Source organism: Pseudomonadota bacterium (assembly GCA_023229365.1).
Classification (GTDB): Bacteria; Myxococcota_A; Polyangia; order JAAYKL01; family JAAYKL01; genus JALNZK01.
This window is the reverse complement of sequence record JALNZK010000044.1, coordinates 1-41,037: the sequence shown is the minus strand read 5'-3', so window position 1 is coordinate 41,037 and position 41,037 is coordinate 1. Positions and strand designations below refer to the sequence as shown.

Genomic DNA, 41,037 nt, shown 5'->3' with positions numbered 1-41,037 from the left:
CCCCCGCGCCGCGCCTCTACGCGGCTTCGCACCGATCCGCTTTTCCATGAAAACGATCGCGCTGGCCGCGATCGAAACGCCGCGCTTTTCGAAGATCGTCTACATAGATGCATGCGACTATCCTTCTGGTGGCTACGTCGAAGGTGAGTTCCAAATGAGTACTTCTTCTGAAGTTTTCGACTTCCTCGGAGCTATCAACCCTGACTACTATGGATATTGCCAAGTTAATAACCTGGAAGAAAGATTCGAGTTTGAGATCGGCGACGCAGCGAGGGTCGATGTCGACAGCGCGACAGAGATATACATCAAGTTCACCGACATTGTGGGTCCGCCGACGGAGGGCGTCTACTCAGATGCCGCCGCCAAGATCCCGAAGGACGACGAGTCGCTGCAGACATTCTTCGGGCACGCGATCATCAAGAACGGCGGCAACCAGTTCTCGTTCAATCAGCCGGACCCGGCCGACAACGCGAACTGCTACGTCGAGCTTTTCGGCCACGCGGCCTCCGGAGAAGAGACGCCCACTGAAGAACTGCCATTCGAATATTACGTCTCTCTCCACTGCACTAGTCTCGACGGTGTCGAGGACTCCGGCGGGCAGCCGCTCACGGCGTTCAACGGCTACTTCTTCTTTGCGGGATGTGGGATTGTCGACTAGGACAGCTTCGGGAGAGAACAAAGGCAACGCCTGTACTCTAGAGATCAGTGGGGAGGTAAGCATGCGCGGTTCGCTTGGATTCGTATCGAACACGGTTGTCGTGGTTCTTGCCACTTTCATGTTGGCCTCGTGCGGAAGCGGAGGGGGCAGCTCTGACCCGACGTGCGACCCTGGCGCCGTGCAAACTTGTCCGTGCAGTGGTGGAGAACCCGACGGCACCCAAGTGTGCAATGAAGACGGAAGCTCTTGGGGTGAATGCGACTGCGGTGGAGACACCGACACGGATACCGATACCGATACCGATACCGACATGGATACCGACACCGACACCGACATCAACACGGATACCGATACCGATACCGACACCGATACGGATACGGACACGGATACTGACACCGACACGGACACGGACACGGATACCGACACAGGTGAATGCATCCCTTCTTGTGTGGACAAGGAATGTGGCGACGACGGTTGCGAAGGTTCTTGCGGCCCGTGCGATACCTACGAGGAGTGTATCGACTTTCTCTGTGTTCAGACGGTTTGGGTGTATGAAGGCGAGTCCGATTTCTCACATGACTGTGGAACGGCAACCACGGACTCTTGGCTAACCTGCGATTCAATGTGCGCCGATTCGGAAGACAACATCCTTTTCGGCCCGTACACTTCTGACATTCCGGCAGGCACTTTCAAGATCACTTGGCGCATCAAGACCGATGACGGCGACACGAGCAGCCTCAACGTGCTCTGGCTGGGAGTCACAAAAAATTTCGGTGGCACAATACTTGGCGAGCGGTTCGTCAATAGGTCGTCGTTCTCTTCCACGGGCACCTACTACGATTTCGACCTGGATTTCACGAATCTGTCAGTGGGAGCCATGGAATTCCCAGTAAAATACAACGACTCCCACCGTGCATGCTTCTGGGTCGACAAAGTGACAGTGGAAATGCTCTAAAAACATTCATGGACCGCCATCCTCCGACGTTAATGGCCAGAACCGTGACATTTCCCGCCACATCTCTTCAAAGGCGCCCAGGAGGTCACCGATTCGTCTTTCGCCCGGCCGCGACAAAGACCCAAATCATGCTTCCAATGCCAACAGAGAGCCACCTGGAGCCATTGGAGAACTATTGCATTCAGAGTACGGAAATCAGCTTCTCGGAAGAGCAACCTATTGTTGAAATACATGTCGGAGAGCTGCCCTTGGAGTAGTAGTTGGTATCAGTCGTAGACAGCTGGCACATTGAAGAGACATTAAAAACACATGAGCAATAGAAGACACTCACAACACCCCCGAAGAACAGATCAATAACCCCATGGATAAGATAGAACAATAATATTAAGGCATTGAGCCTTCAGTGTCGACTGATCCCATTTCTTGCTACCGGAGCCTTGCCCCCTGAAGCGGTGTAACGGTGCTTCTTCTATATAATACAGATTATTGGATGCGATTGCAATGTGCTACGAGAGTTCCAATGCTCCGGTATCTGGCCAGGGACCGATATCATGGATACAACCTTCGCTCCTCCTGCAACGTCTCGACCGGTTGCACGCGGTGTTGATGTTCCAATGATGGCCTTTCTTGGCGAGGTAGTAGGCGGCGCCGTTCCCGTTGCACGGTTCGATCTCCGTGAGCCCCCAACCCGATGCGTCTTGGAGTTCTTCCGGCTGAACGGCTTTGTCATCCTCGAGAGCGCGGAAAAGCGCGTGGAAGTGTGGGCGGCCAGAGTGCTGATACCCCCAGCACCAGGCTACCAAGACGTGCCCGCTCCTGTTGCGGGCCAGCTCCTTGCAGGTGCGGGAGAATCGAGCGTAGGCCTCCTGGTCGCCAACAGACTCCTCACCTATGGTGAAGGTTGCGAAGACATCGTAGGGACCCTTGCTGACGATGAACTCGCCAGTGGCGTCTCGTAATTCTCGATTCGTGCTCATTACCGCGACCTCCGTAAAAATAGATCAATAAGCGTCTCTCTATGCGGGTGAACGTGCATGCAACCGTTGTGCCCAATGGAAAGGCGTCTTTGGTTGTCAATTGCGTGCAATGGAGACAAGGAGTAGGCGTGACGATGGATGAGACCGAGTTAGATGACCGGATGCCTTGGGAGCAACGTACAGTTCTGTTATCAATGGAACAGGCTGCCGCGGTTTGGTCTCGTCGGCGATTTGCTACGCATTTTCTGCGTCACCCCGCAGCCGTTGTCGGTGCGGTTGCTTTCGGATGGGATGGTCGGATTCGGTTCTTTGGAACGACCGCGTATGGCCGAAAACCGAACCCAAATAGGCCATCTGCCACCCGCACAGTACCAATAAGTCCTTTCATAGCGGATAGTTAGGATGATGCTTGCGTCCAATATATCCGGATGGGTTCGCAAGTGGGTGAAAATGACTCAATTATTTTTTGGAGTACATATTCGTATTGGTACGTGGGCACGGGGTGCGCCCTGTCGCAGGGAAAATGGCATGAATAGTGCTTAGGGTGAGTGCAGCCTGCGAGGCAGCGCGCTTTTTGTTTCATGCCGTAATAACGGCCCGTCAGATTTTTCGAGAAGCCATCGCACACAACAACGTCGTCGAGTCGCGCCGATGCGCGGCAAGGAGCTGTGCGATGGACGAGCAGGATCCGTATTCGAAAAGTGTCGGTTTGGACGCGGTGCCTACCCAGCTACTGCTGGTCGCGGACCCCGAATGCACGTCGGCCGCACCTGTTGAGGTCGGAGACGCGCATGGAGGTCGCCTCAAGGAACCCGACCGGGAGCAGAACGGCGATGAGGCGACGAAAGGATGCCCGGAGCGTCCCACTCGGGACGATGCAGACAACCTCGATGCCGGCAGCGATATTTTCGCGCCGCTTTCGGCGATCACGACGTACTCTCCGACCGACGCCGTCCAGGCTGCGCTCGATCGGTTCGCCTCGGAACTGCTGAAGACGCACGGGGTGACACGAACGATCGCGAGAGATCGGGCGGTACACGTCCTTCGGCGCCAGGGTTTCGGCACGCCCGCCCAAATCCTAGACAACGCTGTTTTCGATTACGCCTCGACGGCGTTCACAGAACGATTCCGCGCCTCAACCGATCCGAATGACGACGAAGTGCCCAGGGAACCCGTCGACGGGGCTCAGCTCCTCGACGACATCGCCACCGCCATCAGGAGCTACGTCGTCATCTCCGACGAAGGGGCGGACGCCGCGGCGCTCTGGGTGCTGCACGCGCACACGTTGAACGCCTTCAGCATCTCCCCGATCCTCGTGATCCGATCGGCGGCCAAGCGCTGCGGAAAGACGACGGCGTTGTCCGTCCTGGGCGAGCTCGTCCCCCATCCACTGACGACGTCGAACATCACCGCCGCTGCGCTCTTCCGGATCGTCGATGCCGAGCAGCCAACGCTTCTCATCGACGAGGCGGACACGTTCCTCAGCGGAGAGGACATGCGCGGGATCCTGAATTCGGGGCACAATCGCAAGGGCGCGGTGATCGTTCGCTGCAGCGGCAAGGCGAACGAGCCGACGAAGTACTCGACCTGGGCGGCGAAGGCGATCGCACTGATCGGCGACCTCCGTTACGACACCCTGCGGGATCGGTCGATCACCATCGAGTTACGCCGGAAGCTCGCCAACGAGAGCGTCACTCGATTCCGTGCCGACCATGTCGCCCACCTTGAGGAGATCAGCTGCAAGGCCGTCGACTGGTCCGACCAGAATCGAGCGCCATTACGCGATGCCGAGCCTGTAGTCCCAGCGGTGCTCAACCCCCGCGCCGCAGACAACTGGAGCCCGCTCCTGGCGATCGCCGACTGCGTGGGCGGGGCCTGGCCGCTGAAGGCCCGGCTCGCGGCCATCCGGCTCATCGATCCCGAGGAGGATGACGGCTCGCTGAACGACCTTCTCCTGGCCGACATCTGCGAAATCCTGCGCGGTTACGACGAGGACCGGATCAGGTCGGCGGAGCTTGTTGGGAGGCTCGTGGCGCTCGAGGGCCAACCGTGGAGCGAGATCCAACACGGACGTTCGCTATCGACCTACGGTCTCGCCTCACGGCTAAAGACCTACCGCATCCGGCCCAAGTCGATCCGATTCGGGGACTGGACGGCGAAGGGGTACGAGCTGTCGCAGTTCGAGGACGCGTTCAAGCGCTACGTCGGCAGGTCGGGCGCAACAGTCGACGGAACCGTAACAGCGGCACAACCCTTGAACGAAGCGGCTCCCAGCGTCTTCGACGTCGGGACAGGCGCTCCCCATGTTCCGGATGATGATGACGCGGCGCCTTTGCAGGAAGCGGCTTGTGCCGGTGTGCCGACTGCCGTCGACAAGGAGGACGGCGACGATGATCTGCAACTTATCCCAAACCAAACGGCGCGGGATTAACCAGAGGTAGTGAAAGATGAGCACAAAAATTTCTTGGTCGAGGGAGACGTGGAATCCCGTGACGGGGTGCCGCAAGTACAGCGCCGGCTGTCGACGCTGCTACGCAGAGATGATGACCCGGCGGCTGAAGGGCATGGGGCAGCAGAAGTACGCGGCGGGGTTCGACCGCGTCGTGTGCCACGAGGGTTGCCTGGGGCGACCGTACGAGCTGAAGAAGCCGACGATGGTGTTCGTGAACTCCATGTCGGACACCTTCAACGAGGAGGTCCCGCTGGAGTTCATCCAGAGGATCTTCGGGGTGGCGGTCGACTGCCCCCAACATCAGTTCCAGCTGCTGACCAAGCGCAGCGAGCGACTCGTCGAGCTGGCTCCGCAGCTGCCCTGGCCCTCCAACGTCTGGATGGGGGTCACCGTCGAGCACGAGGACTACGCCTACCGCATCGATCACCTCCGGTCAGTGCCTGCAGCGGTTCGGTTCCTGTCGATCGAGCCCCTCCTGAGTCCGCTCCCCAACCTCGACCTCGACCAGATCGACTGGGCGATCGTCGGGGGCGAGTCCGGCGCAGGTTCCGAACCCGTGCCCGAAGCGTGGGCCGTCGATATCCTCGAACAGTGCCAGACGGCGGGCACCAGGTTCTTCTTCAAGCAGTGGGGAGGTCGGCACAATAAACGGGCCGGACACCTCCTCCTCGGGCAGACGTGGAACGAGATGCCGGAAGCGGCGAACACGGTTTCGAGAGCGGTGAAGAAGTCCGCTGCGTAGGCGGTGTGGAGAGAACGAGAAGCAACGTTATCCCGCACCAAACGGTACGGGATTTTTCAAGGAAACGAAAAATGATGGAAGAAAAAAATTCGAAACGTGAGACGGAGAAAACGAACAACGAAATGTTGCCGAAGAGGATTCAGGCCCCGTGTGTCCAGCTCAGTAGGCGGGTCCACATCGCAAGGGAGTATCCCGGCGGGGAGGCGGTCCTCACGGAGTCCTCCGCCTACGATGACTTCGCGACCTTCGTGGCAGACAACTGCGATCGCATTTCGGACACAAGGGGCGACGTGGACGACGATACCTGCATCGATCTTTTCACTATTCTCCAAGAGGCGGACTGGAACTCCATGAAGTACATCTGCGACGAAATCCTCTGGCACGCCCGTGAAGCGTATGCGGCTCATTCCTTGCCCGAGCCTGAGGAAAACGTTCCCCGAGCTCAGGCCAAGAAGGGACGGAGCAAGAACTAAAAAGCGTAACATGGAGAGCCGGTGGGATGGTTCATCCTTCCGGCTTCTCCAGAACTTCGGTGTCGTTGACGCAGACCTAACATGCCGTGACAACGGCTGACGCAGACTGACAGGCGAGCGATCGCACCCACAGCGACATCTTTTCGCCGCGCCGGGATCCGGTGGCGGCATGGAGATGTTGTCATGAGTGACCGCGAAGAGACCACCAACGCGAAAAGTACCTCGACGGCGGACGTACCGCTTTGGGAGCACGACGCCGATACTTTAAAACCGATCGAGGAGAACGATGGCCCCTGTGAGCCGCCGCCCATCGCCACGGTCGCCGAGATCGCACGATACCTCCGTGTGCACTCGAACCACGTTTACTCGATGTTCGCCCAAGGCAAGATCCCTGGCGGCAAGCGGATCGGGAAGAGCATTCGCTTCAGGACGAAAACCGTCGTCGAGTGGCTCGAGTCGGATCAGGCGGAATCGAGTGGTCGTAGCCGAAAGCGGGGTGCTGCATGAGCGCGCCCTACCCTGCTGTGATATCTTCTGTGTGGGGCGAGCCCTCGTCTCACGCGCCGTGGAGGTCGCCATGGCTGTGAGAAGGGTGAAGCGCCGGTACCCGGGAGTAGACGAGGTGTACGAGTACTTGATGATCGACGTCACGTACAAACCCGCCGACGGGATGCCGGTGCGAGTTCGCGAGAGGAGTCCGATCCAAACCAAGGCGGGGGCGCTGCAGTACGAGAGAGACGTGCTCGCCGCGCTCGCCGCCGGGACCTACCGAAAGGAGGAGAAGAGAGAGATACCGACACTCATGGAGTTCAGCACCGAGTTCATCGACAACTACGCAGAGGTCTACAACCGCCCAGCCGAGGTGAAGTCGAAGGAGGGCATCTTCCGACGCTACCTGCTGCCCGAGCTGGGACATCTCCGCCTCGACGAGATCCGCGTCCGACAGGTGGAGGCGCTCAAGGCCAAGATGCTCGGCGAGAAGAAGAGCCCGAAGACGATCAACAACGCCTGTGCGGGAGTTCTCGGGAAGTGCCTGCGGTGGGCGCACGAGCTGGAGTTGATCACCACCGTCCCCAAGATCCGCAAGCTCAAGGTCGAGCCGTCGAAGTGGGACTTCCTCAATTTCGATGAGGCGCCCAGACTGCTCGAAGCGGCGAAGAAGACGCCCGAGTGGCACGACATGATCTTCTTCGCGCTGCGCACGGGGCTCCGCTTCGGTGAGCTGAGCGAGCTGCGCTGGGACGACGTGGACCTGGTCGCGGGGAAGATTCTGGTGCGCCGCAACTACCACGACGGTCACGTCGGGCCGCCGAAGAATGGCAAAGAGCGCGAGATCCCCTTGAGCGACGAAACGATGTCGTTCCTGAAGGAGCACCGGAAGCGGCAGAACAAGAACCGCGTCGTCGTGAACTTGGCAGAGGCCAAGACCGAGGACGACGGCCGCGACTCGCAGGAGACCGGGCGAGCCCCCAAGAGCAAGCTGGTGTTCAGCCAGCCGAACGGCAAGAGGCACATCCACAGGCGAGCCGACGTGGGTCTCAAGCGGTGCTGCAAGAGGGCGAAGCTGCGGATGATCGGGTGGCACTGCCTGCGCCACACGTTCGCCTCGCACCTCGTGATGCAGGGAGCCTCGCTAAAGGCCGTCCAGGAGCTTCTGGGGCACGCGACGATGGAGATGACGCTCAGGTACTCGCACCTGTCTCCAGAGGTCAGGAAGGACGCTGTGGAGCTTCTCGACGAGGGTCGGCGACGTGTCCGTCAAGGCAGCATCAAGGCAGGAGAAGAAAAAACAGAGGAAGCTGAGAACCAGGAAACCCCCAAATACTCGAAAGCCCCGGGATTTCTCCCAGGGCTTTCTTGCGGGGTGGACGGGACTTGAAACCGAAATGGCCCCGCATCGTAACTCATCGTCATTACTCAGTTTTTATCGGTAGGGTTTGGAACACAGCGGGTTTCTCCGGTCTGTCTTGTCCTTGGAATTCCTCTCGCTTCCCCGACCTTGCCGCCGGGTTTGGGCACCAGGTGGGCACCGCCTTCGAGCACCGAAGTGCGCATTCATCGCGGCAACCCACGCCTAGTTCTGGAAAGCACGGAAGTGTAGCTGTGCGCCATGTCGGGCAGGTCCGTGCTGCGAACACGCACACGCGAATTCAAGACTTCATCCCCACGGCGAGGGGATGCGCGAGCTCGCGTCAAGCGAACACGCACTCGCTAATTCAAGGGTTCGTCGCCTGCTGGCAGAGAACGTGCTGTGGTGTGGGAGAGCGAACACGCAATCGTGAATTCAAGGTCGCTTCGCATCCAGGCGGCAACGCGTCCCGCGTGAGAGGGAGGGCATGACGATGGCGGCCGATCATACGATCAGTCAGGCGGTGACCAAGATGAGAGGCACGGTTTGGGCGATCGTCGACCCGGGCCTTTCGAAGCCCGACATCAACGCGCTGTACGTGTACTTCGAACACCACTGCGCATTCTGCGACGCGCCACTGAACCGGCAGAAGCACGAGGGCCGCCTCGACAGGATCGATCGGGGGGTCGCGCACGCGTCGGGGAACACGTTCGTGGTGTGCAGCACGTGTCGCAAGACGCGCCAGGTGCGTGAGAAATGGGAGGCGTTCCTTCGGCGTCGTTGCCCCGACCCCGCGCTGTGCGCCGTCCGGGCGGATCGCATCCGGGCGTGGATCGCGCAGCAGCCGCCACCGCCCGCGTTAGTGTCCCCGACCATCGAGGAGATCACGGAGCGGCTATTCCAGCTCCAGGACGCCTGGGTGCGGGCGTGCGGGGAGTTGCGGCTGGAGGCCCGCCGCCTGCGGCAGCAGATCACCGTCGACGAAGCGACGGCCGAGGGCACGGATATACCCGTCTCCACTGCCATCGTGGACGAGCAGCACGACCTGCCGGGTCCCGGGCCGAGCACGTCGCAGTCGTCCGATGCGGCAATCCCACTGCCCGCCAACACCGACGCGATGCGCCTGGGTCTGAAGGCTCTCGCGAGGCGGCCGCGCCGTCGCACGGCCGAGGACGGCGCGGTGGAGCAGTTGCACCGGGCGGAGCGTCCATGAACCCCACCCAGAAGTTGAAGCCCAACGCGATTGCCCGGCACAGGCGATACGAGCGGGCCATCGACGAGGCCTCCAAGGTGATCGCGCACAGCCGTGATCCCCGCTGGCCCACGCCAGACGACTACAACGTCGAGCACCTCGGCTTGCCCACCGTCGACGTCCCCGTGTTGCGGCGCCTGGCCGATGGCCGCGAGATCCACCTGCGCGAGTGGCGTGTCGTTATCTCGCCGTACCTGGCGCGGACGGGCAGCTTCCTCTATAGGCACGCGCGCGAGCGGGCCCTGCGCGGCGACCCGGATGCGGTGATCCTGACGCACCTGCGCGAGAAGGACAACTGGGTCTACGTGAGCGCCCACCTGGACCGCGTCATCCAGCGCCAGATGCATGCGACGCTCACGCCCCCGATCGAGCGGGTCCTGTCCCCGCACGCCCACGCGTACCGCCTCGGCCGGAGCCCGACGACCGCGCTGCGGGACGTGCGGGACCACGTGCGTCGCGGCTTCCGTTACCTGCTCTGCACCGACGTCCATGACTACTTCTCCTCGATCAGCCTCAACCTGGTCGACGAGGCACTGGTCGCGCTGTGCCCCGAGGTCGGCCCCGCGTTCCGATCCATGCTCCAGCGCCACCTGCGGCCGCCTGTGCTCGTGCGGCCCGAGCACGCCCGCCAGCTGGGTTGTCTCCAGTGGCAACCGATCGCGTCCCCCGGCCACCTGCTACGAGGATCGGTGCTCGCGCCGTTGCTGGCCAACTTGGCCGGGCAGCACGTTCTGGACGGCCCGTTTGTGGCGGCGATGGGCGACGACGCGTTCCTTTTTAGGTACTCGGACGACATCATGATCTTGGCGCGGACCGAGGCAGCGTGCGAGCACGCCTTCGACGTGCTGATGACCCTGGTCGACAAACAGGGCTGGGCACTAAATCCGCGCAAGACCGTCGGGCCGATCGACACGCTGCGCGGCTCCATGCCGTGGCTCGGCAAAGAGATCATCGGGCACCAGGTGCGGACGCCCGATGCGCGGCTGCGGACCTTCGTCGATCGCCTGGCTGCTACCGATCCGACGACGGCGAAGTTCCGCAACACGGCCTACTGGGTGCTCGACGAGCTGTGGTGCGATCCTGCGCGCAGGCCCGACGATCTCCGGCGCCGTCTTCGGCCGCAGTCCGCCGCGCACGCCGCTGCCTTCTCCCGCATCCTGACGGCCTGGCGAGCCCGACGCGGCAAGGCCCCCGCGCGCCCCTGGTCACTGGAAGAGGATCACGATCTGGCGGCCGCGATCCGGGTGCATCCCGACGGGCAAGTCCCCGCGCACGACAGCACGGCTCCCACGACGCCACAGCACATCACCGCGCCCTGCCCCCAAGCAGGTGTCGCATGATCACGATCTATCGAGAGGGTCGGCCCAGCCGGAAGGAACGCGGCGGGACCCGACGGGGACAGTTCCATCTCCCACGGCACTACACGAAAGGAGAATCAGCTAGGGTGCAGCACCCATATAGCGGCGTGGGACAGGTTGGCTTTTTATTGACCCGGGTAGTGGTTCCGCTTCCGCCCTCTGAGGCGGCACGGAAGGCGGAGCTGGAGCACCTGGTGCGCCCAATGATGGGCGCGCCCCGACACCAAGGGCTCCTTGCTGATCGGTGTAGCGGTCGTGGGCACAGTCGGATTGGCCGTCCCCTCGCGGACGATCCTGCGACACCCCACGCCCCAGTGCGGAAACGCGCGACCCGATCGGCCCCCGGGAAGCCAAGTGGTAAGGAGCGGCGGCTCGGGCCCGTTGGCTTCGGCCAGATCGGGTTGACGAACGCGGTGACCACGCGGCGGAGAAGAGAACGATGAGTAGTTCGAACGTGGTGAGGATGCCCGGGCGTAAAGCCGAATCGGAGTTTCCGGAGGTCACGTGCGAGAAGTACGTCCGTGGCTATGACGGCCGCGTCTGCCGCCACTATCTCCGGAGCGGCGCCTGCGCTCGGCCCGACATGTTCATGTGCTCGCAGTGGCTGAAAGTCTACGACCCGCCACCGCTCCGAGATCTGCTCGGGTACCCCATCGTCGAGCCGCCAAAGCGGTTGGCGAAGGTGACGACGAAAGCGAAGAAGAAGGCGCCGGGGCTGCGGGGGGGGCTCCGGCCCGGTTCGGGGCACCCGAAGCTCGGGACCGCGAATCGGCCCTGAGCCGGGCGCGCGGCGGGCGGGCGAACGAGGAGACGGTGAGTAACGAGGAACAAGCCCGCTCGGGCATGGCAGCATCGAGGACGGCTCCGATTCGGCACCACGCACTTGTCCGCCGGAAGGCTGGGCCTCATCGATGAAAAACGCCGCTAATTTGGTGTTGGCAAACGCGGTCTGCGCGCCACCGCAACTGAAGCAAAAATCCGGATCACGCAGAGGGCGCCCGGTCCGTGCCGCGCGATCCACCCGATCGCGCTGTTCCCGCGCCGTTCCTACTGATCAGGGTGGCGTGCACCTGTCCCTGCCCGAGGTCGACAAGCGGGCGGCACGGGGTGAAAAGGCGGTGCTACGTGGGGCGTTGCAGTCGCGCCCACGACCGATTTCCAGGATTCCGCCCGGCCCCTGGATCGAGGCGCGCGGATGTCCCCTGGAGCGCTTTGTCAACTCGGTGACGGCGCGATCACCTGGAGCTGCGCTTCCGGGGATCAGGCTTCGAGCGGGCACACGGCGGCCGGGTGGTCGCCGAAGGGTCGCGACGGGAACACGTCGACGTGGTGGATCGGGATCTTGATCTCACGGCTCCAGCCGGGTGCTCATCCCGCATCGGCGACGCGGTACGAGGTCGTGATCGGTGTGGCGCCCTACACCATGGCCCAGAACCTTCCCCGCAGGCTTCTTGCTCAGCACCGCTGCGAGCGTCACGCCGGACTCCGTGAGCAACACCAGGGAGGGCGCGTGACTCGACGAGGAATCCTCGTCTGGTTCGATCAACCCTTTGAACTCCTTGAGCTTCGCGCCGCGCAGCACGCGACGGTCCTTGTCGGTGAACTCGTCCGCCCAGTCCTTGGAGATCATCCGCGCCAGCTCGCCGCCATCGTCGGAGTACCCGAGCGCCGCCCCCACCTGCTTGGCGATCCAGTGTGGCCGCCCGTCCCTCGCGATCTGGGGCAGCACCTCGGCGGCCAGCCAGTCCCGCATCCGATCCCCGGCGGGCTGCCGCGTCAGCATCAAGACCTTGTAGAGCCCCTTCCCGGACAGCAGCGTCAAACGGACCGTTTTTGATAACGACGAACTGTCGTCATCATCAACCGACCGCCTAGCCTGCGCGGACGCGGAGCGTGTGTGGTCGGCGCCCTGCTTCTTCATCCGGCGGGGCTGGCGCGCGCCATGCGTGTCGGCGTGCGTGTTACCATCGCAAGCAACCCGGTGAAGAAGTAGGATCGGATCGGTCCGGCAGGGTCGACCGAGCAGTCGGACGGGAAACGGAGATCGGATGGACTACGGCAAGCTCGCGTTGGGCACGGCGCAGAACGTCATCGTCTGCGTGGTGCTCGGCCTCGTGGTCTTCTTCCTGACCTGGGTGCTCCGTTTCGACCGCAGCCGACCGGAGATCGCGGACCCACAACGGTCCGTGCTCCGCGCGCTGGTCGCGGTTGCCATCATGATGGTCTCCGTCACGGCGTACATGGCAATCCGGGATCTGGACGGATCGCATGGGCGGCCGCCGATGTCGGTCGTCGACAGGTTCACCGCGCTGCGGGCGCTCCGACAGCTACTCCTGACCGTGCTCACCGCCGGGGTCCCGATCGCGGTGGCGATGCGCCTCGGCCGCGAGTCGCTCGCCTCGATCGGCATCACGAGACAGAACGTGTTCAAGTCGCTGGCGATCATCGCCGTGATCGGCGTCGTGGTGCTCTTGGGTTCGGGCCGGGGCAACGTCGTCGACAAGATGCACCGGCTCGGGTCCATGTCGCTGGGCCACCTGTGGGCCGGGGTGGTCTGTCTCTGCGTAGGGGTCGCCGAGGAGGTATCGTTCCGCGGCCTCTTGCAGACGCGGATGATCGCATGGCTCGGAACGTGGCGGGGCTTCCTGCTGACGTCGCTCCTCATGGCGCTCGCGCACTTCGGCGCGCGGATGATCGAGCAGACGATCGGCCCGTTCGATGCGCTCCTCAGCTCCCTGAGCGTCTTGCCGCCGAGCCTCTTCTTCGGCTTCGTGATGATCCGCACGCGGAACGTCCTCGCGCCGGTCCTGCTCCACGCGTTCATGGACTGGCAGGTCACGTTGAGTGGTTAGGCTGCAATCGGAGCTGGTGATGGGCACAAATCGGGTTCAGCGGTGGCTGGTACTGGGGGCCACGGGCCTCGTGCTGGCGGGCTGCGGCTCCGTTGGGTCGAGCTACTGGAGCGTGCGAAGAATGCAGTGTTCTACACGCCGGGGCTGACGCTCGCCGCGCTCACCGAGATCGCCCTTGTCACCCAGCTCGACAGGCTGGAGAGAAAGTACGGCGGTCCGTACCCGGCGAGGACGGCGGCACTGAGGGTGGGGAGGCCGGTGAGATAAAGGTCCCTTGCGGGTCTCATCGCCCGGCGGATGACGTCAGCGAAGCACGAGCCCCACAACGAGCACCACCGCCCCCACAACCACCGTGACCACGGCAATGTTGAACACCCTCGGCCACCGCCGCAGCGACATCGCGCCGACGCCGATGCCCAACAGGATCAGGATCTGTCCGACGGGTAACGTGCTCACGGGGAAAGGAACCACGGGGAGAGAGTAGCGAACCCGTCGGAGTTCTTCAACAGGGGCACGAGCGGGCGCTTGATCGTGGTACACCAGTACCGTGATCGGTAATGCTCAACGGGGTCTACTTGTTGTCGCAGCTCTCACGCTGATCGGCTGCGGTTCGACGTCTGCCAGCTCTGGTGAACAGCCAGAAGCGAGTGGCATCGAGTCGACGCCTTCGCCCGCAGCCCCAGCGCCCATCCCCGATACTCCGGCCCCGGCCCCCGCCGTGGAGGGCCCCTCTGCGTCGCCCGCGGCCTCTGCGCTCGCCGCTATCGACTCCCTCGTCGTCAAGGGCCGGGCGCCGAAGACCGGCTACAGCAGGGAGCAGTTCGGTGAGGCGTGGTACGACGCTGATCACAACGGCTGCGATACACGCAACGACATCCTGGCCCGCGACCTGACGAACGTGCAGCGCCGTGCGGGCAGCGACTGCGTCGTCATCGCGGGCGTTCTGCACGATCCGTACACGGGGCGCGATGTCACGTTCGCCAAGGAGAACGCCTCCGCCGTGCAGATCGACCACGTCGTTGCGCTGTCGGACTCCTGGCAGAAGGGCTCCCAGTACTGGGATCGGTCGAAGCGGGTGGCCTTGGCGAACGACTTCCTCAACCTGCTCGCGGTGGACGGCCCGACCAACGGCGCCAAGGGCGACGGCGACGCAGCGACCTGGCTGCCGCCCAACAAGCCCTACCGCTGCGCCTACGTCGCCCGGCAGGTCGCGGTGAAGGTGAAGTACGCCCTCTGGGTGACCGCCGCCGAGCGCGACGCCATGCGCCGCGTGCTGTCGGCCTGCCCGGATCAAGCGCTGCCGCCGGACTCCGGCGCCCCCACGGCGGTGCCGGGCGTCGCGCCAGCCGTCTCCAGCAGCCCCGCAGGGGGGCCAGCTGCCGTTCCACCGAGCGGGGGAGCGGCCACCTACTACCGGACGTGCGCCGACGCGCGGGCCGCCGGGGTCACCCCGATCCGCGCCGGGACTCCGCTGTACGAGGAGAACCGTCATCTCGACAGAGACGGCGACGGCGTGGCGTGCGAGTAGCGCAGCCGGAATGGACGCGACCTTTACCGCGTAGTACCCAACTGACATGAGCCCCGAGGAGACCATCACCGCCTACCTCGAGCAGCGGCGCCGCCGCTTCGTCTGGTTGGCGGTTTCCCTCGGTGTTGGTCTCGTTGCCGCCGGGGCGTGGTGGATCTCGGGCCTCCGCCTCGAACCCTGGAAACCCGGCCTGATCGCCTTCAGCGTGACCTTCTGGCCCTGGTTCTTCGCGCACACGAGCCGCAAGGACTACGTCAGCACGCGGGCGGCGTGGCGTGCGAGGGTGGAGGCGGGATCGGGATCTTCGCGAGCTACTCCTCGTTGACCGTGTCCGTGAGCACTGGGGAGAGTCACTCGCGACCCTCTTGCTCGCCGAGGATCGCGCGTTACGTTTTCAGTACGTCCTCCCCAACGAGCGAGCTGTAGCTAGGGCACATGTCGTCCTGGGAGGACGTCCAGCTCGTTGATCTCACCCTCGCTCAAGGGACCCGCCGCTATTCGGCTCATGTGAATTGCGCCCGGCACGATCGAAACATCGCCCTTGCGGACCACCAGTGCAGGAGCACTTGCGCAGCTACCAGACCCAGGCGTGCGCGACGACCTCGGCGGGCGTGATGTCCCGCCAGGCGTCGAACGGGATCTCCCGCTTGATGAACCCGACGTCGGGGACCTCGACCGAGCGGGCGATCGCCTGGGTCACCTGCTCCAGCTGTCGCGGCGAGAACAGCTTCCCGGCGTGGCCGCGCTGCCGCAGGCCCACCACGACGAGCGCGCGGGTGACGCTGTCCGGGGCGGCGCGGAGCTTCTCCACGTCGTGGAGCCAGCCGTAGAGGTTTTCCGCGGCCTTCGAGAGGTAGCCCGGCACGTCGGCGGTCCCGCCCTTGACCTCGACCCAGATCTCGTGGCCGTCCGCGAGCACGATGCGCAGGTCACACCCTGGATCGTTCGCGTCGCGGCTCCCGGCTTCGACGTGGACCGCGTGAGCGCCGGTCGCGCGGAACCAGCTGGCGAGGGCCGTGCGGACCTGCTCCTCTTGGGGTAGGCGCTCCGTGGGCTGGTGGCTGGCGACGGTGATGATGTCCGCGGCGATCGCCTCCAGCGCCGCGCTCCAATTGATGTTGTGCATGAGGCCTCCTCCGGTAGTGCGTCGGACGGGTCGGACCGTAGTCGGATATGCGCGGTTTGTCACCGGGGAGCGCGCAGATTCGCGCCGCGAAGGCAGCTCAGATGAACAGCTGCTTGAGCACCGTGGCGCCCTGGGCGGGTGGCAGCTCGGACATGAGATGCTGGCCAAGGTGCTGACGGAGCGAGACACGCTGGGCGTGGGCGAACTCGGGATCGACCTCCTCCATGTCGCCGTACGTGTTGTACCGTAGCTCGATGTACTCGTTTAGGATCTCGCGCGCCTTGGCGCCGCTCTCCGGGTGGTATGATATGTGACGGTCAACCGTGGTCCGGGGTAAGGACTATGTCGGCCCCTTCCTTTTTTTTCATCCTGCCTGCATTTATACATCTGCAATCGCTACCTCGTCTGTTTTCCTCGTTATGGTTGCCGATTTTTCTTGTGCTGATCTTCGTGGTCATTAACAATTTAGGCTACGTATGAGCTTTTTAGTAGAGGCGTTTCATGGGAGATAATCTGATGAGCAAGCTCCAGAAACACGAGTTGATCTTGTTGCCCAGCTGACTGAAAACGATTCAGTCATGAGTCCCATACCAGACCAACAACATCGTCGATGAAGCGACGAGTGGAGTGATGCGGTGAAGATGGTTCGACAGGTCATTGTCTTTTTACTCTCCGTCGGCACGCTCGTCGGGTGTCAACACGTCGGCAACCAACTCGGCGACGGTGGCACGACCGACAGTGACACGGATACCGATTCCGATGTCGATACCGATGCAGACACGGATTCGGACACTGACACGGATGTCGACACCGACACTGACACCGACACCGATACCGATTCGGACACCGACGTCGATGTGATCTGCCCGCTGCACGTCGATGGCGCTCTTTCCGACTACGACGACCATGACGGCAGCACGTGGGAGCTCGCCTTCGCGACGGTGCAGGAAGGGATCAACGCGGCCGCAGAGGCGGCAGCGGCATCGGCGGCCCCGTGTGCGCTCTGGGTCGCCGCCGGGACATACGCCCCGACAGAGGATCAATGGGGCAGCACATCGACGTCCAGCGCTCGGTTGTTCACCTTTTCGCTCAAGGAGGGCGTCGAGCTGTACGGCGGCTTCACGGGCGAAGAGACGTCGCTCGGGCAACGCGACATAGCCGCGAACGAGACGATCCTGACCGGCAACGTCAGTGACCCCGTCGAACTCAGCGACGGCGGCGTGGGCGAGGACGATATTTCCGACAACACCTACCACGTGGTGAGGGGCGCCGACGGCGCGCTGATCGACGGCTTCACGATCACCGGCGGCAATGCGAACGGGGGTTCTTGGTACGAAGACGGCGGAGGAATGTACAATGCCGATGCCTCGCCGGTCGTGGCGAACTGCACCTTTTCCGGCAACACGGCGGTGGGCAACGGCGGCGGGATGTACAACGATAACTCCTCCCTGACGGTGACGGACTGCTCGTTCTCGGACAACACGGCGTCCGGCGATGGCGGCGGGATGTACAACGAAGTGTCCTCGCCGACAGTATCGGGGTGCGTCTTTTCGGGCAACACAGCGACCGGCGATACGTGGTCTGGATGGGGTGGCGGGATGTGCAACGGATCGTCTTTCCCGATTGTGACGAATTGCGTCTTTTCGGATAATTTGGCGGTCTGTGGAGGTGGGATGGCCGGCGGCGGAGTGGTGCGAAACTGCATCTTCGAGAACAACATGGCAGAAGACGGGGGCGGGATGGCTTACGGGAGAACTGTGGCGAACTGTGTCTTCACAGGCAACTCGGCCACTTTCTTGGGCGGGGGAATCGCGACCACCGGCGACATTGCCGTGGCGAACTGCACCTTTTCCGGTAACACCGCGGTCACAGGTGGCGGCATGAGTTGCGGATCGTTCGGAACGGGCGTCATTGTGGATGTGGAGAGCAGCGTCTTCTGGGGCAACACGGCGAGCGGCTTGGGCGACGAAGGCGGCGGCGGGATCAACTTCGACGGCGGCTTTGGGCACGTGAGGAACTGCGTCGTGTGGGGGAACGGATCTCAGGTTGCGGGTCCCAGCGCAGCGCTCTTCGCGTTGAACGTGACCTACAGCGACGTGGAAGGGGGCTGGACCGGGGCTGGAGACTTCGAGGAAGACCCGCTGTTCGTCGACGCGGAGGGCGGCGATTTTCACCTGCAAGACGGCTCGCCCTGCATCGACGTGGGCAACACCTACGATCTTCCGGCCGACACAGCGGATCTGGACGACGACGACGACGTGACCGAGGACATCCCGCTCGATCTCGACGGCAACCCTCGCGTCGTCGGCGCCGAGGTCGACATCGGCGCGTACGAGTACCAGCCGTAGCGATCCCGCTCGCCTCGTTCATCTGGCCGACCTTCCCCCATCGACCTTGGGAGGCGGAACCATGAACAGGATGTAATGAGGCTTTCCCCTGCGGTTTCTCTCTGCGACGACAACGATGTCCCAGTTCGGGCAAAGTTCCTTCTCCGGCGTAAAACTCCATTAAAGCGGCAATATAAATATTCGGGGACAAATTTTTGGGGTTGACCGTTCGAACGGGTTTGGTACGTATTTCTTCAGGGCACAACCTGTGTGGTCGTCGAAGGTGGCGTGGCACGCTTCCGAAAAGGGGGAACACATGCAAAGAGGAAGACTCGGGGTATTCGGGTTGTTGGCCGTTTGTGCGGCGATGTGGATCATACCGCAGGAGGCCGGCGCGCTGCCAACGGACAAGCAGAGAGACATTATCATGGTGTACCAGTGTCCTAGCTCTGACTGTGGCAACAATCCTCCCGGTTCCTCTTCTGCGTGGGGAAAATTGCAGTACTTCCTGCAGACGACATTGGCCCAGAACGTTACGATAAAGACGAGTCTCGAAATGTCGTCGTATCTTGCCAGTAATCCGATAACGAATTTCGATTTAGTGATCTGGTACAATGACTATACCTTCACCGATCTCGCTTGGACGGGAAGTGAAGGTCCGGCGATTGCAGGCGTGATCAAAAAGGCCAAGATCCCGACGGTCGTATTTGATGCCAATAACTTCTACGTCACGCAGAAACTCGGTTTGATCGCGGAAGGGCAGACGGGCGGCACTTACCAGAATCCGCAGTCCCGCATGGACGCCGCCGTGCGGGAAGCGGACGGCAGCGATTGGGGAGATCTGTGGCATCCGCTGGTTGCCAAGGGCTCGGCATGTGGTCATTTGGGCTGTATTACACCGAACCCGTTCGTGTACGACACCGACCTGACCAGCATGTACACAGTCGATCTGAGCGACGACGACTTGAGCAGTGGCTCGTATATGTACACGCGTCCCCTCTACAGTGCCCAGGAAGACGGTGGTTGGGATCAGGTCACGGCGCTTGTCGACGATCGCCGGCATATCGTGTCGTTGGGCACGCGGTCGACTGTGACCGCTCCCGTGCATGCTGGCCAAGTGAACATTGAAGTCTGGCGGCGTCCCATGCAGGGTTACTACTATTTCCTGAACGAGGTCGTGTCGTACCTCATGACGCCCTCGCCCTGGACGACGTCTATCGGCCAGAACACGTTCACAGAGACCGACTGGACCACAAAATCGCGCGGCTTCGACTTCCAGATCAAGCGCACCTACTCGAGTGGCGCGAAATCGATCCCCCTCGAACCCCCAGGTGGGACGGAACAGTCGAACGAAACGAACTGGTGGTTCAATTACAACCAGTACATCGTGTGGGACAGGTTCAATGATCAGATCATTTTATACGACGAAACCGGTCAGGCGATACCCATGGAGATGGTTCAAGGGACAAGACCGGGCAACCCAGGTTGGGATCCGGACGACGATTTCGATTACGGCTACGGGATTGATTTGAATCCGCGAGTGTTCACAACGGTAAACAGCCCCAAAGCCCAGGTCGCGATCTACTACCCACCAAATTACATCGGCCCAGAAACCCTGGTGGATCCGGATCTCAGCGGAGCTGAACCGTCTGATCCCGACAAGTGCACGTACAATTCCCAGGCGGTTCGAAACTACGTTGAGCACAGACCGGGCTTCCTCGTGCGCGACGCGAGTGGCAACAAGGCGTTTTTCGCTGTATGGGCTGCGCAGGACGACGACACACCGTGCGATAGCGAACCATTCAACGAATGCTATGAAGAAAAGGAGAACTGGACCCGCGGTAACGAACTGGTGCGGTTCCGCCTCCAGTACCTCGAGGATGCGAACGGCAATCGACAGGACTACTACTACGCTGAGGTGGCCTATGCAGAACAACTCGTCTGCATCGTCGACACCGAGGGACGGGGATACTCACCGCAGAGAAACTTCGCTCCGGTCCGCAGCGACACACCGCTGATGCCCGAGATTGTGTACGACACAACGCACCACGTTCCGATTGGTGCCGATTGGGCTCACTGCCCGCTGAACCTCCTGAGCGTCGCGTGGATGGTCGATGGGAACGCGATCCGGCGGAAGGAGTACACTTACGCAGGTCCAGCCATCCCGACGGACCACACGCACGCGGTATTATCCGAGGTGTATGAGACGGATCCTGCCTATCCGACAAGCCTGCGCCTCGTAACATCGTTTGAGTATGAGGGGTACAATACAGAAAACTACAGTTGGGTGATCGTAGCTTTGAATGGTGGTCAAGGCCTTTATCCTTTTTTCACTGAAGCATACTACCCGGGACGTCTAACCAAGACGATTTCGGACGATGGAACGAAAATCGTCTACAGTTACATAGTAAAAAGCGGCCACCCGGTTTCAGATGTTTTGGAAGATCCCTACACCGTCACTTGGGCGAAAAAAGTATTCGGTGTCGATGACACTATGCTGACCATGAAGGCGACTGTGGCAAACGGGCGCCAGCACGTGATTAAAACACACGAAGCGTACACGACAACCCAGTGGACTCCGCTCGGCGATCCGTTGGCCGAAACGCCCGGCGCTTGCAACACCCTCCCGACCGGCCTGGATCCCACGAACGGCTGCCCGGGGTGGACCCGCGAGTTTGGAACCAACTTCGATGGGCAGATCAGGTTTGAATCGTCCTCTTTCAACGGCTTAAACGACGCTACGCCGATCTCGAACCCAAAGGGGAGGATAACCTTCCGCAAGCACCTCGTCGACGAGGTGTTCGACACCGAAGTTTCGCCCTTGGACAATGTGCCAGCCGATGACGAGATGCTCGCGTTCTGGAGGCAGAATTCGGCGGAATCGACAGAATACTGGTACCTCAGATTCTGGCTCGCCAACGAGATCGAAACCCAGATCGAGAGCAACGATGGATTGATCATCCACTCCACCCTGACTGCGTACGAACCGGTTTTCAACAAGCCAGTCTCGCTCACAGGGCCGGATGCCGTGGTCCAGCGCCTGTTCCGCTACGACTACCTTGAGAACGGCTCGCCGAGCGCGGACACCATGTTCGACCTGACGTTCAGCACGTTCGTGAACGTGCCCGCGGGCTACCCATGGCCAGCGTACCTCTCATCGACCTACGATATTTACAACACCATCGGTTGGATCACGACATGCAACCGAGCCGTTGGCGACACGTACTTGACCGATCCTCGCGGCAACGTGATCTGCGAGGTGCTTCCTCCAACCCCATCGATCCCGGACAGCACCGGCTACGTAACGATATCGGCGAGGTTCCAGGCCGCCACGCACTATGCTTATGATGCCCTTGGGCGCGAAAAGTACAGCCGCAGCCCGACCGGGCGCGTGGTGGAAACCGGCTACAGCACGACCGACCCCACTGGGTGGAAGACCGTGACACGGCTCAACGGCGCCACTGCGATCTACCGGACAAAATTCCTCTACAACGAGATCGGACAGATTACGGATCAGCTGACCGGGACGCCGAGCGGCCCGAGCGACGTGTCTGAAACGGGATTCGTTCAGAACCAATACGAATATGACCTCATGGGCAACCAGACCGACTTGGTGGTCCGGGGTGACGACGCCCTTGCGGCGCAGCGCCAGGAGTACATGTACGACGCGAACGGAGCGCAAGTTGCGGTCGTTTTTGAAAGGTGCCCGATGGGGGCGCCCTGCGGCGAGTTCGGTGTGCAGGAGAACGATGCGGGCGACGAGCTGCTGCACGTCATGGCGCACGATCTGAAGGGGCGCGTTGTCGCGGATTGCAGCGAGCGCGATGCGGACCTGTACGATTGCACAACGACCACATACGACGCGAATGATGTTGTAGAGATCGAAACGAAGTACCAGGGTTGCCCACTTTCCTTCATAGACCTGAGCACCGCTGACGGAATACAGAGGACTCTCTTGGATATTTCATCCAGCTGCTTCGGCGGGGAAGAAAAGCAGATTGTATACACATACGACGGCCGCCTTCGCCTACACACGGCGACGACAAGCGGCGGCACCGACCCGGCGCGCACGATCGGAACCTGGTACAATTACGACGACATGCCAAGCGCCACCTTCGACGCCGCCGACTCCGACGCCACGGGCGGCGTCGAGTACTCGCACTACGAGTACGATGGCAAGGGACGGCTCAGGCGCAAGACCGACGGCCTCGACGTTACGTTGAACAAGGGCAAGACCGGTGTCTTGGCCACGATGTACTCGTATAACGACTACGACAAGGTCGTCGACGAAACCGTGGGCATCCCGAATACGACTGTCGGGTCGTTCGCTACGAACAGCTACTACGGCAGTAAAAGCATGGTCTACGACGCGCGCCAAGCACACGTCGCGACAAAGACATTGCAGTACACGGTTAATTCAGCGCCCTTAAGCAATTCGGCCTACGTCAAAACCTACCTGTTCCTGGATCAGGAGAACAAAACGATCGACGCAGTGACGCGGACCGCGGCTAGAGGCCCGGTGAACAAGTTTCTATCCACGGTACACACCGACTATGACCCGTTCGGGCGCGTCTACGCCGTGAGCGACGGGTTTTCGGACACCTCCGTATACTATTACTACGACGCGCTCGATCGTGTGGAACGCGAGGAGCGCTATGACGTTGAAACACCGCCGGTTCCGGGTGAGGGCATGTCCGAGTTGTACGAATACGGTTACGATTTGGTCGGCCACAAGGTGTGGAGCGCAAACGTGAACGTGGATAACGAGGAAGACGCGCATATCACCTATTTCGATTACGATGGCTACGGTTACCTCGTTTCCACAGTGGATGCTCAGTGTCAGCAGACCGTGTACGCCCGCGACGGCAGAGGCAATGCCATCGCGATGTACGAGCGGTTCGACGAAACAAACGGCTGCGCGATCACTCCGCCCGCTGAACCATGGTACTTCCTGAACGGCGGCACAGAGAAGCAGTACTATGACGAAGGCGGGGAGCTGGCCGTTCTCGGGCCGATCATCCAGAACGCTGCCACGTACGACTACGCTGGCAACCTGCTCAGTCGGGCCGACGACCATGGCGACGTTACGACATGGACCGTGAATTCGTTCGGCGAAGTTGCCCAAGAGGAGCGGCCTGACGGCTTCCGCAAGATTTTCTCGCGCAACCTAGACGGCGCGATTCAGCAGATCGTGTATCAGAATGGCGGCGGGACGACCGTGCGGACCGTGTTGCAGACGAACGATCTCTTCAACCGCACCAAGACGGTCACGGTAAACGGCGCGCTGATGCAGACGTTCACCTACCGCAACAACGGCCTGCCTAACTTGGTAACGGACTACAACCTCGACAATACGGCCGTCGCGACCTCTGTGAAGTCTGTGTTTTCATGGGATACGCTCGGTAACAGGCTAAGTGACAAGCAGATGGTGTGGTATGTCGCCAGCCTCGGCGGGTCGACGTACTGGACTACGACCGCGTTGTACTACGGTAGCCATCTGGCCACCATGACGCTCCCGATCTCTACCGGGTGGCAGAGCCTGGGATGGGCGCGCAACGACGAGGGCCGGCTGACCATGGCATGGGAGCTCAGCACCTCCTACCCGATCGCGCAGTTCTCGTGGATCGGCGACAAGCTCGTGAACAAGCACGTGATCGTCGCCCCGGGGGTCACGCTGGACAACAACCGCGAGGAGTCCACCGGCGTGCCGTGGTGGAACGGATTCGGCCTTCTCGCGGGCCAGGAGTACCTCGTCAACGGATCATCAGATTCGGAATACGAGTACACGTACAACGCCAACGATCGACTCCTCTTTGAAGACTTTGTCGATAACACGACCGATGACGTTTTTTATACGTTGGATCACCTTGGCCGGGTGTCCCGGTACGATTACGACCGCACGGGCGACCAGGCGTTCGCGCTCGATGAGGTGGACAACCTCCGCCAGATCTGGGACCCGAACGTCACCCCGGATCCGATCTCCGCCGCCCAGACGCGAGAGCACCGGATCACGGCCAACGGCATGAACCAGATCGAGAGTGTGTACAACCTTGACGTCTTGAAACAGTCGCTCACCTACGACGACTTCGGCAACCTCGTGAGTTTGGACAGGCCTGGGACGGCGAACGACGTGTACGCCACCTGGGACCGCATGGGCCGCCTCATCGTCGTGAAGAAGGGTGGTACCGAGGAGAGCAACGTGATCGCGCGGTTCGTGTACGACGCCTTTGGGCGGCGTGTGTCCAAGGTCACCTACTCGGCCGGCGCCTTCACCAACCGCAAGTCGTACCACCTGTACGGTGACAACGTCATGGAGGAGCACAATCAACTCCCCTCGGGTGACCACTGGCTGTTCGTGACCCACCACGAACCGGGTGCGACGGACCGGTACTTGCGCTGGGACAAGTACACGTACACGACGAGTTGGACCCCGGCAGGCCAGTGGGCACCGACGACCGACATCCGGAACAACGTAACGGCGCTGGTCAACGAGTCAGGCGGGGTGAACGACTATTTGTATTACGATCTCTACGGCAACACCGTCGGCGATTCTCCCATCGACTACATGCCGTACCGCTTTGCCGGTCGCGAGTACGACGCCGAAACCGGATTGTACTATAACCGCACGCGGTACTACCTTTCCGATCACGGCCGGTTTGTATCCGCAGATACCATTGGGATCTGGGGGGATTTGAACAACTATGGGAACGGGTATGCGTATGTGGGGGGGATGGTGAATGGGTTTATCGATCCGGATGGGAGAGATCCTAACTATGGTCCTACCTTTGGGGACAGAATTGGACTAGATGATATACCCCGCCAAAGTGTTGGCGGCACAAAAGCACCTAATGCGGCCGGAAAAGTTTTCGTAGTTAAAACTGCAGTTCAACAGGGGGCTAAATACGGTGCTGCCACAGCTGCTTCGGCTGTCGCTGGAAGGATAGTAGGGGCAGGGACTCAAGCGGCTGCAACAGCAGGAGTGATGGCTGGCGCCGCAGTAACTGTTATAGGCGTAGCATTCACGGTGAGCGGTGATACGGGTCCAAGGAAACCCCACCAATCTGCCACAACAGAAACGGAAAACAGTCATGGTTATCTTATAGTTACTGGACTGGACAAAACAATCTATTTGGTAGATCAGGCTGGACATGTTTACGAATGGGATCCCGTGACGGGGAAATGGGTGTTTCAATTTAGACCGAACGATTTCGATGAATCGGGCGGTGGATTTGATCCAGAGGATGTGCACGATATTCGGAACCTGTTGCGGCGATCGCATGTGATCAATCGACCGTCGGAAGGACACACCGCGTGGGGGGTTCCTGATGAAAACGAGGGTGAGAGCGACACGGTGGACGACTTCTTCGATCCCATGGGTGGCCACAAGGCGCCACGTGCACGCGTCCACATCTCCGGGATAGTCACCCACACCAACGGCGCGCTCGATCTCGGCACCGCCATCGATGAGCCGGTCGACGACTTCTTCAACCCGCGCCACAACCGGCCACGGGGCGGTCGCGGGTCGGGCGGCGGCCTATGGGGACCACCGCGCGGCCCGGACGACATGGGCTTCGGATTCACCGTCGGAAAGCCGGAGCTCGGGACCGGCGGCTTGTCGTCGGGTGAGTCTATGCAAGGGTGGCTCAACAGGCTCTCGAGGATCCCGGGGCGCAAGGGCCACGTGGATCCGCCGCCGTTCGAGTTCAGACCGCCGGCACTGAACCTCCCGGTGGAGTTCTGATCTTCCGCAGATTTCTAATAGAGTCGTCCCTCTTTTTCTTGCTCGGCGACCTGTTTGAAATGAATCTCCCCGCGGCAAGCCGCGGGGTTTCATGAGCGCAGCTTGAGGCCAAGCTGCGCAGGCCCTTGCTCGATGCTGTAGTGGTGCTCGATGTAGCGCTCGATGATCTGCTTCGTCATGCTGTCTCCGACGGTTCTCGCAAAATAGCCGTAAAGCCTCGCCGTACCCCGTCGCCGCGCCGGAGCACGATCTCGTCGCCGGTTGATCGTTTTCAGCCGATCTCGTTCGGGAGCAGCGCCGTCGACGGGTCGCTGAGGGCGGCACGGGCGAGGGCCAGGAGGTACGCCTTCGGCTCGGCGCCTTGCAGCTTCGCGGTGCCGATCAGCGTGTAGAGGATCGCGGCGGCCTTGAGCCCGCGCTCGGACTTGCAGCCGTAGAAGTTCTTGCGGCCAACGGCGAGGCTGCGGATCTCGCGCTCCACCAGATTGTTATCGAGCGGCAGCCGCGGATCGTGAAGGAATCGCGTCAGCCCGTGCCAGTGGTCGGTCATGTACCGGATCGCCTTGAAGAGCGCGCTCTCCGGTAGCGCCCGCTGCGCCGCCGCCCACTCCCGAATCCGCTCGACGATGGTCGCCGACCGCTCGGACCGCAGCCGCGCCCGCAATTCGAGAGCCTGCGTCCGCTCGTCGCCAGTGAGTGGCATCGGATCCGGCGCCTCGCGTTCCACCAGGTACAGCTCGCGGATCAGATCCAGCGCGACCTTGCACTCCGCAGGGTAGTGCGGCTCCGCCTCCACGTACTTCCGCCGCGCGTGCGCCCAGCAGTACGAGAGCTTGAGAGCGCCGGGCGGCTTGCGCTTCGCGAGCGACAGGTACGTTTGGTACCCGTCCACCACGAGCCACCCCGCGTACCCCGACCACAGCTCGTCCGCCGCGTCCGCGCTCCGCCGCCTGTCGATGTGGAAGTAGACAGCGTCGTGGCACGCCGCGGCCCACGCGTGCCACCGCTCGCGGCCGCCCTTCTTCAAGAGGTACCACGGCGTCTCGTCGCCGTGCGCCACCTCCTGCGCGAGCACGTGTTTGCGGATCCGCTCGTACGTCGGCTCGTACAGCCGCGCGAGCGCCCACACCTGGTCCCACAGCGTCTGCGAGTCCACCGCGAGCCCCTCGCGCTTCATGATCCGCGCCTGGCGCTCCAACGGCAGATGGTCGAGATACTTCTGCGCCGCCACCTCCACCGCGAATTCCGTCGAGTACCGACCGCCGGGAATCGGGCGCTCCGGCGCCGGCGCCGTCTTCACGCACGCCCCGCACGTGCAGCGGTACTTCTTGCGCAGGTGCTTGCGGAGCATGAACCGCCGCTCGACGACCGTCACCTCCTCCGACTCCTCGAACTGCCCCTCCCACTCCGCGAGCGTCCCGCCGCACGACGAGCACGTCATCTCGTCGGCAGGGAGCTCGTGCGTCTGCTCGACGATGGGCAGCTCGGGCTGCTCCTTGGGCCCGTGCCCGGTCCGTGGGGTCTTCTTCTCCTTGTCCCCGTCACCCTTGTCCCCCGGGCGTTTCTCCGACGACGCCGCGAACAGCCGCCGCCGCAGCGCGTCCATCTGCTCTTGCAGGCGCAGCATCTCCAGCTCGAGCTGCTTCGATTCGTCGAGTCCCTTGAGCTTGGCATTCTCGCGCGTCAGCTCATCGAGCCGCTTGTGCAGACGGTCGTTCTCGCCTTGCAGCAGGAGCACCTCCTCGTCGGAGGTGAGATCGTCCTCGGGATGGTCAGCTACGACAAGACGGGGTACGGCGAGTCCTTACAAATAGCCATCCCCCCACAGCTCCCCACCCCAGAGCTTTCGCTTGATCCTGGGGAACTCGCGGAACAGCGCTCGACCACTCTTGCTCTTCAACGTCCTCACAACCTCGGAGATCGAGTACTTCGGCGGGAATGATAGCAGCACGTGCACGTGGTCGACCGCCACCTCCAGCTTGTCGATTTCAAACCCGTACTCCTCGCTGATCTCGCGCAGCATCTCGGCCGCTCGTTCCCGGATCAAGCCATCCTCGAACAGCTTCTTTCGGTACTTCGGGCACCACACCAGGTGGTAGCTCGCGTCGTAGACAGCATGACTCGTTCTGCGCCACGCCATGCTTCTCGGTATACAGCATCTCGCTGCGGCCTTTGTGGAGAAGGGGGGCTGCCTGCCCCCCTTCTATCCCCCCGGCAAGGCATGCCTTCCGCCCCGCGGCAAGCCGCGGGGAACCCGGCAAAGCCTTCTTGGACCGCAGGGGAGAACGATCGCTCGTTCAGGCTCTCGCATCAGTTTCCCTTTATCTGCCGCTGCGCCTCGATATCGCGAACCTGGGCCTCGAACCTGTCCTGGTTGAGCGAATAATAGAACTGCTTGTAATTGGCCGCTTCACCATCATCCGTTGCCAGATTAAGCGCCTTCTTCTCCGCCGCGATCGCTTCATCGAGGCGTCCGAGCCTATACAGAAGGTGGCTCTGGGCATCGTAATAGTGCGCGTTGTCGGGTTTCTCGGCGATCGCCGCAGAGGTTACCTTCAGGGCTAGGTGGAGCCACTCTTCATTCCTATCCTCCGGCGGACGCAACTGGTCCGCAGCGATCGCCCAAGCCACGATATACTTTTCTTCTGGCGTGCTTGATGCGTCAACTAGGATGCGATGCGCTACAGCAAGCTGCTCCTCCATTTGCGGCTCGCGACCGTGCCAACCGGCTAGGCCGCATGCGACGGCGACCAGCGCTGCGCATCCGATCGACAGACCTCGCAGGCGTGTGCCCGCCGAGAGTGGAAGCTCGACGGCTTTCGAACCCCGCACCAGAATCCACGTCGTCAGAGCGCCGAAAAGTAGTCCCCCGACATGGGCCATGTAGTCGATCTGGGATACCATCACTGGCACGGCGACGTTCAGCCCAACGATGACGATCCACCATCGCCGCGACTGTGCAACTCCCGCTGGCAACTGACGGCACCAGTGCCAATGGAGAACCGCCAGCGCGCCGAGCAACCCGAAGATCGCGCCTGATGCGCCAACTGAAAAGATAGAACGTATAAACGCCACCGAGAAAACCGATCCGGCGGCCGCAGAGGTCGCGTAGATCACAGTGAATCGGGAGGCACCGAGGGACCTCTCCAAGAGCGCACCGAGGAAGAACAGGGAGGTACCGTTAACCCAAACATGGAGGACATTCGCATGCAAAAAGGCGGAGGAAAGGAGTCTCCACCACTGGCCGTCCCGAACGAGGGAAGGAACGAGTGCGCCGAAGCGGATGAGCGCGAAATCGGTTTGCTGGGACGTCAAGAACGCAACCACCAAGAACGTGGCAGCGAGCACCGCACATAAGGCATAGGTCACGAACGGCTTGTATTCCCAAACCCGCTCGTCGATCAAAGCCTGCTCCCGCATGAACTCGCTCAGCCGAGGACCGCCTTCGATCCGTTCGAGTCGGGCGTACAGCTCCTCGCGTAGGAGCGGCAGGACGTTCGTGTCGACGAAAGCGGAAAGCGGGAACTCGGTCGTGGTGCGCGTCGAGCGGATTGCCAGACGAAGTTGTCTTCCCTTGCCCGTGTATCCCGCAGAACGCAGTTCCGCGTATGGGATTTCAACGATCTCGGGCGAGCCCCAACTTTTCGGCAGGCGGACGACGTCGTCCCGCAACTCGATGCACTGCGCCTCGCGGGGGCGCATCGCGAGAAGAGCGAGCACCCACACCGCGATCACGGCAGCGACGCCGGCGAGGCTTGCTGGCACCAGCGGCAGGATCTCTAAGGCGAATCCGAAAAACACCATGAGGAGGAACGCCTTCAGGCCGCCCGTCATGAGTGGCGCTCGGCGCAACGGGATGGAGCAAGTCGCCATGTCCGATATAATCACGTCGTCGGCCGGCCGCGCAAGTGTCACCTAGCTCTCTTTGGACCTCTAAATAGGTTCACCTATAAACAGCATTTCAAAGGAGTCGAATATCAGCGTGAACTAAAGTTCGTCGCGCCCCGAAGGCCTATTTGATCGCGAAGCAATGTGAAACTGTTTAGATGCCGTATTCCTCATCGCCTGACCGGCCAGGCGATCGTGATCGGCCCCCGGCGGGTCGTGGTGTTCAAGCCGAGTCCGACGTTGACAGGCGCAATGGACGGACGGTAATCCAGCACGCACGAACAAGGAGAACAACCCCATGTCCCAGCTCGCATCCGCCATCGAGAAGGCCGCCGACGCCTTCGCCAGGTCGATCATCACCGCCGTGCAGGTCGCCACGCTCCAGGAGCTGTTCGCCGTGCAGGGCGGTGCGGCGCCTGCTGCAACCGGCGGGAAGCGGCGCGGCCGCCCGCCCAAGGCGAAGCCAGGGCGCAAGCCCGGACGCCCGCCGAAGGGGAAGCCGGGGCGCAAACCTGGACGGCCTGCCAAGGCGATGGCAGCGAAGGCGACCGCCAAGAAGTCCGTCAAGAAGGCGGCCAAGGCCCCGGCCCGGAAGAAGCGCCGCAAGATCAACTACCCCAAGTGCTCGGTGCCGGGTTGCGGGAAGAACCGCTACGCCCGGGGCAACGGGATGTGCGGGGAGCACTTCAAGGCGGCGCAGGCGGCGACAGGCGCGTAGGCGTGAACGAGATCGGTTGATGAACCTTTATCCGCCTGAGGACCGGCGCAGCTATCCTTCGGTCGCTTCTGTCGTACTCCCGACGCTTCTGATGATCCTCGCTGTGGCCTGTGCTGGTCCGAGAGATTGGGAGGGGAAGGACGCCTGGCGCCGGTGCGACAACGCGATCGCCGACTGGCCGAAGACCCCGGCGCCGCCCTGCGCCGCGATGCACATGTGCGCGAACGAGGCGCCGCTGTCGCCGGAGGCGCGAGGGAAGCTCGCGCGGATGATCGCGGCGACGCCCGGGTGCCCGGCGCTGTAGTCGGCGCCGTCATCGTCGCTGTCCATCCAACCTCGCCGTCAGTGACAGGCTCGCCCCGGACCCCGACAAACCGACAAACCGGCGCTCTCGACCGCGCGGTTCGTCTGGATTAGTGTTTCGAAGGAAGCGCGCTCGATGGAAGGACACACGGAAGAGAGCAGAGCGATGCGGCGCCGAGCCGCGGTGGCGGTAGTCGGGGCGGTGCTGATCCACATCGCTCTGCTGCTCGCCGTGACGCGCGCTGCGGATCACCGCACCCGAGGCGAGTCGATCGCGGTCGAGCTGAGGATCGTCGGCGGCGCGGCCGCACAGACCGAGCCGATGAACTCGTCGAACGCCGCTCCGCCCCGACCGGCGCACGCCGAACCGGAGGGGGACGTCGCCAGCGTGCGGCCCGAGCGAGGAGATCGACACGGCGCGGCGACTCGAGAGAACCTCCCGGTCGCGATGCCCGCGGCACAACCGCCTGCGGTCGACGCCGGGGTCGGCGAGAGCCCGCGGTCGGAACGACTCGATCTCGCCCTCGGCTGGAACGGGTTCGAACGGACGTTCGGGACGCGCGCCGCTCAGGACCGTGCGGACTACGAGCAGGCGCTACGTCGCAAGCGCATCGACGGGCAGAGGGCGACCCGGTGGAGCCAGCTCGTGCTCGGCGCGCTGGGCGACAACCGCCGGTATCCGGAGGATGCGCCGCTGACCGCGACCGAGGCTCGGCGCGCGGTGGAGGGGTACCTCTCGGTCCTCAACAGCCGGATCACACCGACGTTCAACGCGTTCCTCGCCGAGGTCGGCTTGCCCGCCGATCAGCTGCACGGCGCGGTGCAGCGCAGCTGGCTCCGGTACAACCCGTTCTACGTGCCGCCGCCGATCGGCGAGATCGTCGACACTACCTCCGTGCTCGCAAAGGTGGAGCGCGCCGCGCAGGTCGAGTTCGCGATCGGGCAGTCGGGCGCGCTGGACGAGATCCGGCTGGTCGCGACTTCCGGGTCGGGTTTCTTCGACGCCACGGCGGTGTCCGCGATCTGCACCGGTTCGCCGTTCCCGCCGCCGCCAGCGGCCATACGTTCTGCGCGGGAGCACGCCTACTTCGCGTGGCGGTTCGATAAAGACTGGCACTTGAACGGCCGCGGGAGCGCGCGGCACCTCGTCGTTCGCGAGTTTGAGCCACTCTCCGCCGCGCTCGACGGCGGGACGCCTGCGGGGGAGTGATCTAGAGGGCGGTACCGGAGCACGAACGACGGACGGTCGCGGTCACTCCTCGTCCACGGCTCCCCAGTCGACGTACACGCGAAGCCGCTCGGAGAACTCGCGGAGGTCCGCTTCCAGGATCTTGATGTCAAAGCCGCGCTGCGTGTTGAAGGCGGGGAGGCCGTGCCACTGCCCTGCCTGACGCCCTTTACCACCCAGTTCACTCCTGTTTCTGAAAGCCCTCCGAGGGGAACGAAGTTAAAGCGAAAGATATATGCAATACACTAGACATGTCTGAAATACTGTGTTATAAAGAGATGAAGGATTGAGGAACGGGAATGTCCGCTGCATACAAACCGCCGAAACAACGACGAGGGGAAGCGATCACGGTTCGGCTCCGACCGGACGAGCAGGCGCTGTTTGATACCCTGTCCGAGGTCGAGAAGCGGTCGAAGACGGAGATCCTCTGTGACCTGATCACGCAACGAGCGGACGACCTGCGGCGCGGTGTCGCAGGATGTGACGACGACCCGGGGGAGGTCCTGGGGAGGAGGGTGAGAATGTTGTCAGCCGATGTGCAGGGTTTGAAGGCCGCTCTCGACGATCTGCCTGACTTGGACGAGCTGTTGGCCAAGCTGATGCGGATCAAGGAAGTCCTCGCGGACCTGGATCTTGAGGAGCTGAACAGCCAGCTCCCGACCGTCCGAGACATTGAGCAGATTCAGGACGAGTTGAAGGCGCTTGGCGACCTCGACGAATTGGAGAGCAAGCTCCCTGATGTTCGTTACCTGGAGCAGATCCAGGACGAGTTGAACGCGCTTGGCGACCTCGACGAACTCAAGGAGAAGCTGCCCGATGTTCGCCACCTCGAACAGGTGGGCGAAGCCATCGACAACCTCGGGGATCTCGACGAACTTCAAGCGAAGTTGCCCAGTCTTCGTCAGCTTGAGGAGATCAGCGAGAAACTGGACGAGATCTTGGAGAAGCAGCGGAAGATCAAGCGCCTGGACGGGTAGTCGCACCTGTACGGAATATCCTTCCTGCAAAGTCTCGGCCTTCGACCTCCTACGCAACTGTGCTACGCTCTTCCGTTGACCCAGCACGAGGCGTCGATGACGAACCGGCCCGACCTGATCCGCGAGGTCGAGAGCGCGCTCACCCGGGCGCCGGAGAAGTCTCCGTCCGGGCGGTACGCGGTGTACGTGCCCGGCGCGGTCGTGATCGGCACGTACGCGCGGAAGGCCGATGCCCGCGCCGTGGCGGCCCGCTGGACGCCGGTGGTGCCGGACGTCGTGATTGTGGATCGGGGGGTCGGATGAACGTGGAGACCAAGGACCTCACGCCGCAGCTGTGGCCGGACCTGGAGCGGCTGTTCGGCTCCAACGGCGCGTGCGGTGGGTGCTGGTGCATGTCGTGGCGCACCGAGCGCGGCGAGCGCTGGGCCGACATCAAGGGCGACGAGGCGAAGCGGCGCATGCGCGCCCTGGTCCGCAAGGACGCGGCCCACGGCGTGCTGGCGTACGTCGACGGGGAGCCGGTCGGCTGGTGCGCGTACGGGCGGCGGGTCGAGTACGCGAAGCTCGATCGCGCGCCGAGCCTGGCCTGCGCGGACGCGGAGCGCGTCTGGTCGCTGCCGTGCTTCTTCATCAAGCGGGGCTGGCGCGGCAAGGGGATCGCCACGGCACTGCTCGGGGCCGCCCTGGAGATGTTGCGCGTGCGTGGAGCCGAGATCGCCGAGGGCTACCCCGTGAAGCCCGCGCGGGACGGCGCGCCGACCCCCGCGGCGTTCGCGTGGACCGGCACGCGCAGCCTCTTCGACGCCTGCGGCTTCGAGGTCGTCGGCAACCCTGATGGCGGCAAGCAGCGTGTTAGGAAGTTGATCTCGTTGCAGCGGGACGTCGCCAACCCCGAAGTGGCCAAGACGCAGCACGGGCGAGATCGGAAGGAGTATCAGCGAAGGTACTACAATAGTAATCGAACGTTGCTGTTGGATTATCGAAAGAACAAGTACCAGGTCGACCAGGAGTATCGGGACAATGTTCTGCGATGCGTTCGGGATGGACGAGCGAAGAAACGCGTTGAACGAGACAAACTGCGGAAGGCGGGATTGTTACCCAAAACAGTTCGGCCGAGAGGGCCGCGGGAGCCATTGCCGGTACAGGTTAATGGGGTGAACACCGTCGCGTACACTTTGCCAGGAGTCGCGATCGAGGTACAGCGGTCGAAGTACACTATCTATTCTTGGATCCGCGTCGGGCTGTTACCAAAGACACCGTTCCGCTCGTCCAGAGGTGATCAGCTATTCACAGAAGGCATGGTGCTGATTATGCGCGTCGCCATCGGGAAGCGGAACATCATTTCAAAAGATGATCATGAGTTCACCCGCGAGATCATTGAAGGGTGGAAAGCCTTGGGCGTCCCACTTCCCGATGACAGCGAGTAGAGAGAAGAGAGCGCCACTGTCCGCGGTGAGGAGTGACAACATGACGCGCGGCCTGAACGCCCCCGCCTTCGTCGAGCGGTGCGCGACCTCCGGCCACGCCATCGGCGCCGCCGCGCTCGGCGAGATCCGGGACGCGGTGGTGATGCTGCAGCCGTCGCTGCTGCGCGACTTCACCGGCAAGGGGCTCGCGATCGCGAAGGACGACGCGTGGATGTTCTCGATGTGGTCGGGCTACCTGGAAGGCGGTGCCTACGCGGACATCCGGCGCCAGTTCGACGCGGCGGGCGCCGCCTTCGCCCAGATCCACACGAGCGGCCACGCCTCCACGACCGACCTCCAGGAGTTCGCCGCGCGCATGGCCCCCCGCCACCTCGTCCCGATCCACAGCTTCGACTGGGACCAGCACGCGCACCGCTTCGCCAACGTCCGGCGCCTGCGCGACGGGGAGGCGTTCGAGATCGGGTGAGAGCGAACCTGACAACCCGGGCATGTTCCAACCTGGTTCTTGCTGGGTGGATGATGTGGCGCTAGAGTCAGGTGTCAATCGACTTGGAGTGGGGGAAATGGTAAAAAGGAAAACGCCTGCCGTAACGGAAAAGGCGAGACTTGTTTTTGAGTACGCCACCGAGGCAAAGGACGCGTTCCTAGCTCAGTGTGATGCGAGCCGTAAGGCAAGACGCGAGTCCGGTGGCGCTCTCACGCACCCTGAGCAGGACCTCCTGCGGGCGATGCTGGTGTTCGCTTGTGCCGGTCTCGACTCCCTTTTAAAACAACTTATCCGCGACTCGCTTCAGCTCCTCGCCGCGCAAGACTCGAAAGTCCAGAGCGAACTGGAGAGGTTTGTAGCGCGTCGAATTCGCGACGATGCTGTCGGTGTTCACGATGATCGACAGACCAAGGACCGCAAGTTTATCGCGCACATTCTGATTGCACCATCACCACTGCAAAGAATTGTCGAGGAGTACATTCTGCATCTCACCGGAGAGAGTCTACAGAGCCCAGATGAGCTGTTTAAAACGCTCAAGGCGCTTGGGGTCGGCGAAGAAGTAAAATTCGACAGAGGAACCCTCAAACAGATTTTTGATGCGCGGAACGAGATCATTCATGAGATGGACATTCAATTTGAGACTGCACGAAGCGGGTCACGAAAGCGTCGCAGCCGGACAATTGAAGATATGAGAGTGCAGGCTGATCACGTCCTTGAGGTGGGCAAGAAAGTCATCGAGGCGATCGAGGCGAAACTTGCCAGGACAGCGCCGTAGTCGCACCGAACGGAATATCCTTCCTGGAGCATTCCGGTCTTCGGCCTCTTACGCGTCCGTGCTATACTTTTCCATTCACACACGCGCGAGGCGTCGATGCCGAACCAGCCCGGCTTGGTCCGCGAAGTCGAGAGCGCGATCACCCGGGCGCCGAAAGGGTTCTGAATGGGCAGGAGAGTTAGGGCAACTGACGCTCGCCCGGTGATCGATGTGGACGACGCGGCGACGTGGCCAACGGAGGTCCTCGCGTGGGTAGATGAACACACAGTCGAGTTGTGCGGCTCGACCGAGTTCACCGCCGACCTTCGGATCGACGACGAAGAAGACCTGCGGAGGTTGGTGGGATCGCAACTCGTGCGCGCTTACCATTGTACCCGGCTGCTCGACCACGAGCGCCGAGTAATCCTGGATCAGGGGCTGCGGAGGCTCGGCCCGGATCTTGTCAACGAGCGGATTCGGCGTGCGCATGAGGTCGGCGCGATCTCGGACGCCGAGCGCGATGCCTTCGAGAGCGGAAATCAGTTTGCGGACCCGGCGTGGAGCTTCCGCGCCCCTATTACCGAAGGGCAGGTGTGCTTGATCCTGTCTCGCCAAATCTTCGATGAAAGTCCCAATGGGTGCGAACCTCTGCTCAGTATCTGGGGCGGTGAGGCGATCTACTTTCCGCTAGAGAATCGACACCGTGAACGGCTACATTCCCTCGGCCGCCCGAGCATCGTGGTGGCAGCGATCGACTTCTCGGTGACGCCCGCCGATCAACACGAGTGCTGTCCGTCGTTGGCGAACTGCATGGTCGGGATGCGTCTCGGGTTCAGCGATCTCGGCGCGGACGTCTTCTTCCGTGCGCCAGTGCCGCCGGAGAACATCGACGCGATCTGGCAACCCGGCGACGCACCCTACGACAGACATCGTCGGCTGCCGCGTTCGTAAGTCGGAATAGGGGTGGTACGGGTGGGAGGGATGGATGCCCGAGCGTGTTGAGCACGATGGCGTGCAAGAGGAATCGAGGTCGGGGTGGGAAGAGCCGGTGAGGACCGGCGGGAAAAGGGTGCACACATGGCCACAAAGGACCGGCGGGGGACGCCACAAATTCTGGTGGGGAGCATCCACTTCGAGGATCTGTCCGGCACGCAATTCGAGCGCCTTTGCTTTGGCTACGTTCTGCGGCTCGACACCTGGGCAACCCTCGACTGGTACGGCCAACTCGGAGGCGATTCAGGTCGGGACATCTGGGGTGTTCGATCAAACGGGGAAACGGTCTGTTACCAGTGCGCCAACCATAAGCAACTCAAGTTCGAGAAGGCGCGCGCGGACATCGGGAAGATCATCTCCGGGCCGAACGGAGTGCCGAACTGCTTCGTCCTGATCACCGGACACGGCGTCACGGCGAAAATGAAGGACCGCGTAAAGACGGAAGCCGGAACGAAGGGTATCGGCACGACCGAGATCTGGAGCGGGGTAGAACTCGAAGAGCGTCTCCGCCGAGATCAGCCTGTCCTCCTCAAGCGCTTCGTCGACGGCGTGCCATTCCCAGAATTGGCCGATGCGCTCCGCGTTTTCGGCACCGTCGACGAGATGGGAGACGACGAGATCCTCGCGCTGATGGCCGAATGCTTCGACCGACCCGCGTTTTCCACCCCATTTCACGCGGAGAGCAGCATCCCAGATTTCAAGAAGGCGATTACCGATACCATAGAGGTGCTGAACACCGGTGTTCGGCGGCTCCGCGACGGCACAGAGATCGGACGAATCCCAAGTCGACATCAGCTCAAGAAGAGCCAGAACAAGCAGGTGCTCGAAGAAATCACGCAGGGCCTAACAGGTCTACGCCAAACTTTTGATCGGCTGGTGAGGGAGGGCGAAATCCGACCATGCGGGTGCGGAGATGGCGACTGCTCGACATTCACGATCGACCCTCGTGCAGCCCACGAAATTGACCAGCTGCGTTGGCGCATCCTCACCGACGTCGCGCGAATTTGTCCCATCTTTCATCCGACGCTGCCGCCACCGATCGACCGGCCGGGGCGCGGGCAAGCTGACGTTCTAACCGCGCCCCGGCCCGACATCCGTGTGACTCTGGCTGCGGGATTTCCCGTGCCCGAGTCACCAGATCCGCGACTGCGGGTGATCATCGGGGTGAAGATCGAGAACCACTCGCCAGCCGACTTCTTCTTCGGGGGCACAGTCGTATTTGAACTCAGCGGCGGCCGTGTCCTCCAACCCGTGCGGGACGGAGTGACCGGGGAGTGGCTCGCGGCGAAGGTAGTGCGTCCTGGCGACAGTATCTCGTATAATTTCAGCGCCGAGGTGCTGTTGTCGGAGGCTTACAACGTTGGTCAGTATGTCGTCTGTGCGCGGATCAACGACAAAATCGGCAGGGACTTCAGGTCTTCTGAAAACGACATGAGGACGTGTCTCGACAACGCGTCGGAATATCTTAAAAACAAGGCGTAGTAACCAATCCTTGTCGTCTCATCCGTCCTCGCCGATAAGTCAATAATTACAGCACCATTGGCCATCTTTGCCCACTTGACTTCCCCGCCCCCCGCCCCATGTTCCCGGTAGGCATCGCACGACTCCCCGGCACCGAGGTGGTGGCCGTGAAAACCGCGCAGCGCGCGCGGGATGGGGACGTCTACACCTTGCCCGAGGAGATCATGGAAAAGCAGATCCGCACCGCCCTGGCCGCGCCGTTCCCTGAGGAGTCCGTCAAGAAGCGCCGAGGATCGTTCGGCAAGCCCGTCAACTTCGTATGCGGCAGCGCGGTCGTCGCGCGCCTCAACGACTGCTTCGACGGCGACTGGTCGTTCGCGATCGTCGAGCACCGCGTGCTGTCCACGGGCGAGGTGCTCGTGCACGGCAAGCTCACCGCGCTCAGCATCGTGAAGGAAGCGTTCGGGAAGGCGGCGCCCGCGATCTCGCGCGAGACGGGCGAGGTGTTGTCCGAGGCCGACGCGTACAAGGCGGCCGCGACCGACAGCTTGAAGAAGTGCGCGACGATGCTCGGGGTGGCCGCGTACCTGTACGCCGACGAGGTTGCCGAGCAGCCGACGGAGAAGCCCGCGCGGGGCAAGCAGGCCGCGCCTGCGCAGGGCACGCAGGCCGCGCCCGCGAAGCCGGTGGGCGACACCCGGCCGGTCGCCAACCCCCGGCCGGTCGGTGGCACCCAGGAGCGGCTCACGCCGAAGCAGCTCCAGGCGATCTGGAGCATGGGGCGCAAGCTCGGGCTGGGCGTCGACGCGATCCGGCAGCGCGCGGTGGAGGGGTTCGGCAAGGCGCCGGAGCAGCTCGGCCGGGCCGACGCGTCGGCGCTGATCACGCAGCTCGGCGAGGAGATCGAGAAGCGGAGCGCGGCATGAGCGGGGCGAACGATCTGGCCCACCTGCGGGCGAAGCCGCACGTGTCGTTCTCGGCCATCTCCTCCTACCTGCGGTGCCCCCGAAGCTACGAGGCGCGGTACGTCCGTCGCGTGCCGCCCGCGACCCGCGCAGCGAGCCTGGCGTTCGGCACCGCCATCCACGAGGCGCTGGCGATCTTCTACGCCGCGCTCCGCGACGGCCGCCCCGAGCCCGCCTACGAGGATCTGGTCGGCGTGTTCGACGTCGCGTGGAAGCGTCAGCTGGCCGAGCAGCCGCCCGTGCTGTTCGACGAGCGCGACACGGCCGACTCCATGGCGGCGGCCGGGGCCGCCCTCCTGACGTGCTTCCTGAAGGAGGCGCCGCGCCCGGCCGAGGTGCTGGCGGTGGAGGCGCCCTTCTCCATCGAGATCGCGGACCCGGACACGGGCGAGGTGCTGCCCGAGCGGCTCGTGGGCGCCTTCGACGTGGTGGTGCGCGACGCGGACGGCACGTGCCGCATCCTGGAGCACAAAACCGGGGCCCGGCGCTGGACCGAGGACCGGCTCGCGTACGACCTGCAACCGAGCGCGTACACGCTGGCCGCGCCCGAGTTGGGGTACGGCGACGCGGACGTGACGATCCAGCTCCTCCTCAAGACCAAGGCGCCCGCCTTCGAGACCTACGCGGTGGCGCGCACCGAGCAGGACCGGGACGACCTGCGTCGCGTGGTGTGCGGCGTGCTCGCCGCGATCCGCGCTCAGGCGTTCTACCCGGTCCGCGACTGGCCGTGCCGCTCGTGCCCGTACGCGGGCCCCTGCGTGACCGGATGGGAGGCGGATTCCCCCTGCGCGCACCCCCGGGCGGTGGCGCCATGACGGGCGACGACAACGAAGACGTCTTCCTTGATGACGTGCTGGCGGAGATCGAGACCCGGCTGGGCGTGGAGCTGGCGGCGCTCGACGCCGACGACCTCGGCGACCTGCTGTACGGCGACGAGTTTCTCGACCGCTTCCTGGCCGAGGGCGAGCGCGATGAGAGCAACCTCGTTCCGATCGACGAGGTGGCGCTCACGACCGACGACTGGGCGTTCCTCCATGAGGTCGAGGTCGAGCACGGCATCCGCTTGGTCGCGTACCATCACGGCGCCGACGCGGTGCTGTACGGCGGCGACACCATCGACGAGGTGGTCGCGAAGTACGACGCCGGGTGATCGATCACGGCACAACAACGCTGCCCGCGCGACGTCATCCTTGACTCTCTGGGAACCATAGCCAACACTGGTTGTTGAGCCGACCAGATGGTCTTCTCCGGCCCCGCGAGGGGCTTGGCGGATTCATCACCCGCGACGGAGAGGATCTGAAGGGCGGCTCAAGACAAACGACTCCAGCCACCTGCGCTGCCGTGGCAGCGGGGGGTGATTCCCTCCGCATGTGCGGATTGGGCGGCTGGGTTCTCCGGCTGGAGTCGGGCTCATGCCGCCCCTTCTATGAAAAAGCCTGTCAAGAGGTAACAGTTCCCCTGACCCACCAGGATCCATGCAGATCCCTGGCAGTGCGCCCGCTGTCACAATCGCGGACTGCTTGGTCCCCAAGGGAGAGCGCCGAGC

At 62.6% G+C, this 41,037-nt stretch carries 36 protein-coding genes; 29 read left to right on the top strand and 7 right to left on the bottom strand.

Annotated features, from left to right (window positions below; translation table 11 throughout):
- Both M0R80_17220 and M0R80_17215 read left to right on the top strand, forming a co-directional pair.
- On the top strand, positions 1-658 hold a 658-nt coding region (locus tag M0R80_17220), incomplete at its 5' end, for a hypothetical protein (GenBank protein ID MCK9461373.1).
- Positions 659-719: 61 nt separating this feature from the next.
- Complete coding sequence (locus tag M0R80_17215) at positions 720-1,613, top strand: hypothetical protein (GenBank protein ID MCK9461372.1); 894 nt, start codon at positions 720-722, stop codon at positions 1,611-1,613.
- Between the two features lie 506 nt (positions 1,614-2,119).
- Here M0R80_17215 and M0R80_17210 read toward each other — a convergent pair.
- On the bottom strand, positions 2,120-2,590 hold the full coding sequence (locus tag M0R80_17210) for a hypothetical protein (GenBank protein MCK9461371.1): 471 nt from the start codon (positions 2,588-2,590) through the stop codon (positions 2,120-2,122).
- A 673-nt stretch (positions 2,591-3,263) separates the two neighbouring features.
- On the opposite strand from M0R80_17210, the gene M0R80_17205 reads away from it, so the two are divergent.
- The 8 genes from M0R80_17205 (at position 3,264) to M0R80_17170 (ending at position 11,494) form a co-directional block, all read left to right on the top strand.
- Positions 3,264-5,021: a DUF3631 domain-containing protein gene (locus M0R80_17205; GenBank protein MCK9461370.1), complete on the top strand. Its 1,758-nt coding sequence runs from the start codon at positions 3,264-3,266 to the stop codon at positions 5,019-5,021.
- 16 nt (positions 5,022-5,037) lie between these two features.
- Positions 5,038-5,784 (top strand): phage Gp37/Gp68 family protein, encoded by a 747-nt coding sequence (locus tag M0R80_17200; GenBank protein ID MCK9461369.1) that lies wholly within the window; start codon positions 5,038-5,040, stop codon positions 5,782-5,784.
- A gap of 71 nt (positions 5,785-5,855) precedes the next feature.
- On the top strand, positions 5,856-6,257 hold the full coding sequence (locus M0R80_17195; GenBank protein MCK9461368.1) for a hypothetical protein: 402 nt from the start codon (positions 5,856-5,858) through the stop codon (positions 6,255-6,257).
- Positions 6,258-6,440: 183 nt separating this feature from the next.
- Complete coding sequence (locus tag M0R80_17190; protein ID MCK9461367.1) at positions 6,441-6,764, top strand: helix-turn-helix domain-containing protein; 324 nt, start codon at positions 6,441-6,443, stop codon at positions 6,762-6,764.
- 70 nt (positions 6,765-6,834) lie between these two features.
- A complete protein-coding gene (locus M0R80_17185; GenBank protein ID MCK9461366.1) occupies positions 6,835-8,136 on the top strand; it encodes a site-specific integrase in 1,302 nt (433 codons plus the stop codon).
- A gap of 493 nt (positions 8,137-8,629) precedes the next feature.
- Complete coding sequence (locus M0R80_17180; protein ID MCK9461365.1) at positions 8,630-9,319, top strand: hypothetical protein; 690 nt, start codon at positions 8,630-8,632, stop codon at positions 9,317-9,319.
- Positions 9,316-10,698 (top strand): reverse transcriptase domain-containing protein, encoded by a 1,383-nt coding sequence (locus M0R80_17175; protein ID MCK9461364.1) that lies wholly within the window; start codon positions 9,316-9,318, stop codon positions 10,696-10,698. Before M0R80_17180 ends, M0R80_17175 begins: the two co-directional genes overlap by 4 nt.
- Before the next feature lie 481 nt (positions 10,699-11,179).
- Positions 11,180-11,494, top strand: coding sequence for a hypothetical protein (locus tag M0R80_17170; protein MCK9461363.1), 315 nt, complete (start codon positions 11,180-11,182; stop codon positions 11,492-11,494).
- Positions 11,495-12,064: 570 nt separating this feature from the next.
- Here M0R80_17170 and M0R80_17165 read toward each other — a convergent pair.
- Complete coding sequence (locus M0R80_17165) at positions 12,065-12,637, bottom strand: hypothetical protein (protein MCK9461362.1); 573 nt, start codon at positions 12,635-12,637, stop codon at positions 12,065-12,067.
- Between the two features lie 127 nt (positions 12,638-12,764).
- Between M0R80_17165 and M0R80_17160 the strand changes: the two genes are divergently transcribed.
- A complete protein-coding gene (locus M0R80_17160; GenBank protein MCK9461361.1) occupies positions 12,765-13,568 on the top strand; it encodes a CPBP family intramembrane metalloprotease in 804 nt (267 codons plus the stop codon).
- Positions 13,569-13,694: 126 nt separating this feature from the next.
- Positions 13,695-13,835 carry a hypothetical protein gene (locus tag M0R80_17155; protein ID MCK9461360.1) on the top strand — a complete coding sequence of 47 codons (141 nt, stop codon included), beginning with the start codon at positions 13,695-13,697 and terminating at the stop codon, positions 13,833-13,835.
- Positions 13,836-13,871: 36 nt separating this feature from the next.
- On the opposite strand, the gene M0R80_17150 is transcribed toward M0R80_17155, so the two are convergent.
- A complete protein-coding gene (locus M0R80_17150) occupies positions 13,872-14,024 on the bottom strand; it encodes a hypothetical protein (protein ID MCK9461359.1) in 153 nt (50 codons plus the stop codon).
- A 262-nt stretch (positions 14,025-14,286) separates the two neighbouring features.
- Between M0R80_17150 and M0R80_17145 the strand changes: the two genes are divergently transcribed.
- Positions 14,287-15,096, top strand: coding sequence for a DUF1524 domain-containing protein (locus M0R80_17145; protein ID MCK9461358.1), 810 nt, complete (start codon positions 14,287-14,289; stop codon positions 15,094-15,096).
- Between the two features lie 46 nt (positions 15,097-15,142).
- Entirely contained in the window at positions 15,143-15,421 is a 279-nt protein-coding gene (locus M0R80_17140) for a hypothetical protein (GenBank protein ID MCK9461357.1), read from the top strand.
- A gap of 249 nt (positions 15,422-15,670) precedes the next feature.
- Here the strand turns inward: M0R80_17140 and M0R80_17135 are convergent, their stop codons facing one another.
- Positions 15,671-16,222 (bottom strand): hypothetical protein, encoded by a 552-nt coding sequence (locus M0R80_17135; GenBank protein ID MCK9461356.1) that lies wholly within the window; start codon positions 16,220-16,222, stop codon positions 15,671-15,673.
- 641 nt (positions 16,223-16,863) lie between these two features.
- Between M0R80_17135 and M0R80_17130 the strand changes: the two genes are divergently transcribed.
- Both M0R80_17130 and M0R80_17125 read left to right on the top strand, forming a co-directional pair.
- Entirely contained in the window at positions 16,864-18,570 is a 1,707-nt protein-coding gene (locus M0R80_17130) for a hypothetical protein (GenBank protein MCK9461355.1), read from the top strand.
- 295 nt (positions 18,571-18,865) lie between these two features.
- Positions 18,866-26,290, top strand: coding sequence for an RHS repeat-associated core domain-containing protein (locus M0R80_17125; GenBank protein MCK9461354.1), 7,425 nt, complete (start codon positions 18,866-18,868; stop codon positions 26,288-26,290).
- Positions 26,291-26,561: 271 nt separating this feature from the next.
- On the opposite strand, the gene M0R80_17120 is transcribed toward M0R80_17125, so the two are convergent.
- From M0R80_17120 to M0R80_17110, 3 genes are all read right to left on the bottom strand, one after another.
- The gene (locus M0R80_17120) at positions 26,562-28,028 is read right to left on the bottom strand and encodes an IS66 family transposase (GenBank protein ID MCK9461353.1); all 1,467 of its coding nucleotides are present in this window, start codon (positions 28,026-28,028) and stop codon (positions 26,562-26,564) included.
- A gap of 66 nt (positions 28,029-28,094) precedes the next feature.
- Positions 28,095-28,430, bottom strand: coding sequence for an IS200/IS605 family transposase (gene tnpA / locus M0R80_17115; protein ID MCK9461352.1), 336 nt, complete (start codon positions 28,428-28,430; stop codon positions 28,095-28,097).
- A 170-nt stretch (positions 28,431-28,600) separates the two neighbouring features.
- Positions 28,601-30,124: a rhomboid family intramembrane serine protease gene (locus tag M0R80_17110; GenBank protein ID MCK9461351.1), complete on the bottom strand. Its 1,524-nt coding sequence runs from the start codon at positions 30,122-30,124 to the stop codon at positions 28,601-28,603.
- 352 nt (positions 30,125-30,476) lie between these two features.
- Here M0R80_17110 and M0R80_17105 point away from each other — a divergent pair, with 352 nt between their 5' ends.
- The 13 genes from M0R80_17105 (at position 30,477) to M0R80_17045 (ending at position 40,641) form a co-directional block, all read left to right on the top strand.
- Positions 30,477-30,896 carry a hypothetical protein gene (locus M0R80_17105; GenBank protein MCK9461350.1) on the top strand — a complete coding sequence of 140 codons (420 nt, stop codon included), beginning with the start codon at positions 30,477-30,479 and terminating at the stop codon, positions 30,894-30,896.
- 91 nt (positions 30,897-30,987) lie between these two features.
- Positions 30,988-31,200, top strand: coding sequence for a hypothetical protein (locus tag M0R80_17100; GenBank protein ID MCK9461349.1), 213 nt, complete (start codon positions 30,988-30,990; stop codon positions 31,198-31,200).
- A gap of 135 nt (positions 31,201-31,335) precedes the next feature.
- Positions 31,336-32,409 (top strand): TonB C-terminal domain-containing protein, encoded by a 1,074-nt coding sequence (locus M0R80_17095; GenBank protein MCK9461348.1) that lies wholly within the window; start codon positions 31,336-31,338, stop codon positions 32,407-32,409.
- Positions 32,410-32,726: 317 nt separating this feature from the next.
- Positions 32,727-33,404: a hypothetical protein gene (locus tag M0R80_17090; GenBank protein MCK9461347.1), complete on the top strand. Its 678-nt coding sequence runs from the start codon at positions 32,727-32,729 to the stop codon at positions 33,402-33,404.
- A gap of 96 nt (positions 33,405-33,500) precedes the next feature.
- The gene (locus M0R80_17085) at positions 33,501-33,707 is read left to right on the top strand and encodes a hypothetical protein (GenBank protein ID MCK9461346.1); all 207 of its coding nucleotides are present in this window, start codon (positions 33,501-33,503) and stop codon (positions 33,705-33,707) included.
- Positions 33,704-34,831, top strand: coding sequence for a GNAT family N-acetyltransferase (locus M0R80_17080; GenBank protein ID MCK9461345.1), 1,128 nt, complete (start codon positions 33,704-33,706; stop codon positions 34,829-34,831). Before M0R80_17085 ends, M0R80_17080 begins: the two co-directional genes overlap by 4 nt.
- Positions 34,832-34,871: 40 nt before the next feature.
- Positions 34,872-35,297 (top strand): hypothetical protein, encoded by a 426-nt coding sequence (locus M0R80_17075; GenBank protein ID MCK9461344.1) that lies wholly within the window; start codon positions 34,872-34,874, stop codon positions 35,295-35,297.
- A 97-nt stretch (positions 35,298-35,394) separates the two neighbouring features.
- The gene (locus M0R80_17070) at positions 35,395-36,093 is read left to right on the top strand and encodes a HEPN domain-containing protein (GenBank protein MCK9461343.1); all 699 of its coding nucleotides are present in this window, start codon (positions 35,395-35,397) and stop codon (positions 36,091-36,093) included.
- 201 nt (positions 36,094-36,294) lie between these two features.
- A complete protein-coding gene (locus tag M0R80_17065; protein ID MCK9461342.1) occupies positions 36,295-37,023 on the top strand; it encodes a hypothetical protein in 729 nt (242 codons plus the stop codon).
- Between the two features lie 126 nt (positions 37,024-37,149).
- Complete coding sequence (locus M0R80_17060) at positions 37,150-38,547, top strand: hypothetical protein (protein MCK9461341.1); 1,398 nt, start codon at positions 37,150-37,152, stop codon at positions 38,545-38,547.
- Between the two features lie 146 nt (positions 38,548-38,693).
- Positions 38,694-39,452, top strand: coding sequence for an RAD52 family DNA repair protein (locus tag M0R80_17055; protein MCK9461340.1), 759 nt, complete (start codon positions 38,694-38,696; stop codon positions 39,450-39,452).
- Positions 39,449-40,306: a PD-(D/E)XK nuclease family protein gene (locus M0R80_17050; protein MCK9461339.1), complete on the top strand. Its 858-nt coding sequence runs from the start codon at positions 39,449-39,451 to the stop codon at positions 40,304-40,306. The genes M0R80_17055 and M0R80_17050 overlap by 4 nt, the downstream gene beginning before the upstream one ends.
- The gene (locus M0R80_17045) at positions 40,258-40,641 is read left to right on the top strand and encodes a hypothetical protein (GenBank protein ID MCK9461338.1); all 384 of its coding nucleotides are present in this window, start codon (positions 40,258-40,260) and stop codon (positions 40,639-40,641) included. Before M0R80_17050 ends, M0R80_17045 begins: the two co-directional genes overlap by 49 nt.
- Positions 40,642-41,037: the final 396 nt, after the last annotated feature.

Coding starts and splice junctions, on each gene's coding strand:
- M0R80_17080 (MCK9461345.1), top strand. CDS start 33,704: ATGAACGTGGAGACCAAGGACCTCACGCCGCAGCTGTGGCCGGACCTG.
- M0R80_17135 (MCK9461356.1), bottom strand. CDS start 16,222: ATGCACAACATCAATTGGAGCGCGGCGCTGGAGGCGATCGCCGCGGAC.
- M0R80_17125 (MCK9461354.1), top strand. CDS start 18,866: ATGCAAAGAGGAAGACTCGGGGTATTCGGGTTGTTGGCCGTTTGTGCG.
- M0R80_17175 (MCK9461364.1), top strand. CDS start 9,316: ATGAACCCCACCCAGAAGTTGAAGCCCAACGCGATTGCCCGGCACAGG.
- tnpA (MCK9461352.1), bottom strand. CDS start 28,430: ATGGCGTGGCGCAGAACGAGTCATGCTGTCTACGACGCGAGCTACCAC.
- M0R80_17070 (MCK9461343.1), top strand. CDS start 35,395: ATGGTAAAAAGGAAAACGCCTGCCGTAACGGAAAAGGCGAGACTTGTT.
- M0R80_17045 (MCK9461338.1), top strand. CDS start 40,258: ATGGGAGGCGGATTCCCCCTGCGCGCACCCCCGGGCGGTGGCGCCATG.
- M0R80_17090 (MCK9461347.1), top strand. CDS start 32,727: ATGTCCGCTGCATACAAACCGCCGAAACAACGACGAGGGGAAGCGATC.
- M0R80_17185 (MCK9461366.1), top strand. CDS start 6,835: ATGGCTGTGAGAAGGGTGAAGCGCCGGTACCCGGGAGTAGACGAGGTG.
- M0R80_17095 (MCK9461348.1), top strand. CDS start 31,336: ATGGAAGGACACACGGAAGAGAGCAGAGCGATGCGGCGCCGAGCCGCG.
- M0R80_17170 (MCK9461363.1), top strand. CDS start 11,180: ATGCCCGGGCGTAAAGCCGAATCGGAGTTTCCGGAGGTCACGTGCGAG.
- M0R80_17100 (MCK9461349.1), top strand. CDS start 30,988: ATGATCCTCGCTGTGGCCTGTGCTGGTCCGAGAGATTGGGAGGGGAAG.
- M0R80_17130 (MCK9461355.1), top strand. CDS start 16,864: ATGGTTCGACAGGTCATTGTCTTTTTACTCTCCGTCGGCACGCTCGTC.
- M0R80_17200 (MCK9461369.1), top strand. CDS start 5,038: ATGAGCACAAAAATTTCTTGGTCGAGGGAGACGTGGAATCCCGTGACG.
- M0R80_17160 (MCK9461361.1), top strand. CDS start 12,765: ATGGACTACGGCAAGCTCGCGTTGGGCACGGCGCAGAACGTCATCGTC.
- M0R80_17140 (MCK9461357.1), top strand. CDS start 15,143: ATGAGCCCCGAGGAGACCATCACCGCCTACCTCGAGCAGCGGCGCCGC.
- M0R80_17060 (MCK9461341.1), top strand. CDS start 37,150: ATGGCCACAAAGGACCGGCGGGGGACGCCACAAATTCTGGTGGGGAGC.
- M0R80_17085 (MCK9461346.1), top strand. CDS start 33,501: ATGACGAACCGGCCCGACCTGATCCGCGAGGTCGAGAGCGCGCTCACC.
- M0R80_17110 (MCK9461351.1), bottom strand. CDS start 30,124: ATGACGGGCGGCCTGAAGGCGTTCCTCCTCATGGTGTTTTTCGGATTC.
- M0R80_17205 (MCK9461370.1), top strand. CDS start 3,264: ATGGACGAGCAGGATCCGTATTCGAAAAGTGTCGGTTTGGACGCGGTG.
- M0R80_17165 (MCK9461362.1), bottom strand. CDS start 12,637: ATGAAGAAGCAGGGCGCCGACCACACACGCTCCGCGTCCGCGCAGGCT.
- M0R80_17215 (MCK9461372.1), top strand. CDS start 720: ATGCGCGGTTCGCTTGGATTCGTATCGAACACGGTTGTCGTGGTTCTT.
- M0R80_17075 (MCK9461344.1), top strand. CDS start 34,872: ATGACGCGCGGCCTGAACGCCCCCGCCTTCGTCGAGCGGTGCGCGACC.
- M0R80_17195 (MCK9461368.1), top strand. CDS start 5,856: ATGATGGAAGAAAAAAATTCGAAACGTGAGACGGAGAAAACGAACAAC.
- M0R80_17105 (MCK9461350.1), top strand. CDS start 30,477: ATGTCCCAGCTCGCATCCGCCATCGAGAAGGCCGCCGACGCCTTCGCC.
- M0R80_17050 (MCK9461339.1), top strand. CDS start 39,449: ATGAGCGGGGCGAACGATCTGGCCCACCTGCGGGCGAAGCCGCACGTG.
- M0R80_17190 (MCK9461367.1), top strand. CDS start 6,441: ATGAGTGACCGCGAAGAGACCACCAACGCGAAAAGTACCTCGACGGCG.
- M0R80_17210 (MCK9461371.1), bottom strand. CDS start 2,590: ATGAGCACGAATCGAGAATTACGAGACGCCACTGGCGAGTTCATCGTC.